A 57,671-nucleotide genomic window follows, 5' to 3' on the forward strand; every position below is an offset into this window, starting at 1 on the left:
TCCGCGCGAAGATCGACAGCGCGGCGTCCCAGTAGCCGGCCGAGTAGACGGTGTCCTTGTAGCGGCCGACGGTCGTGGGCAGCAACGAGTTGAGCAGGTCGTCCGGCAGTCCCAGCGGCTGGAGGTAGCCGGCCCAGGCCCAGTTCGGCATCACCGGGCCGTCCATGTCCAGCAGGCACGGCAGTTTGCGCGCCGTCGCGGCCGCGGTGATCGCCTCGTTGTAGGAACCCTGCGGGAAGTTCTGCTGGACGATCTTGTACTTGCTCTGGGAGGCGTTGAAGTCGGCGATGATCTGCTGGTACACCGCCAGCTCGCCCGGGTTGCCGGCCGAGTGCGTCCACATCGTGATCTCGCCGGAGCCGCCCGAGGAGGACTCGCTCGCGCGGCCGCAGCCGCTGAGCACGAGCGCCGCGGACAGGCCCGCCGCTGCTAACATCGAGAGGGACTTGCGCTTCACCGTGCAGTCTCTTTCCCGGAGCGCGACCGGCCGTCGCCTCCGTGCTCAATGGCAGCGCCAACTGCCAGGTGGATTGCAGTGCTGGTCCGCCGCCGGTCAGTCGCCAAACTGGGCCGGCGGCGGGCTCACCGAGGCCCGCCGGACGATCGGGCACGGCATGAGATGCGGGACTTCTGGGTCAGCCTGGCGCAGCCCGAGAGCCACCTCCATCGCCCACCGGCCCATTTCGTAGTGCGGCAACGCGACCGTGGTCAGCGGAGGGTCGAGCTCGGCCGCGACCAGTTGCTGGTCGTCGTACCCGACGACGGACAGGTCACGGGGAACGGAAAGTCCACAATGGAGCGCCGCCGTGTACGCGCCCATCGCCATGCGGTCGTTGAAGCAGAACATCGCGGTGGGCCGTCGTTCGACCGGGAGGCTCAACAACCTTCTGGCGGCTTCCCGTCCACCACTGGCCACCGGCTCGGCCCGCACGTGCAGGGCGGGGTCCGGCTCGATCCCCGCCTCCGCGAGCACCTCGAGATACCCCTCGAACCGCAGTCGCGAGGCGACGAGGTCGAACCGTTCCTCCGCGTCCAGGAAGGCGATCCGGCGATGCCCGGCGGCCACCAGCTCCCGCACCGCGGCCATGCCCCCGGCGCGCTCGTCCGGCACGACCGCGGCCCGGCCACCCGCGGGCGCGACGCAGTCGAGTAGCACGGCGTCCTCGGGCAACCCCTCCGGCACCTCGACCACGCGGTGCCACATGCACGCGTAGATGATGGCGTCGACCCGTTGCCCGTTCAGCGCGTGCAGAGCCTGCCGCTCGGCCACGGCGTCGCGTTCGGTGTCGACGAGGATCACCAGATGGCCCTGCTCGCGGGCCACGTCGTTGGCACCGGCCAGCATGCGGCCGGCGAACGGCGTGGTGGCGATGGTGTCCGAGATCAGGCCGACCATGCGGGTCTGCTGCGTCCGCAGGCTGCGGGCCACCGAGTTCGGTTTGTAGCCGACCGCCTCGGCCGCCTCGCGCACGCGCTGCTGGGTCTGCGGCGAGATGCGCGTCGAGTTGACCCCGTTGAGGACCATCGACACCGTCGCCGTGGAGACACCGGCACGGGCCGCCACGTCGGCCATCCGGACACGGACCATCGCGGCAACCCCTTCCAGGTTTCCCGGCTGTTTAATCGATTAACTGGAGGTTAAGCGAGTATGCAGCGCGGTCGTGAACCCGTCAAGGGTCAGTCAGGCGCCTCCGGCGTAGTGATCGAACTCGGTTTCCAGCACGCCTTCGCCGCGGGTCAGCGAGGGCAGCCGGCGGTGCAGCTCGTGCACCCGCGCCGCCGGAATGTGTCCTTCGAGGACGGTCGCGGTCGTCGTCAGCGGAACTCCGCCGACCTTGCCCAGCGCGGCGAGCACGGCGGTGAGCACGTCCGCCGGCACCTCCAGCCGGAAGCGGTGCATCGGTTCGCACGTCACCGTTCCCGCACGGCGCACCGCTTCCCGCAGCACGATCGGTGCGAGGTTGCGGAAGTCGCCGGCCACGCTCACCGGTGACGAGTAGCCGGAGTGCGTCATCGTGACCGTGCAGTCGTGAATCCGGTCGGCACGCAACGTCTCGCGCGCGGCGTCCTCGGTGGCTTTGAAGAAGGCGAGCGGCAACGAGCCCAGCTCCACCTCCAGCCGGAACTCCTCCGGCCCTGGTTCCACCCGGAAACCGATGGTGGCCGCGTACGGGCTCGCACCGAGAAACCGCACCGCTTCGCCCACGCCCCGGAGTCGTTCCACGCACACCGTTCGCGTCTCGCGGAACGTGACGGCGACGCCGTAGTCCAGCGCGAGCGTCGCCTCGATGACCTCCTTCTGCACCTCGCCGTACAACGAGACCACGAGGTCGTCGCCGTCGAGCCGCAGGTTGATCAACGGATCCTGCTCGGCGAGTTGCCGCAGAGCCGCGTGCAGAGCCACCCGATCCGGCGATTCCACCACGGTTTCCAGCGTCGGCGGCGCGAAATGCCGGACGCGGTCGCGATGAGCGAGGCCGATCGTGTCGCCGATGCGGACGTCGAGGCCCCAGAGCTTCGCGATCTGCCCCGCCCTGGCGGTGGCACGACGTGGCGCCGTGCCACCCTCGATCACCGCGATCGCGGTGACTTTTCCTTCGCGGTCACCGATTTTCACCCGCTCACGCACGCGCACGGTGCCGGAGAAGAGCCGCACGAACGCGACCTTCTCCCCTGCCCTGCCGCGTTCGACCTTGAACACCGTGCCGGACAGCGGGCCGTCGACCACGTCGGTCACCGGCAACGCCGACGTGACACCGGCGACCAGCTCGTCCAGGCCGGCACCGGTGATCGCGGACCCGAAGTAGATCGGCGCCTCGGTCGCCAGCTGCTCGGCCACGGCGCGGGCCACGCGCTGCCCGTCGGCGCCACGGCGGTCCATCTTGTTCACGAACACGACGGTCGGGATCTCCAGGCGCTGCAACGTGCGCATGAGCACGCGGGTCTGCGCCTGCACGCCCTCCACCGCGGACACCACCAGCACGGCGCCGTCGAGCACGTCGAGCACCCGCTCCACCTCGGCGATGAAGTCCGGGTGGCCCGGTGTGTCGATCAGGTTGACCACGACCCCGTCGGAGCCGCTGCCGACGACGAACGACGCGACGGCGGACTTGATCGTGATGCCGCGCTGCCGTTCGAGTGCGAGCGAGTCGGTCTGCGTGTTCCCGGCGTCCACGCTGCCGAGAGTGTCGATGACACCGGCGGTGTGCAGCAACCGCTCGGTGAGGCTGGTCTTACCAGCGTCGACGTGAGCCAGAATCCCCAAGTTCAAGGTGCGCGACAAGCGTCATGTCCTCTAGATAGGCAACAAATACCTTCTGGGTGAACACGAACGCCCCGCGCATGTGCCTCTCCTCGTCCGGACGACTGGTCATGCGCAGTTGAACAGGCCGCGGCCCCGCCGCGCAACCGAGATTGTTCAGGCGGGGCCGAGGGGAATGAGCACTCGCACGTCGTGGAGCCCGGCGAGAGGCCAGGCCACGATCAGGTCGAGCAGGTCGTCGTCCGGGCGGCTCAGGGTGAACTCCTGGAGGCAGGAGAAGGTCTGGTCGCCACCGGAGGTGCCGCCGTCACCCGGCCAGCCCCAGAAGGCCTCGTGCCCCTGGACGACTGCCACCGAGGCGCCGGGGCCCGCTGCTCGGAGCTGGGCCGGGTCGTCCGGGGTCGGAGGCGGGAACGCGACCGCGTTGATCGCATCCGCGGCATCGCCCTTGGCAATGCTGAGCAGTTCCATGCACAGCAACGAGTTCACGACGGTCAGCCGAGTGAGCACGACGGCCACGTGGTGATCGCCGCGGTGCAGCACTCGGGGCGACGCGACGTTCGTGCCGGCTTCGACGGCCGGTGCGCCGTGGCGGCGATCGGCGTGGTGGGTGAGCCCTTCCGGCACGGGACGAACGTCCAGTGGTGCTTGCCAGATGGACGTTGTGGTTCGTTCGACGGTGGTCCGGCCGGGCAACGGCATGGTGACGACCGTTTCCGGGAAGCCGATCTCCGGCCACGCGAGTACGAGCGACAGCTGGTCGAACGTGGGCGGAAGCCGGAACACCGCCCGGCAGGTGGGGCCGACGAGGTGGTCACCGCTGCTCGACGAGCAGGACGTGGCGAACTCCCAGTGCGCGCGGCCGGCGTGATCGAGCCAGCCGACGCGCAGGTCGACGCCCTCGTCGTACGCCGGCAGCAACTCGCGGATCGCGACTGTCGCACTGCGGCGATCCAGCGGACGACGGGCCAGCAGCTCGATCTCCAGGGCCGAGAGCCCGGACACCGCCCGCACGACGCCCACCGTCAGTTCCGGGCGACGCACCAGCAAGCCGCCCGGATGTGCCACCACGCCGAGGGATTCAGTCGGGTCCACCGCTTCACCATCCCACGCCGGCCACCCGCTCAGCGACGCCCGCCGCGTGCCGAGTAGGCGGCGACACCGCTCACCACCAACACGGCGGCCGTCCACGTCGCCACCTGGTCGTCGAAGGGACCGAACGGCCACGCGACGATCCGGCCGGGCACCGACTGCTGCCCCGGCGGCATGATCGCGCTCACCGCCCACCACAGCACCGGCGCGGCAGGAGCGAACCTGGCTCCGGCCGCGGCCGCCGCCAGACCGGCGAGACCGACCATGCCCGCCGAGTTCCGCACGACGAACGCGGCCTCGAACCGGTCGGGCCCGAGCTCCTGCACGAGCAGGACCGCGAACGCGGCCAGCACGGCCGCGAGCAGCAGGTGCCCGAACCTCCAGACAGGCCACGGCAGGGCGGTCGAGCTGTCCAGCTCGGGGTCCTGTCCCGCGAGCCCGACGGTGATCACCAGCGCCGCGGCCAGTGATGTCAGCGTGGCGCTCAGCGGTGTCCACGGCGAGTGCAGCGCCGACCACGCGGCGAGCACCACCACGGGCAGAACCACCAGTGCCGCAGGAACTCCACGCGACCGCGCGTACAACGTCAGGAGCCTCATCACGCCGCCGCCAGCACGGTGAGCACGCCCTCGGGATCCTCGCACGCCAGCAACATCTGCCGTGCCTTGGCGACTCGGTTCAGCTGCTCCTGCGCGGAGTGGCTGCGCAGGGCCCGCCAGGCCGTCTCGAGGTCGGACCGGATCCGCTCGTTGCGCCACGCATGGCGGTCGGACGCGAGCTCGGCCAGGCCGCCGTTGAAGTAACCGGCGGTGAGGTGGCGCACGATGGACTCACTGAGGCGGATCGTGTTCGGCGTGGAGCAGGTGGCGACACCCGCGCCGGCGAGCAGTTCGAGCCGCAGGCGTTCGGGAGGCAACTCCAGCAGTCCCTCGGTGGTCTGCGGCGTCAGGTAGACGATCTTGGCGTTGCGTTGGGGCGCAACGAGATGGGCCATCGCCGAGGTGTCCTCGCGCACCTCGGTGGGCGGGCCGGGCAGCACCGCGAGCTTCGCCAGCACCTCCTTGCCGACCGCGGCCACCACCGGCAGGTGCTTCTCGTGCACGCGGCTCACGCACACCTGGCCGTCGCACACCGGTTTGCTCGCGATGGAGTCGGTCACCAGCACGTCGGAGAACTTGGCCGGCATGATCGACACAGCCAGTGCGAAGGCCAGTGCGACCGGGACCAGCGCCGCCAGTCGTCCCAGCTGGGTCCGGGTCACCAGCAGCAGGAACGCCGTCACGCCAAGACCGGCGAACCACACGATCTGTCCTGTGTCGACGGATGACGACATCGTCACCAGGTCGGAGCTGGGCGGCTCGAACGCCAGTGTCAGCAGTGCCAGGCGGGAGACCTCGTCGTCCGGCGATCCCGCCTCCAGGGCCGGTCCGGCCGCCGCTGACGCGAGGAAGGTCGCCACCAGCGCCACCGGCACGGTCAGCGGGTGCGGCAGCAGCCGTCCGATCGCGAGGCCGAGCAGGACGCTCGACGCCATCGCGAGCACGACGGTCGCCATGAGCGGGACGAACCCGATCGAGACGAACCCACCGCCACTGGCGACCAGTGCGACGAGGCCCGCGCACAGCAGCGCCGCGGCCACGGAGACGACGCCTGCCACCGCCGACGCCAGTACACCCAGCCGGACGCGGCCGGGGCGCGGTGTCGTCGCGAACAGCTCGGTCACCTGGGCCCGGCTGTCCCGCATGCCCTGCAAGGTCGCCAGACCGACCACCAACGCCCCCACGTACGCCAGGGGCGTGCGGAGCTCGAGCACCGCCGAGGTCGAGTTGTCCGTCCACTTCGTACTGGTCGAGCTCGTCAGCCACAGCATTCCCGTGCTGGAGACCAGAAACAACAACCCGGCCCAGAGCGCGGTCGACCGCCGCAGTTCGATGCGCAGTGCGGTCACCAGGCACCCCCGGCGTTCTGGCTGATCAGTGCCGAGTAGCCGCGTTCGATCGGGCTGTCGCCGACGTGCTCGCCGGTGCCCGCCGTGGCGAGATCGGCCGGAGTGCCTTGGAACACCAGGGATCCCTCCGACAAGAGCACCACGTCCGTGCACGCCGCCGCGACGTCCTCGACCAGGTGCGTCGAGATCAGCACGCACGACCGCTGCCCCAGTTCGACGACCAGTTCGCGAAATCGCAGCCGTTGCGCGGGATCCAGTCCCACGGTCGGTTCGTCCAGCAGCAGGACCTCCGGGCTGTTGACGATCGCCTGCGCGATGCCCACCCGGCGGATCATGCCGCCGGACAACGACTTCATCCGGTTCTCGGCACGGTCGGCGAGCCCCACCCGCTCCAGTGCCGTGGCGACGGCACCGGGGATCTCCGCCGGTGGCATCTCCTTCAACCACGCCAGGTACTCGACGAACTCCCGCACCTTGAACCGCTTGTAGTAACCGAAGTGCTGCGGCAGATAGCCCAGCCGCCTGCGCACCGGCCGCAGACCGCCGTCCGCCGCGATGCCGAGCAGCGACAGCGTTCCCGCGCTGGGTTTGCGCACCGTCGCCAGAGTGCGGATCAGCGTCGTCTTGCCTGCGCCGTTCGGGCCGAGCAGCCCGTGCACACCCCGGCCGAGGCGCAGGGTCAGTCCGTCGACCGCGTTGCGGCCTCGTATCCCGCCCACCCGGACCACGAGATTTTCCGCGTTGATCGCATGCATCCCGTTCTCCCTCAAGTCATCTGCGCGTACAACCGGCAAGACGGCGACGAGGCCCCCGCGGTTCTCCGATCGCTGTGACTTGGCTCACCAGGACCCGATCCGGTTCGGCGCACCCATTGCCGCGCTGTAACCGCGTTCGATCGGGGTGTCCCCCACGTGCTCGGTGGTGCCGGCCGCGGCCAGCTGAGCCGGAGTGCCTTGGAAGACCAGCTTTCCTTCGCGCAGCAGGACGACATCGGTGCACGCGGCGGCGACGTCCTCGACCAGGTGGGTCGAGACGACCACGCAGGCGTCGGCGCCGAGCTCGACGAGTAACTCGCGGAACCGCAGGCGTTGCGCGGGATCGAGGCCCGCGGTCGGTTCGTCCAGCAGCAGGACTTCCGGGTCGTTGACGATCGCCTGCGCGATGCCGACGCGCTGGATCATGCCGCCGGACAACGTCCTGAGCTTGTCGTCGGCGCGGTCGGCGAGACCCACGCGCTCGATGGCGCGCTGCACGGCGGCGGGGACGTCGCGGTCCGGCATCTCCTTGAGCCACGCCACGTACGCGACGAACTCCCGGACGGTGAACCGGCGGTAGTGCCCGAACTCCTGCGGCAGATACCCGATGCGGCGCCGCAGCTGGCGCGGGTCCGTGCCACCGAGCACGACCAGCTTCCCCTCAGCCGGTCGCAGCACCGTGGCGAGCGTGCGGATCAGCGTCGTCTTGCCGGCGCCGTTGGGCCCGAGCAGTCCGTGCACACCTCTGCCCAGTGTGAGCGTGACGCCTTCGACCGCCATCCGTCGGCCGGCCTTGACCCGCAGGTCGCGCGCCTCGATCATCGGTTCGCCTCCAAGCCGGTGAAAGCCATTCTGCGCACGGCGATCACCGCCAGTCCGAGCAGGAGCACACCTGCCCACACGGGTGTGGCGGCCAGGTCGAGTGCCACGGACGTGCGGCTGAACGCGATCGTCGGTGCCACGATCGCCAAGACCCAGGCGGCGATGAGCACGATCGCGGCACGGGTGATGCCGACCAGCGCGCCGAGGGCCAGCGTTCCGACGGTGAAAGCCAGACAGGGCAACAGCCACCGCGATGGCCCGAGCCCGGTCAGCAAGCTCGCGGCGGTCAAGCCCGGCACCACCACCGCGAGCACAGACGTCGTGCGGCGAAACAAAAGCGGCAGCCCGGCCCGTGGCGTCGCGGCGGTGAGCTCGTACGCCGGGTCGAGCGCCCGCCCCCACGACGCGGCAACGCCGAGCACCGGCAGCACGGGCGCGATCAGCAGCACGAGCGAAACACCTGCCCCCGAGCCGAGCTGGTCCAGCGCCACGGCCGCGGCGGTCACGAGCAGGATCATCACCAGCCACGGCCCGGCCGCGGGCGAGACCCACCCGTGCACCCGCCGCCGCCACGCGTGTGTGCGCGGCATTTGCGGCATGCGTTCGATGAGTGGCGCGAGTTCGGCCCACACCGCAGTGGCGATCGGTTCCGGGGCGAGGCGGCCACGGCACGGGGCGCAGGTCTCCAGGTGCGACTCGACGGCCCACAACTGGTCGGCGGCCATGTCGTCACCGCGTGCGTAGCGGCGCAGCATCTCCTCGCTCGGGTGGTGCGCGTTCATGCGAGAGCCTCCCTCATCGCGATCCGCGCCCGCCGAGCGCGCGTCTTGACCGTGCCCTCCGGCACCCCGAGCAGCACCGCGGTCTCCCGCACCGACAGCCCGTCGAGCACCATGGCCAGCAACACCTGCCGCAACTCCGGCGCCAGCCTGCGCAACGCGTCCCCGACCTCGTCGCCGACCACCCCGTCCAGCACCGGCTCGTCGGCGGCCGGAGCGGTGTGCGCAGCCGCGGCGGCAGCAGGCGGCTGGGCGTGGTGCGCACGTCTGCGGAACGCGTCGATCAAGCGCCGGGCGGCGATGGTCCACAACCAGCCGACCGCGCTGCCACCGGTGGCGGCACCGGCGAACGCGTCGGCGGCCCGCCAGACCGCGAGGTAGGTCTCCTGCAGCACCTCGGCGACGATCTGCTCGTCGGAGCACCGCCTGCGCAACCGCACCGTGAGCCACGGCGAGGTGCGGCGGTAGAGCTCTTCGAACGCACGGCGGTCTCCTCGTGCGACACGGCGCACGAGGTGCTCCTCGTCGAGGTCGGCGGGCTCACCCCGGACAGATCTCACACAGAGCAAGACGTGGAGATCGCGGCCCGGGTTCTCGCATCTGTGTGACGTGCGTCACGTAAGCAACGCTGTGACACCATCGCGGGCGTGCTGGGCAACCTGGGTGAGCTGGAACGGGCGGCGATGGAGGTCCTGTGGGACCACGGCTCCCCCATGCTCGTGCGCGACGTGGTCAACGCGTTGTCCAGCCGCGATCTCGCGTACACGACGGTCATGACCGTGCTGACCCGGCTGGCCGCCAAGGGGTTCGTGCAGCGGCAGCCGGACGGCCGGGCGTGGCGGTACTCGCCGGTGGCCGGCCGCGCGGAGTACGTCGCCCAGCTCATGCTCGACGCCCTGTCGCTCACCGGTGACCGCGAGGCCGCGCTCACGCACTTCGCCCGGCAGGTCAGCACGCCGGAGGCCGAGGCGCTCAGCCAGGCGCTCGCCGAGAAGCCGGACCAGCCGTGAGCGCCGCCCTGCACCTGCTCGTCACGCTGGCGGTCTGCGCGGCGGCCGCTCCCCTGCTCGTGCGGGCCCGGTGGGTGTGGCGGGCACCGGGCACGGGGATCGCGGTGTGGCAGATGCTCGCGTTGACTTGGGTGTTGTCGTTGGCGGGCCTGCTCATCGCGCTCGGGCTCGATCCCTACGACGCGCCGATCGCTCGAGGGCTCGCGAGGTGGGCCGCGCATGCCGGGTCCACTGTGGCCAGTGATCACCTCGTGCTGGGCGGGCTCGCGTTGCTGGTCGCGTGCACGGCAGCGCTTGTTTCTTCGTGGTACGCCGTGGTGCGCGTGCGGCGGCGGCATCGTGACCTGCTGACGCTCGTCGCGCGGAAGGATGCCGCCGCTCCCGGCGCACTGGTCGTCGATCATCCTCAGGCCGTCGCGTACTGCCTGCCAGGACGACCGTCGTCGATCGTGTTGAGCACGGGCGCGTTGCACAGCCTCAGCGCGGTCGAACTGCAAGCCGTGCTGGCGCATGAGCGTTCGCACGCCCGCGAGCGCCACGACCTCGTGTTGCTGCCGTTCGTGGCGCTGCGCGTGCTGGCACCTCGCATCGCGGACGCCGTCGCGTTGCTGGTCGAGATGCGCGCCGACGACCGGGCCTGCCGCGAGCACGGCGCCGAAGCACTCGTCGCCGCGATCAGCAGGTTCAGCACCCGGCCGCCCGCCGGGGCGCTCGGGATGGCCGACGCCGCCATCAGCGCCCGGCTGCAGCGCATCGCCACCGCGTCCACCGCGCCGTCCTGGCTGCGGTGGAGTGCGCTGGTCAGCGGTCTTGTGCTGGTCTCGACGCCGCTCAGCTTCCTGGTCTGCTGACCCGCCCACAGAACTACTACACGTCGTAGTGCTACATTCCGTAGTAGTTCTGGGCGTCCCTGGGAAACGAGTCTGATGATCTCCGTGCTGCCGACGGTCCTGACCGTCCTGTCGCTGGCGTGCGCCGCCTGGTCGTTGGCACTGATCGCCGCGAACAAACCGCTGCTGCCGTTGACGCGCGCCAAGCAGGGGCTCGTCGGCCTGCTCGCCGTGCTCGAGGTCGGACTGCTCGTGCAGGCGGTCGTGGGTGTCGTGCAGATGCTGGGCATGGACCGGGAGATCGACCGGTTGTCGTTCGTCGGCTACCTCGTCGGGCCGCCGCTGATCCTTCCCGTCGCCGTCGTGTGGTCGGCCGCCGAGCGCACGCGGTGGAGCGCGGGCGTGCTGGCCGTCGCCTGCTTCAGCGTGCCGGTCATGGTCGTGCGCCTCGGCCAGATCTGGGCCGGCCATGCGTGACGCGTCGACCCGGCAGGGACCGGGCCGCATGCTGGTCGCCGTGTACGGCATCTTCGCCGTCGCCGCCACGTCGCGCTCGGCGGTGCAGCTCGCCACCCGCTTCGACCAGGCGCCGGTGGCGTACCTGCTGTCCGCGTTCGCCGCCGTGGTCTACGTCCTCGCCACCGTCGCGCTCGCGCTCGACTCGCGGCGGATCGCGCTCCTCGCGTGCACCGTCGAGCTCGTCGGCGTGGTCGCGGTCGGCGCCGCCGGCCTCGTGGTGCCCCAAGCCTTTCCGGATGCGACCGTGTGGTCGTTCTTCGGCATCGGCTACGGCTTCGTCCCCCTGGTGCTGCCGGTGCTCGGCTTGCTGTGGTTGCGGAGGACCGCGTGATCGGCATGCTCAGCGACTGGTTGTTCACGAGCGCGTTCGGGATCTACATGGCTGCAGCTCTGCTGTGCGCGGCGGAGTGGTCGCTCACCCGCTACTCGGACTCGCCGCCGGCCGCCGCCGTCCGATGTGGACGGCTGGGCGTCGCGCTCACCGTGCTCGGCGCGCTGCTGCACCTCGGTTCGCTCGTGCTCCGAAGTGTTGCCGCACAAAGGGTTCCGTGGGGCAACATGTACGAGTACCTGTCCGCGGTCGGCCTCGTCGTGGTCGTCGCTTGGCTGTACGTGGTGTGGCGGCACGGTCTGCGCCGGCTGTCGTTGTTCGTGATGCTGCCGCTGGCCCTGCTGTTGTTCCTCGCCGGCAACCAGCTCTACGTCGAGGTCGCACCGCTGCAGCCGGCCCTGCGGTCGTACTGGATCGCGATCCACGTGGCGGCGGCCGTGCTGGCCAGTGGTGTCTTCCTGCTGTCCGGCGTCGTCAGCGGGCTGCACCTGTGGACCGCTCACCGTCCGGCGAAACGACTTCCGCCCGCTGACCACCTCGACCGCGTCGCCTACCGCACCGGCACGGTCGGTTTCGCGACGCTCACCTTCGCGATCATCACCGGCGCCGTGTGGGCCGAAGCCGCGTGGGGCCGTTACTGGGGCTGGGACCCGAAGGAGACGGTCGCGTTCGTCTCCTGGGTCTGTTACGCCGCCTACCTGCACGCGCGCGCGACCGCCGGCTGGCGCGGGAAGCCGGCGGCGTGGATCAACGTGATCGGCATGCTCGCCGTGCTGTTCAACCTCTTCTTCGTCAACCTCGTTGTGTCCGGCCTGCACTCCTACGCGGGCACCGGCTGATCGCGAGCTCAGCGTCCCGTCAAGTGCGCCAGGGTGGTCTCCGCGAGCCGGGCCTCGACCACCACCGGATCACCGGCGGTGGCCTGGCGAAACCGTTGCGACGCCACCAAGGACAGCAACCACCAGGCGGCGGCCTCGGTGTCGAGGTCCGCCCGCAGCTCGCCGTCCGCGCGCCCGCGGTCGAGCAACGCGGTGATCGCGACGGCGAACCGTTGCACGGCGTTGCGGGAAGCGGCTTCGATCTCGGCTTCACCGGTGATGGTGGACGCGTCGGCGAAGATCGCGCCCACGGTGCCCGCGCTGTGCACGTGCCGCAGGTGCTCGGGATCGAGCATCGTCTTGAGCAGGCCGGACACCGGCAGGGTCGTGGTCGTGAGGCGTTCGACCATGCGGCAGACGTGGTCGGCGGCGCGGTCCACGACCGCGGCGAACAGGCTCGCCTTGGTGCCGAAGTTCTGGAACACCACGGGTTCGCTCACGCCGACCTTGCGGGCGACCACCGAGGTCTTGCCCCGGAGGTAGCCGACTTCGGCGAACACCTCGGTCGCCGCCGCCAGGATCGACTCGCGCCGTTCCTGGGCTGGCATCCGGGTTCGACGGGCCTGTTGTTCGGTCACGGAAGCATCCTAGACAACCTTACTTAGTCGCGACTAAGCTCGCCGACACTTCTTAGTCGCGACTAAGTTAGGACGTCCGTTGCACAGAACACGCCTGCACGGCAAGACACCTGACGGCGCCCCTGGCGCGATCACCCACGCGTTCGCCTACGAACTGTTCTCCGCGGTGACGTTCACCGGGCGTCGCAGCCGCATCTGGGGCCGCCTCGTCGAACTCGCCGACGTCGCCGCGGGCGACGAGGTGCTCGACGTCGGCTGCGGACCCGGTTTCCTCACCGCACTCGCCGCGCGGGCCGCCTCGCCGGGCGGACGCGCGCTGGGAGTCGACGTGTCCGAACCGATGGTCGCGCAGGCACAGCGGACGCGCGCGAGCGCCGGCTGCTCGTTCCAGCTCGGCAAGGCGGAGGCGCTCGACCTGGCGGATGCGTCGTTCGACGTCGTGCTGTCCAGCCTGGCCGTGCACCACATTCCCGTGGCGGCGCGCGCCGCGGCGTTCGCCGAGATGTTCCGGGTGCTGCGCCCCGGCGGCCGGGTGCTGATCGCGGACTTCCTGCCACCGCGGGGACGTCTGGCCAGGCACCTGGTGGGGACAGTGGCCGGCGAGACGATGCGGGACAACCCGGTCGAGCGAATCGCGCCCATGCTCGGCGACGCCGGATTCGCGGTCCGGTCGACGACGAAGGTCAGCTGGTTCCTGCACTGCGTTCGTGCCGACAAGCCCGGTGGCACGGGCTGAGCGCAGGAGACACCCGGTTCAGGCGACTTCCTCCAGTTCCCCGGGTTCGGCCGCGGCGGCCTGCTTGCGGCGGCGCAGCACGACGATCACGCCGACCACCGCAGCGATGCCCAGCAGCACCCACATCGCCCCGTTGAAGACGGACTCGATGTACTTCGCGGAGGCACCCGCGGCCGAGCCGATGCCGATGTGCAGCGCCGACCAGCACGTCGCGCCCGCGATCGAGGCGGGCAGGAACCGGCGGTACTCCAGCTTCGACGCACCCGCCGCCGCCGGCACCAGGGTCCGCACGACCGGCATGAACCGGGCGACGAACACCGCCCACGCGCCACGCCGGCGCAGCAGGTCGGTCGCCTTGTCCCAGTGTTGCTGCCCCACCTTGCGGACGATCTTGCTGTCGCGCAGCCGGTCGCCGAAGCGGCGGCCCAGGTAGTAGCCGATGCTGTCGCCGGTCACCGCGCACACCGTGACCACCAGCCACATCACCAGGAACCTGGGCACGGTCGTGACCGTCGTCGAGGCCAGCAGCAGGGCGCTCTCCCCCGGTGCCAGGAAGCCCACGCCGAGCGTGCACTCCGCCAGCGTCAACGCGCCAGTCACCGCCAGCACGGCGGGCTGCGGCAGGCCGGCCAGCCCTTCGAGGGCATCGGTCAAGAAGGCCACGGACTCATCTCCCCAGTAGGACAGCACGGCTTGCTGCCGCACAGTTCATCGGAACGGGTACTGCGCGCACATCGGCCCGTGGTCTGACCCGGTGGTAGACCTTGGGACTAAGGGCGAACCCCGACAGGCTGACGATGGTCATTCTTCGCGCCCGCTCGTGAGCAGCTGCGTCGCGGCGAACTCGGCGTACAGCGGATCACGCCCCACGAGCTCGTCGTGCGTACCGGCGGCACGCACAATTCCGTTGTCCACCACCACGATCCGGTCGGCCTCCGTGACCGTCGACAGCCGGTGGGCCACCACGAGCACGGTCATCGTCTTGGCCGCGGTCATCACCACGTCGCGGATCGCCAGCTCGTTCGCGGCGTCGAGCTGCGAGGTGATCTCGTCGAGCAGCAGCAGGCGCGGGCGGCGGATCAACGCCCTGGCGAGCGCCACCCGCTGCCGTTCGCCGCCGGACAGGAAGTTGCCGCGATGTCCGACCGGCGTGTCCAGGCCGTCCGGCAGCCGGTCGACGAGCGAATCCAGGCGGGCCTGCGTCACGGCGTCGCGGACGTCCTCCTCGGTGGCGTCCGGCCGGCAGTAGAGCAGGTTCTCCCGCAACGTGCCGGACAGCAGCGGTGCGTCCTGTTCGACGTAGCCGATGCCCGCGCGCAGGCCGGCCAGGTCCCAGTCGGCGAGGTCGCGGCCGTCCAGCAGGATTCGTCCCGCCGACGGCTCGTAGAACCGTTCGAGCAACGCGAAGAGCGTGGACTTCCCGGCGCCGGAAGGACCGACGAACGCGGTCAGGCCGGTCGCGGGGATCTCGAGGCTCACTCCGCGCAGGACCTCCGGCAGCTCCGGGCCGTACCGGAACCTCACCTCGTCGAAGACCAGGGCGGCCCCGTCAGTGCTCGGCTGCGGGCCGGTCGTGCCGGTGAACTCGGCGGGCATCTCCTCGACCTCGGCCAGCCGCCGCACCGCCGCCAGCCCGATCTGCAGCCTGCTGCCCGCGTGCAGCAGCTCACCGATCGGCTCGGTCAGGTAGAACAGGAACAGCAGGAACGCGACCAAAGTGGACAGTTGCATCGCGCCGGTCGTGACCCGCGCGCCACCGATGCCGAGGACGACGAGGAAGGCCGCCTGGACCGCCAGCGTGTTGGACCCGTGCACCACCGACTCCCACCGCGCGGAACGCACACCGGCGCGCCACGCGTCCTCGGTGCCTCGTTCGATCGCGGCGATCTCCCTGGTCTCCGCGCCGGCCGCCTTGACCGTGCGGAAGGCACCGAGCACGCGCTCCATCCGCGCACCCGTCTCGCCGACGGCGACCTGGGCCGCGCGGGACGCCCTCTCGATCATCGGCATACCGGCACCCGCGATCAGGCCGACCAGCAGGAGCACGGCCAGCGTGACGCCGAACAGGACGAGGTCGAGCGCGCCCATCATCACGACCATGACGACGGACGTCACCGAGCCGGTGACCAGTGCGACGAGCGCGTTGGTGCACACCTCGCGCAGCAACGTCGTGTCGCTGGTGAAGCGGGACAGCAGGTCGCCCGGTTCGGACCGCTGCACGGAGGGCACGCGCAACGAGAGCAACCGCCTGGTCAGCCGGTTCCTGGCCACCAGCACGACCGACTCCCCGGCCCGTTCGAGCAGGTAGCCGCCGACCATCGCGATCGCGGCGCCGGCGAGCGCCAGGCCGATCAGCAGCGTCAGCAGCCCGGTGATCGAGTCGCCGGTGCCGAGCCGGTCCACGAGCGCCTTCGCGGCGAGCGGCTGCGCGGCCGCGGCCAGCCCGCCGAGCAGGACGAACAACCCTCCGAACAGGACAGTGCGCCGGTGTGGTTTCACGTACCCCAGCAGCATTCGCCAGGCTGGGCGGTCGATCGAGGGGCGCACGGTGGCACAGCTCCGCAGTCAGTCGTCGGTCAACGGTCACCGTCGATCCTCCGTGCCGCACCACCGCCGGCGGCACCGCAGAACCGGCTGGTCGTGGCCGTCGGGTGGCTGGTCATCACCAGCCACCCGACGGGTGCGTTTGCGTTCGGACGCGCCTGAGGCCACAGTTCGTGGTCATGGACGAGGTTCTGCAGCACCGGATCGAGACGACGTTCGACCACTACGACGTCAACGGCAACGGCGTCATCGAGCTCGCGGACCTCTACGCGCTCGCCAACCGGCTGCTGCTGGCCTTCGGTGAGCCCGCGTCCTCGGAGCGCGGCCGGGAGCTCATCGAGACGTCCGACCGGTTCTGGGAGACGCTGGTCGAGCACTGCGACGCCGACCGCGACGGCCGGATCACCCTTCCCGAGTACCGCGCGGCGATGGCGGCGGTGTTCGTCGACGTCGACGAGTTCGACGACATGTTCCTCGAGGTCTCCGAGTCGTTGCTGGCGCTCGCGGACACGAACGGCGACGGCCGCGTCGAGCCGGCCGAGTTCCAGGTGCTGCTGCAGGCCCGCGGCCTTTCCGAGGCCGAGTGCGAGATCGCGTTCGCGCACCTGGACACCGACGGCGACGGCTCGATCAGCCTGCAGGAGTACGTGGACGCGGTGCACGAGTACTACACGAACCCCACCGCGGGCACGCCGGGCAGCTGGCTGTACCCGCGGTCGATGCAACTGAGCTGAACAGAAGATGGCAGCGCTGTTCCCCCCGAACGGCGCCGCCATCTTCTCCCCCGGATCGTGGATCCCCCTCGTCCACGACGCAGAGCTTGCCAGGGCGAACCTGAAGGGACGCTGAACGATCCTGAACCGGATTTCAGGACTCGATCATGCGCGATGCGGCACCCTGCTCACATGCGCGTGCTCGTGGTGGAGGACGACCCCCGTCTCGCCGACCTGCTGACCCGCGGCCTGACCGCCGAAGGGTTCGCCGTCGACGTGGAGCGCACCGGCACAGACGGGCTGTGGCGGGCCAGGGAACACCCGTACGACGTGATCGTCCTGGACATCATGTTGCCCGGCCTCAACGGTTACCGGGTCTGCCAGGAGCTGCGGGACGCGGGGATCTGGACGCCGATCCTGATGCTCACCGCGAAGGACGGCGAGTTCGACGAGGCCGAGGGCCTGGACACCGGCGCGGACGACTACCTGACCAAGCCGTTCTCGTACGTGGTGCTGGTGGCTCGGCTGCGGGCGCTGGCGCGACGGTCGCGCACCGCGCAGCCGGTGTTGTTGCGGGCAGGGGACCTGGTGCTCGACCCGGTCAGCCGGGAGTGTCATCGGGGCACCACGCGGATCGACCTGAAGGCGAAGGAGTTCTCGGTGCTGAACTTCCTGCTCAGGCACGCGGGCGAGGTCGTCACCAAGTCGGAGATCATCGACGGGGTGTGGGACGCGGCGCAGGACCACGACCCGAACCTCGTCGAGGTGTACATCAGCGCGTTGCGCCGCAAGATCGACACGCCGTTCGACCGGCGGAGCATCACCACGGTGCGCGGTGTCGGCTACCGGTTGGTGGACCGATGAAATCATTGCCGGCCAAAGTAACCGCGCTGGCCACCGTGGTCACCGCGCTCGTGATCGGCGTCGCCGGGATGCTGATGCTGGTGGCGCAACGGCAGCAGATCATCACCCAGACCGCGGACAGCTCGCGCCTGCACTACATGTGTTCCAGCGAGGGATGCTCCCAGCTGGACAGGCAGGTTGCCGTCGCCCCGGACGGGCGGGTTGCCTTCCCCCCGGGATGGGCGCCTGTCCGGTACGCGAGCACCGAGGTGCGGCCGGACCTGTCGCTGTGGCGGTTCGGCGACCTCGGCGAAACGCCGTACCAGCTGACCGGGGAAGGACCGGGCCGCAACAGGGAGGACGCGCAGGCCGTCGCCGCACAGGCACAACGGGAGCTGAACAGCGCGACGCTCGCGATGCTCACCGTGTTCGGCACGGTCGCGGCATTGGTGTCGTGCACGGTGCTGGCCGCGGCCAGCCGGGTGCTGCGGCCGGTGGAGGCGATGCGCGCCGAGGTGGCCGAGATCAACGAGCACAACCTCACCCGGCGCGTGCCGGTGCCGTCGTCCGACGACGAGATCGCGCGGCTGGGCGCCACGTTGAACGAGACGCTCGACCGGATGCACCGCACCGTCGAGGACACCCGCAGGTTCGTCGCGGACGCCTCGCACGAGCTGCGCAGCCCGCTGGCCGCGTTGCGGGCCGAGCTGGAGATCGCGCTGTCGCACCCGCACCTGGCGGACTGGCCCACCGTCGTGAAGGCGGCGCTGGAGGACACCGAACGGCTGCAGGAGCTGACCACGGACCTGTTGCTGCTGGCCAGGTTGGACGCCGACGCACTGGACAAGCAGGACACCGTCGACCTCACCGCCGTGGTGCGGCGGGAGGTCTCCCGCCGCGCGACGGTCACCCTGGAAGCCGACGACAACGTGCTCGTTCCCGGGCGGCGCGCACAGCTGTCCCGGTTGCTCGGCAACCTGCTGGACAACGCCGAACGCCACGCGGGCACCGAAGTCGTGGTGCGCCTGCGCGGCGGGCCTTCCGCGACGCTCGAGGTCATCGACGACGGCCCCGGCATCCCGGAGGCGGACCGCGAACGCGTCTTCGACCGGTTCACCCGGCTCGACGAGGCCCGCACCCGTGCCGCGGGCGGCGCGGGTCTCGGACTGGCGATCGCCCGCCGCATCGCCACCAGGCACCACGGCACGCTGGAGGCCACCGACGCCAGCGGGTTCCGCGGGATCTGTTTCGTGGCAACGCTTCCGACCGGCATCCCGCAACCGAGGAAGGCCACCGCAGGACAGCGGATGGGCGACGAGGTGTGGCAGTTCCTCAACGGCACGATCACCTCGACGCACGGCCACATCCCCGAACCGCGCCCGGTTCCCGCTCCCGATCTCGAGTGGGAGCTCATCTTCGGCGAACACCAACCGGTGCACTGGAAGAACTGACCGGCTAGGTCAACCGTGCCCGCACCGCCGCCAGGACGGCGGGCCAGCGCGCACGATCGGCCTGACAGGCGTTGTACATAACGGAAGCGAGCGCGACGGACGGATCCTCCTCCTGCAGCGCGAGGTTCGCCGCGATCACGTGTGCACGGGTCTCGGCCGCGCGTTCCTCCACCGGCACGGTGTTCCGGCGCGTGACGGCCGCGTTGAGCTGTGCGACGGAGTCCATCGCGCGGTCGAACGGCCGGCCACGTTCCCAACGCAGCTCCAGCACCCGCTGGTACGCCTGCGGCAACGAGAGGCCACCCGGCTCGGTGCCCGCCTGCGACACCACCATTTCCGCCACCGACCGAACGTCGTCCGCGGCGGGCAGCGCCGCCAGCACGTCCGGCGCGTTGACGCCCAGCCAGCTCAGCGGATCGGACTGGCGGAACCGCCAGAGGTCACCGATGACCGAGGCGGGATGCCGGCGTGCGGCCCACTCCGCGGTGAGCCGCACGCCGGAGACCCGTTCCACGAACGCCAGTGCCTCCGCGGTCATGCGGTAGGCATCGGTGAACTCCAGCCCCTCCAGATGCGGCAGCAGGGCGGCAGGCGGCTTCCGGTCGATGACGAAGTCGAACGCCGCGAGCACCTCGCCGTCGCGGGCGAGGCTGATCGCGCTGTCCAGGTTGACGTTCCAGAACGCCGACGCGACGACCGTGCCCGCCGACAACCGTTGCAGCACCGGAGTCATCGTTCCGTGCCAGCCGTTGTTCTCGGCCAGCAGCACCCAGCCGTCCACCTCGTCCGCGACGACGGCCGGCAGTTCGTCCGGGTAGACGCCGGCCGCGCGCTCGCCCACCTCGGCCAGGTCGGCGACCGCCCAGCCCGGGTAGCCGTCGAAGCGTTCGAGTGCCTCGTCGACGGTCAGGCCCTGCACCGCCGTGAGGCAGAACGCGTCCGATGGCAGCAGATCCGCGGACAGCAGCTCGAAGTAGTGATCGACGGCGTCTTCCACGTGCCTGAGGGTAGAGCGTGGGTGCCCGAACGAGCACCCACGCCTGGACTCACGAGAGCGGGTAGTTCACCACCCGCAACGTCGGCGCACTGGAGGGTTCGGTGTGCGTCACGGCGAAGAGCTTCCTGCCGTCGGCCGACCACGCGAGGCTCCGCTGGGTCAGGGTGCCGCTGAACGAGAAGCTGTCGACCGGGCTCGTGGTGCCGAGCTTGAACACGGTGATGTCGTCGCCGGTGGTGTGCACGCCGGTGGCGAGATAGCGGCCGTCAGGTGAGACGGCCACCGCGTTCGGGTAGGTGCCGGTCGGGTAACCGCCGCGGCGGGACAGGTCGGCGGTCGCGAAACCGTCCACCTGGTCGCGAGAACCGGCGGCGGTGAAGAACGTCGTGCCGTCCGGGGTCAGCGACACGTCGGTGAGGTTGCTGCCCGCCACGCCGCCGGACGGGCCCGGCCGCAGCGCGCCGGCGTCCACTGTGTACACGTGCACGGACGACTGGCTGAGCTCCAGCTGTCCGGCCAGCAACGGCCCGGCAGGTGCCGCCGTGACGAACGGGGCCTTCTGGAACCGGGCGTCGCCCTGCTGGTCGAGCGCCAGGGCCGGTGGGGTCGCGCCGGTGTCGAGCTTGCCGATGCGGCCGTTCCACACGTTGTCGCAGCCGTAGCCGAACCACACGTACCGGTCGGTGCGCGTCAAATGCGTCGGGCACGTCTGCGATCCCGTGGCGTACCTGGCCTTCTCCGCGAACGTGACCGTGTCCAGCGCCGAGATCGCGTCACCGGACGCGAGCGCCACGTAGAGCGTCGAGCTGTCCGCGCTCAGCACCATGCCGGACGCGCCGAACTGGTTCGTGATCGTCTTCTTCACGGAACCGGAGAAGTCCGTCACCACCACGGTGTTGTTCGACTCGCCGCCGGTCACGAACAGTCTCTTGTGGACGTTGTCGACGACGAGGCCGCCGAAGTCCGTCAACGGCAGCGCGCCGCTCGCGTGCGCCGCCGGCGCCCCCACCGCGAACGCCAACGCCGCCACGCCACCCACTGCCGCTCTGCGCCACGATCTCATTCCGCTCCCCCATCACTTGCTTGCTTTGCGCGCCTTGCGCTTCTGCTCGATCCACGTGTAACCCACGGTGAGCACCGCCGCGATGGTGATCCACACCCACAACCACGCCCACCACGAGATGACGCTGCCCTGCTGGTCCTTCGGCGTGAACGGGCCGGCGATCAGCATGACGATCACGACGACCAGCGCCATCGAGACCGGTCCCCACCACGGCAGGACCAGGCCGACGAGGATCGGCACCGTGTAGAACAGGCCGATCGCCACCGCGGACGTGAAGTCGGCGCCGAAGATCGCGGCGATCAGGCAGGCGGCGACGAACCCGACGACAATTGCTGCCAGTTGCCTCACGGTGTTACTCCTCCTCGTGGTCACGCAGGTGCGGCGGAACGACGAACCGCGGCCGGCGGAAGGCGGCGACGACAGCCCACAGCACGAACAGCGCCGCGGTCACCAGGCCGATCCCGCCCGCGAGGACGTAGACGGCCTGGCTCCCCACCACGTCGTGCAGCCGGACGGCCAGGTACGTCAGCAGGCCGCCGGTCAGGGCGAGCAGGTGCACCAGGCAGGTCCGCTGCCAGCCGAACATGTACCGGTAGTGCAGCCACGCCCTGCGCAGACCGCTCGCCGCCCGCACCTGTTCAGCCTCCGGCACCTCGCCGCGCCAGGTGCTCGGGACCATCGGCCAGCACAGCACCGCATATCCGCCGAAGAGCACGATGATCCCGAGATCCACCCACGTCACCACGTCACCCCGTTCAGTCCCCGCTCAGCGCGTCACCGAGCCAGCCCTTCTTGCCCTTGTTGGTGACCTCCTCGATCGGCTTCTCAAACTTCTCGACGGCCTTTTCGGCGCCCAGCTGGCCGAGCTGGGAGCCGATGAAAATACCGACCGCGGTACCTCCCGGGCCGAAGAAGGAGCCGAGGAAGCCACCGGCGATCCCGCCGACGATGCCACCGAGCGTTTCGATGCCCGCCTTCGCTCCCGCTTCGAGCGCCGAGTCGCCCTTCGAGTAGTGCTTGCCGAAGCTGATCAGTCCGCCGACAGCGGTCAGTGCCCTGCCCGTCGCCTTGCCGACAGGGCTGTCGGCCAGCTGGGAGATCGCGTTCGCGCCGCGGTTGATCGCCTTGCCCGCCTTGTCGCCCGCGTTCTGCATGGTCCGCGAGATGACCTGGCCTGCGCTGGTCACGCCGCCCTCGATCGCCTCGACGGCCTTGTGGGTCCGTTCGGCGATGTCGAAGCCCTGCTGCGATCCTTCGCTCTGCACCGCGCGTTTCGCCGCGCCCGCGAACTGCTTGAGATCCTCACCGACCTCGCCCGCCTTGTCCGCGGTGGCGCGTGCGGCGTCCTTGACGGCGTTGCCGGCGCTCTGGGCCGCCTTGCCGACGGCCTGGCCGGCCTTGCTCGCCGCCTCGCCCACGGCCTTGCCCGCGTCCTTGACCGCACTGGACGCCTTGGACACCGCGTTCTTGGCCGCGTCGACGGCCTTGTTGACGCCCTCCTTGATCGCGTTGCCGATGGCACCCAGGTCCGGCCAGTGCCCGTCGGTCTCGACGAAGCTGATCGGGTTGCCGCCCGCGAGCGCGTACCGGTTCTGCGTCAACGGGTCCACGGCCAGGCCCAGGTCGGACAACGCGTGCTGGTACTGGTCGCGCTGCAGGAACTGGCCGAGGTCGGGCCCGTAGCGGCGGGCACCCATGTCGTAGGACGCCGAGCCCATCGGCACCGGTGACGTGCCCGACGCCGCCGAACCGGAGTCCATCCGCTTTCCGGTGTAGCGGAACGGGTTGATCGGTGCCTGCTTGTCGGTGTCACCCGTGGTCAGCGACTCCTGGTCGCTCTCCGGCGCGTCCTCACCGCCGTAGGCGTTGTACCCGTAGGACGCCTTCACCTTGCCGGCGTCGCCGATCAGCTGCGACACCGAGCCCTGCACGTCGTAGGAGTAGCTGTACTTGTCCTCCGCACCGGTGCCGTTGTCCTTGTCGGACATGGCGATCCGGTTTCCGTAGTTGTCGTAGGAGAACGACTTGGTCTTCGGCTTGTCGCCGCCGGACTGCTTCTCCTCGGTGATCTGCCTGGTCAGGCCCTGGTAGGTGAAGTCGGTCGTGCGGTCCTTGCCGCCGCCCGCGTGGTCCTCCTTCTCCTTCGTGGTGCGGTCCAGGGCGTCGTAGGTGTAGTCGGTCGTGTCGGTCGGCGTGCCGCCACCGGCGTACTGCCGGGTGTTGAGCAGCCGGTCGAAGCTGTCGTAGGCGTGGTCGGTGACGACGTTCGGCGACGCGGGCGCGCCTCCGCTGCGGCTGCAGTCGTTGCGGTCACCTGCTTCCAGGGTCAGGCAGTCGAGGTTGCCGTAGTTGTCGTACCAGCTCTCGACGCTCGCTCCGCCGATGGAGACCTTGCGCAGCTGGCTGCCCTCGTAGCGGCGGGTGATGTTCTCGCCCTTGGCGTTGTTCTCGGTCGTGACGTTGCCCGACCGGATCGTGTTGTCGCCGTCGAGCTTGTCCGGCTCGTCGAGCTTGAACGTGTCGACCTTGCCTTCCCGCTTCTGGTGGCGCACCAGCTTGTCGCGAGCGTCGTAGGTGTACTTCGCGAGGCACGTCTGCGGTCCGACGCACTGGGTCGCGTTCTTGCCCTCCGCCCGCTTGAGCAGGAACCGGTCGGTGACGCGGTGACCGTTGGCGTAGTTGCCGGCGTCGTCGATGTAACCGACGTCGTGCGACTCGGTGATCTCTCCGGAACCCGTGCGGGTCACCAGGTTGCGCAGCTTGCCGTTGTCGAAGTAGTCCCACGTGGTGGTCTGCTGCTTCGTCCACGTGGCCGGGTCGGCCGAGCAGCCGTCACCGGCGCGGAAGATCTCCCGCTGCCGTTCCCAGCCGTCGCCCCAGAACGTGTTGACGATGCGCTGGTCGCCCTTGCACGCCCCGTCCGTGCCGAGGTCGAGCTGCGAGCTCAGCCAGTCGTTCTCGCCGTAGAACAGCTCGTGCCGCACGGGTGCCTTCGTCTGCGTGCCCGCGTCGTTCTCCTCACCGTTCTCCGCGCGGACCTTGGTGTTGCCGTTCTCGTCGTAGGTGTAGGCGGTGAACTTCCAGGTGGGCTCACCGCGTTTGTGGTGCCGGGTCTTGGCGACCTCGTCGAACCCGGTGAAGCGGGTCTCGGTCTCCGTCGGCTGCTGCTGCTCGGGACTCTCGCTGCCGCGGGCGTCGACCGCCCTGGTCAGGTTGCCGTTCGCGTCGTAGGTGTAGGTGCTCGGCTGGCCGAGGAACTCCTTGCGGGTGCTCAGCTTCCCGTCGTTGAAGTAGGTCCAGTCGACCCGCTTGTTGTTGTCCGGCTGACCAGGAGCGCCCTGCTGGTCCGGCGTGCGCGTCTTCTGCCAGCCCTGCGCGAAGTAGTCCATCCGCACGGTCGTCCCACCGGGATCCTTGGACGTGCGGATCCAGCCGGGGTCGAAGTAGGAGATGAGCGTCTTGGCGCTGTCGCGGACGTCCTGCCGGTTCGCCGTGGTGACCGGTGCGCTCGTCCACAGCATGTTGCCGTTCGGGTCGTAGTCGCGGTGCACGTACTGGCGTTCGGTGTTGTCGGCGCCGTCGAACGGCAGCGACACCTTGACCAGCCGGTTGACCGCGTCGTAGTCGTAGCTGGTGACATACCTGTCGAACGTGCCGTCACGGCCGTCGTCGACACCGCGCGGCGTGATCAGCTGCTTGCGGTTTCCGTTGCGGTCGTAGGAGATCCGCGTCTCGACGTTGCGCCCGGCCGCGCCGTCGAACCGTTCGCGCAGCAGCACCCGCTGGTCGCGCTGGTCGAACTCGAACTCGGTGCGGGTGCTGCGCCCGGCCACGATGTCGCGCTCGTGGCTGGTGAGGTTGCCGTTGCCGTCGTAGCGGTACCGCTGCGCCATGCCGACCGGGTCGGTCTCGCTCAGCAGCTGGTGCGCGGCGTCGTAGGTGTAGAAGGTGGTGAACTTGTTGCCCGTGGCCGGACATGCCACGGACGTGGCCTTGGCCCGCGGCGAGGTGACCGAGACCAGGTCGCCCGCCAGGTCGTAGCACATGTGCGTGAACCGGGCTTCCGCCGTGGTCGCGCCGAACCTGGTCTCCCTGGTCGGCCGGTCGAGCTTGTCGTAGGCGTACGTGGTGGTGTGGTCGTCGGCCACGGTCGCGGACTGGACGCCGAGCGGCATCGTCTGCTTCACCACGCGGCCGGCGGCGTCGTACTCGAACGCCACCCGCTCGCCCTCGGGGTCGACGCTGCGGTCCGGGTTGCCGACCACGAGCGGCCGGTCCATGTTGTCGTAGAACCCGGACGCGACCGGCCCTTCGGTGCCGAGCGACTCGGCGCGGCCGAAGTGCGGGTCCACCCGGCGCACCGGGTTGTCGTTGGCGTCGAACGCGACGCTCGACCACATCAGCTCACCGCGGTCGGTACCGGTCGACTTGGGCGCGCTCTGCCGGTCCAGCCGGTGGAACGGGTCGTAGTCGAAGAACGTGCGGTAGGACCGCTCGTCCGCGCCGGAGTCGCCGGCGTGGTTGGGATCCTGGATCCAGCGCAGCTGCCCGTCGACGTCGTAGCCGAACCGCGTCACCCTGCCCAGCGGGTCGACCACGCGGGCGGGCTGGCCGGACGGGTCGTACTCCGGGTACGTCGTGGGCGCGTTGCCGTTGGCGTCGCGCATCGCGCTGACCGTGCCGGGTGCCGCGGTGCCGGGACCGTTGTAGTCGTAGTCGGTCACCGCGCCGGTCGGGTCGGTCACCTTGTCGACGTTGCCGGTCGCGTCGTAGCTGTACTTCCACTGGAAGTCGCCCGCCGTGGTGGTCGCGACGCCCTTGGGCTTGGTGACGGTTTCCAGCAGCGACAGGTGTCTGCCGGCGTCCTGACCGTCGACCGCACTGTCCACATAGCTCAGTTCGGACCTCTGGTTGAGCTGGTCGGTCTGCGAGGTCAGGTAGCCGTTGGCGTTGTAGGTGTACGAAGTGGACCTGTTGGTCGGCTCGGTCACCTTGGCGACCTTGAAGTCACCGGTCCACTCGACGGTCGTGGTCTGGTTGAGCGCGTTGGTGATCTTCGTGGCCTTGCCGTCGGCGTCGTAGGTGTACTTCGACACCCGCGACTCCGGTGCGAACACCGAGGACGTCTTGTTGGCGAGGTCGTAGTCGAACGAGGTGAGGTGGCCGTTGCGGTTGGCGCGGGTCTGCAGCCGCCACCGCTTCGCCGCGTCCTCCCGCGGGCTGTAGTAGTCGAACGACGTCTCGGCGCCGCGCGGGTCGCGCACGCTGAAGATCCGGGTGGACTGCCCGCGGGTGCGCGGGTCGGGATCGATGCGCTCCTTCGGGTCCGCGATCGCCGGGTCGTCACCGCTGTAGGTGGTGTAGGTGAAGACGAACGACCGGCTGGGCACCGGTTGTCCCGTCGACGACGTGCCGCCTGCCTGCGTGAGCCGCAGCAGGTTGCCGTCCTCGTAGTAGGTGAAGTCCAGTGCGGACCCGCTGTGGTCGGTGATCCGCTGCACCTTGCCGCGCACGTGCGGCTTGCGGATCTCGTCCTTCGTCCAGTAGTCGATCACGAAGCCGCGGCCGCCGGGGTCGACCACCCGCTTGATCCGCTTGCGCGGGCCGCCGGGGTCGTCGAGCAGGGGCGTGTCCTCCAGCTCGAAGACGATCGTGTTGCCGTTGCGGTCGGTCACCGCGGTCGGGTAGCCGTCGTCGTTGAACCAGTAGGTGACCGCGTCCGGCCGGGTCACCGCCCAGCGCCGGTCGGCGGGGTTCGTCCTGATCTCGCGCAGGTACAGGTTGACGCCCGGTGGTTCCGCCCAGTAGGCCTTGCCGTTGCTGTCGGTCTTGCGGTCGAACCGGTGCCGGGTGCCGTCGCCGTCGACGAGCTCGACGCCGCGCGCGAACAGCAGCCCCTCGACCTCCAGCCGTTCGCCGAGCCGGACGAGACCGCTGACCGCCAGCGAGAAGTTGTGGCCTGCCGGGCTCTTCGAGTGGTCCTCGAGCGAGTTGTAGGTGAGGTCGACGGTCGTGGCGAGACCGCGTCCGGGCGCGAAGAACGGCGACCAGCGCAGCAGCACGTTGCCGTTGGCCACGTTGGTCAGCGACGTCATGCCCGCGCCGAGGTCCTCGGACTCGTAGTGCCAGAACCGTTCCAGGCCGAGCATGTCCCGCGCGTCCTTGGCGATCGTCACCGGGTGGACGAGCGCCTCGTTGCCCATGGCGGAGAACCAGCTGTCGGCCGCGGTGTCGAACAGGTCGACGCGGAACTCGAACTTGCCGGTGTCCGCGCCGGGCGGCAGCTTCGGCGGGTGCACGGTGATCGGCAGCTGCACGGTCTGGCCGGGTGCGACCTCGGCGGGCAACGACACGTCGGCCGGCTGTTCCAGCAGCACTGCGCCGTTGTCGGCGAGCCACCGGTACCAGACGCTGACCTCGCTGCCGTCCCACTTCTGCTTGCTCTCGTTGGTCACCGAGACCGTGGCGCAGTGCGCGGCCGACGGGCACTCGGAGGCGCGGTGCGGCTGGGACGGTGGCAGCATCGCGCCGGGCGAGGACCGCACCGATCTGCCGAGGCTGCCGCCGCCGATGCCGTTCTCGTCGGGCGGTGCGCCGTACGGATCCTGTTGCGGCACACCGGCCGTGGTGTTCTGCGCCATGATCGGCGGCGCGTCGTCGTCCGCGGTCGCCGGGTCGTTGAGGGTGACCTTCGCGCGGTGCAGGTCCAGGGTGTCGTTGTCCAGCACGACCTTCTTCAGCGGCGACAACACGCCGAGCCGGCCGTCCTGCGCCACGAGCCGCGTGGTGATCTCGTGCGGCCCGTCCTCCCACGTGTGCATGGGGTCGAGGCTGTTCCACGTGCCCTGGCACTCGCCGCCGTCGGGCACCTGGCCGCAGTTGTTGGTGGAGGCGACGACCGTGCCGTCGACGAGGATCTGCATGACGTCGACCGGTGCTCGTTCACCGCCGCCCCAGTCGAGTCCGTGCACGGCCACCTGGCCGCGCACCGTCGTGTTGTCCCTCGGCTCGTAGGTGTCGAGCATGACGTTGTACGGCTTGCGCGCGGTGACCTTGCTCGGCGGCGACGTCGACGTGTTGCCCGCGTCGTCGGTCGCCGTCGCGGTGACCGTCCGCACGCCCTCCGCCAGCTGTGCTTTCGCCTCGTACGGCGCGGTGTTGTCGGTGCCGACGACCTTGCCGTCGACCAGGAAGTCGACCTTGGTGACCTTCGCGTCGTCACCGGCCTGCGCGCGCAACGTGTGCTCGCCCATGTCGGTGGCGCTGTCCGGCTCCGGCGAGGTGACGACGACCAGCGGCGCCCGCGCGGGCGTGCCGTCGGCGAAGGTGACCTCGAGCGTCGGGCGCTCGGCTGCGTCGTCGGAGGCGTAGTCGAGCCACGCTGCGCCACTCGCCGGCACTGTCTCGTCGGCGGCCTTGATCAGCAGGCCGTGGTTGGGCACGTCACCGCGCACCCACCGGCCGACCTCGGCCGCCAGGTTGACGGCGTCCTTTCCCGCGGTGGTGCGGGACTTCGCCGCGATGGTCGCGAGCGCGGCGGGGTCGTTGTCGGTGCCGTCGTTGCTCCAGCGCACGCCGCCCTGGGTCTCGAGCCAGCTGGCGCCCGACCCGTCGCACGAGCCGGGATAGGCTGCCCTGCCTTCGTTCCACGCCCTCGTGACGCGGTGCACGTTCATCGGACGAACTGTCGCGGTGGTGCCGGAGTACGACAACGTCATGGTGGCGTTGGTGATCGTCGCGCCGATGGGGATGTCCCGCACGTCGAACCGCACGAGCCCGCGGTGCACCACACCGTCCGTGGCGGCACCGACCCGCACCTGCTGCGCCCCGCCGTAGTTGTTCCAGTCGTAGCAACCCTGCGGAGACGTCGTGTCCTTCGTGACGTAGGTGGCGGCGCCCGACCCTTCGGCAGCGTTCACCACCAGCTTGCTCTGGCCGGGTGCCGTCGTGGTCACCGCGATCTCGTTGGACACGGCGGTCCCGGTGACCACGCGGTACCGGAACGTCTTGTTCGGTGCCGCCGTGGTGTCGGCCCACTGGATCGTGTCCCGGTCGCCGATCGTCGTGACCAGCGTCGTCGCGCTCGGCGTGAAGCCCGCCGCCGCGGATCTGTGGACCTGGTAGTTGGTGAAACCTTCACCCTCGGCTCTGGTCCATCTCAGCTGTGCCCCGTTCGACCGCACGAGCTGCGGCGTGAGCAAAGTGGACGGTCCAGGCGCGGCTTTCGCCACCGGTGCGACGGCGCTCAAGCTGCCCGTGACGAGCACGAGCGCGAACACCAACAAGATCAGCGAACGTAATCTGGACAGCACAAATCCGGCCGACCCCACGGCAACCCCCAATTGACGCACTCCCAACGCCCCACAGTTGGTGAGTGAGAAACCCCAGGTGGCCACTATCGACCCGGCTGATCAGCACCGGGGCCCGCCAGATGGCGTACTGGTCGGCGCAGACAGAGCACACAAATCGGGTTTGGGTTTCGAAACGGCGGCCGGACCTGCACTGATCCGGTTTGCCTGCGCTGTCCTGTGCGTCCGGTTCCACTCGTTCGGCCTAAACGCCCTCGTTCGGGACCACGAGAAACGTGACAGTTCGTGGCCAAAACAGGCGACGCGGGCTCAATTCGAACTGCGAGATCGCCTGCGACTGCGACCATGATCCGCCAGTCCGCGGAAGGGGAGTACAGGTGCGGCCGCAGCGGGTGTTCATCTCGTACGCGCACGAGTCGGACGCGCACAGCGACCAGGTCCGTTCGCTGTGGCACTTCCTGCGCTCCAACGGGATCGACGCGAAGCTCGACCGCTCGGCCGCCGGGCAACGGCAGGACTGGGCGCTGTGGATGGCCGACGAGATCCGGCACGCCGACCGCGTACTGGTGGTGGCGTCGGCGGCCTACCGGGCACGGGCGGAGGGCCGCAGCACGCCGGGCGCGGGGCGCGGGGTGCAGTGGGAGGCCCGGCTCATCCGGGACGCGTTCTACGCCGACCCGTGCGGGCTGGAGCGGTTCGTGCCCGTCGTGCTGCCCGACCAGTCCGTGGCCGGAGTACCCGACTTCCTCGCTCCCGCGACAGCCACCGTGTACCACGTCAGCCGGTTCACCTTGGCGGGGGCCGAGGAGTTGTTGCGGCTCTTGACCGACCAGCCGGCCGAGGTCGAGCCGGTCCTGGGCAACGTGCCAGTGTTCCGGCGGGCACGCCCGTTGCCGGAGTCACTGCCGCCCCTCCCCCGACCCACGCTCCGGCGGGCCGACGCACCGTCCGGCAGCAAGGTGTTCCGCATCGTCAGCGGGCATCTCCGCGACCGTCGCGTGCGGACGGTTCTCCGCGACGGAGTCCAAGCGGGGGTTGAGTCCGAGCTCGGCCCTGGGTTATCTGCCAGGCAGCTCATGGCACTGCGGCGCTACCTCGTATCGCCCGACTTCGAGGAGATCGAGCTTCAAGTCTTGCTCTGGCGACTCTTCGACCACAAGGCCGAGGAGATCAACACGGCGCTGCGCATCGAGATCATGCACGGGCTTCGGCACCACGTCGGACTGTTCGGGTGGACCAGAGACGTCGGGGCGTTCACAGTCCTCAACGTGCTGGTCAACTGCATGGAAGTGACCATCGCGGAACTTCCGCTCCCCGTAGTGACCAGCGAGGTCGCCACGTGGCTCGGCCACCTGGCGACCAAGTCCATCACGAGCAACACCAGGCTGCTCGGCGAGATGAACAACATGGTCGAGGTGCACGCCTTCGCCGAGCGGATGCGAGCGAGGATCACCTCGATGCACGCGGTCATGCGGCTGCCGCACCTGCGCGTCACCGGCATGAGCGCGTCGGTCGCGTACGACGATCTCTACGTCACGCCGACACTTGAAGGTGCCACGGCCAGCGACCAGATCGGCGGACGATCCGTCATACTCGGCGACCCGGGTGCGGGCAAGTCGACCATGATGGCCAAGCTCGCCTGGGAGATCGCCGGCGACGACAGTGAACGGGTGCCGTTCCTGTTGATCCTGCGCAACGTCGCGACCTCGCTGCGCGAAGGCGGGCGCGGGCTCGTCGCCTACCTCGAAGCGCTGTGCCGCGAGCCGTACAACGTGGAGCCTCCGGTCAGAGCGGTGGAGTACCTGCTGCGCAACGGCAGGGCGGTCGTGCTGCTCGACGGTGTGGACGAGCTCGTCGACCCGGACCTGCGGGACAGGTTCGCCCGTCTCGTCGAGTCCTTCGCCGACGAGTACCCGTCGGTGCCGATCATCGTGACCGCACGGAAGGTCGGCTACGAGACCGCGGCGCTGAACCCCAAGCAGTTCGACGTCGGTGTCATCAAGGAGTTCGACGACGACCAGGTCACCACCTACGTCCGGCGGTGGTTCGCCCTGGACGCCAACACCTCCGAGCACGACCGGGCCGCGCTCGCCGACACGTTCCTCCAGCACGGCGACACGGTCGGCGAACTGCGCAGCAACCCGTTGCTGCTCGCGTTGCTGTGTTCGATGTACGCCAGCGAGCACTACCTGCCCACCAACCTCGCGCAGGTCTACGAGAAGTGCGCGTTGATGCTCTTCGAGCAATGGGACCAGATGCGCGGGGTGCCACTGCCCGCGAGGTTCGAAGGCAGGCTGCGCGGGGCGGTGGGGTACCTCGCGTGGACACAGCTGACGGCCAAGGACGACATGAGCACCTCGTGGCCACGCCGGAAGATCATGTCCGTGCTGATGAAGTACCTGGAGGCCAAGGGGTTCGACCACGACGAAGCCGAGGAGCACGCCGCCGCGTTCGTCGACTTCTGCACCGGTCGCCCGTGGGTGCTGAGCGACAGCGGGTCCGACTGCGGCCAGCCGACCTACGGGTTCACCCACCGGACCTTCCTCGAGTTCTTCGCCGCCGACTACCTGGTGCGCAGCAACAAGACCGCCGAGTCGCTGTGGCTCGCGATCCACTGTCACAGCCGCGATGTCCGGTGGGGCCCCGTCGCACGCATCGCGCTCCAGCTCTACGACCAGAAGCACGACGACGGCGCAAGCGAACTGCTCCAGCACATCACCGCGGAGGACCATCCGCTGGCCCTCGAGTTCAGCGTGGACGCGCTCCGGCACGTGCAGCCCACACCGGGGATCATTCGCCGGATCATCAGCGTCGAGCTGCACGCCGCCGCGACCACGGGCCCCTGGGACGAGACAACGTGGAGCTCCGAGTTCGCGCGGCGGCACCGCTCGGTCGTGCAGGAACGTCTGACCACACTCCTGCGCACCGCGTCTCCCGCCAACCAGAGCATCGTGCGCAGGTCGATCCTCGTCCTGCTCAACGACTTCGTGGACAGCGGCGTGCACCGCCGGATGGCCGAGCATCTGCTCGAAGTGCTCGGCCGTGAGCTCGGCGTCTGACCTACGGCGTCTCGAGCACGCGTTCCCGCGACAGGGGGTTGCCGCAGCCGGGGCATCCGGAGGTGCCAATTGAGAAATCGCCGGGGTCGGTTCCCTCGATTCCATGCCGCTCGGACTCGAACGTCCTAAATAGAGCTCCGGCCACGCCTACGCCGATCGGCCGTCGCCGTGATCCAGGCAGGTGAATTAAGTTGCAGGTGTGACCGGGCAGGGGGAACCGCACTTACCGCGTTTGTTCACACCGAGCGTCGCCGTGCTGCTCGGCTACGTCCTGCTGGTCGGCAACCCGTGGCTGAACCGGGACCTCCAGATCGCGCTGTCCGACGCCGAGTCGGCCTTTCGCGTCGCGGGCGTGCTGCTCTCCTATCCGAGCTGGCACGTGGACGTCGATCGGGTCGGGCCGTTCCTGTTCTGGTACGCGAACGTGCGGGCGCTGCTGTTCGTGGCGCTGGCAGTCGCCGGGCTGGCCAGGGTGCCGCGCTGGGTCAGCGAGAAGGAAGGCGCGGGTCTGTTCGTCATCACCGTCGGGCTGACGACGCTCAGCGCGATGATCGCAGGGCTGGGTTCCTCGGTGATCGCGGTGAGTCTGCTCGACTCGCGGGAGACCATGCCCTACGTCGGACTCGGCCAGCCCGAGGAGTTCTTCCTCGGTCAGGTCGGCGCGTCGGCCACGTTCGGCGTGCTGTTCGGGCTGGTGCTCGGCGCCGTCGTGGTCATGCAGCGCCGGGCGCCCGCCGGTGCGAAACGCCGGGTCAACACACCGAAGTCGTTCTGGTGAAGGGGATCGATGAGCCAGCCAACCGCTTTCTCCCCCGACGACACGACTCGGTACCTGTGCGTCGCGGCCACGACCGACGAGCGCTTCGCCGAGCGGATGACCAAGGAACTGCTGAACGACGACCTGCACGGGGTGGCGCCGTCGGTCGGGTTCTCGGTGCGGCCGGTGCTGTTGCACGCGCTGGCCGGAATTCGGCAGCGCCGGGTGCGGGACTGGTGTCTCCTCGCGGCGACGGTGCTCGCGCTGGTCATCTCTCCACTGTGGACTGTCCTCGCGCTGCTGGTGATCCTGCCGGTCGGGGGTGCCCTCGGCCGGCGGGCCGGGGAGTCGCGCAGGCTGCGCGACGTCGTGTTCGCGTTGATCGCGTTGGCGATCTTGCTGCTGGCGACCGTGTCGCTGGTGTCCGCGCTCGGTGAGGCTCCCGAGCCGACACGAACTCGCCGCGCACCGGAGCCGCCGGTTGCGGAGTGGCTCGTCGGGCTGCCGTGGCTCGCGCTGCTGATCGGCCTGGCGATCTACGCGCTGATGGTGTGGAGTGAGTGGCAGACCCGCCTGACGTTGCTGAGCCGACTCACTCGGGGCGCGTTCCAGCCCGACGAGGCGCCACCGCTGCCGGCCGGCCAGGCCTGGTTGTCGGACCGGATGGCGGCGATCGACGCGGCCGAACGCGGCAACGTGACGGTCTACCACGGGTTCACCCCGTTCATCGGCCACGGCCCGCTCGTGTCGACGTGGTCGTTCGCCCTGCCGTCCCTGCGAAGTGACTCCAACTCGGAGGAGGACGCGGACAACGTCGTGCCGCTGGACACCGGCGAACTGGTCACGCACGTGCGGGACCGGTTGGCCGGCATCGGCGTGGAGCCCGACGAACTGCCCGGGCTGTTCCTCACCGAGCGCGCCTTCGTCAGCGGCAACGCGCTCACCATGCACCCCGCCCTGCTGCCCGAACGCGAGCAGGCGCCCCTGCAGCACCTGTCCGATGAGGACCTCGCCCGGCTCGCCGCGCGCCCGCACGGTTCGGCGCGGCACTACCTCTGCGCGCAGGTCCCGTCGTGGGGCGGTGAAGTGGTCGCCAGCACGTTCCTGCACTTCTCCACCGACGGACGGCTGCTGTACCTGCAGTGCGACCGGACGGTGCTGGGCCCGTTGTGGCAGCAGTACCACGACGTCGACCGGATCAGCCCGGTGCTCACCGCGGGCGCGATCGGCCGCCTGCTGGCCAGAGCGGCGAGCGGGATGGCCGGCGCCGTGCCGCGTGCTCCCCTCCGGGTGGTCCGCGACCTGACCTTCCACTGGCGCTGGGAACGGCGCCGCACCGTCGAGCGGGCCATCGCCCGGCAGGACCTCGGCTACGACTACGGCGCCCGGTTCAGCGTCCGCGAGGAGGCGACGGACGACAACTATCACAACTACTTCCAGAAGACCGACGCCGCGAAGCACCTCAAGCTGGTCGAACGGCACGTGCTGGCCGCGCTGCTGGACTTCCTCGACGAGCGCGGCGTGGACACCACCGAGTTCCGCAACCGCCAGATGACGATCCTCAACCAGGGCATCATCCAGACCGGTGGCGTGAGCAACGTGGGCAACCAGGCCGTCGGCAGCGAGGCCACCGCGACGGCCCAGTTCGCCACACCCGAACCCGCCGCCGGGAAACCGGCGTGACAGAACGGAAACCCATGCCGGAAAACTCGCCGAACTACGGCATCCAGCAGTCCGGCGGCGTCAGCAACGTCGGCAACCAGGCGGTCGGGCAGAACGCCCGCGCGGTCAGCCACGGCCTGACCTTCACCGCCGCGCCGCAGACCGGTGAGCTGATGACCCAGCTGATGGCGTTGCTGGAACGGCACCGCGCGGAGCTCCCCGACGACGGCGAGGAGGCCGCCGCGGCCGCCGAGGAGTTGCAGGACGAGCTGGACTCCCCCGAGCCCGACCGCGGGGTGATCGCGCGGACGCTGGAGCGGCTCAACGCCATGGTGCGGCCCGTGACCCCGCTGGTCGAGACGGCGAGCGAGCTGACCAAGGCGATCGAGTCGTTCGGCGGCTGACGCATCCGATGAACCCGCAGGACGGCGTGGCTGTGCGACCTGACCCTGCTGGTGATGGTCGTGCTGGGCGTCCTGATCCCCTCCATGCGGGAGAACAGCTTCACCGTCAGCGCCACGGCACTGACGTCCGTGGCGCTGGCAGCCGTCATCGTCGGCACGGTGCTCGGTGTCGGAGCACGCAACCGATCGAGCGAGTGAGGTTCACCCGCAGCGGGCTTCGACGACGTGCAGCGCGGTGGAGGTCGCCCGCACGCCGCGGAACCGCAGACCGGCGCGTTCGAACAACGCGGCGAACTCCTCCTCGTCACGTTCTTTGCCGCCGACCAACAGGAACATCTGCAGATCCATCAGCGGCACGAACGAGTGCTCCTCGTCGGTGCGCAACATCTCCACCACGAACACCCGCGCACCGGGGTTACCGGCTTCGGCGCAGCGGGACAACATCCGCACGCACGTGTCGTCGTCCCAGTTGTGCAGAACCATTCGCAGCAGATAGGCATCCGCGGCGGGCACCGACTCCCGCGCGTCCCCTGTGACGATCGCGCACCGCCCCGCCAGCGCACCGGTGCGCAGTTCGGCGTCCACCTCGGCGAGCGCCGCCTCGATGTCGAACAACGTGCCGCGCATCTCCGGATGGCGTTGCAGCACCTCGCGCAGCAGGGTTCCCTGGCCACCGCCGACGTCGACCACGTGGTGCACACCGTCGAGGTCGGCGGCGTCCGCCACGGCCGGGTTGGTGTCGCCCAGGGTCAGGGTCATCGTGCGGCCGAAGTTCTCGGCCACCTCAGGTGATCGTCCGAGAAAGGTGTAGAAGTCGTTGCCGTGCACCGAGGAGAACGGGCTGGTGCCGGTGCGCACCCCGTCCGTCAGGCTCGCCCACACCTGCCACGTCCAGTCCGGTTTCAGGAACGTGTTGACGACCGCGGCGGCCGCATCACCGCTGTCCGCGCGCAACAACAAGGAGAACTCGTTGTGCGCGTAGGTGTCCGGGCCGGTGCGGCGGAAGACACCGGCCACGGACAAGGCGCGGAACAGGCGGTGGGTGAGGTCCGCGTTGAGGCCGGCCGTTTGCGCGAGTTCGGCAACGGACGCGGGTTCCTCACCCACCAGATCGGGCAGTCGCAGGTCGAGAGCGGTGCGGAGCAGGTAGCCGGCGTGCAGGAGAACGAAGACCGGGTGCATCGTCTCGAAGAAGATCGGCCGGCGGTCCATCGTGGATCAGCTGCCCGTCAACGAGATCGCCAGGTCCGCGATCGGCACGAGCCTCGGGAAGCTGTTGACGCTCGTCGCCGTGCCGTTGAGCAGGTTGATGCTGTACAGCGTGGCGACGCCGTTCGACGCGACGATCGCGGCGAAGCCCGTCACCGCGGTCGCCTTGCCACCGCTCAGGGTGCTGTAGATGTCGAAGCCCGCGTCAGCGGCGTCCACCCCGAGCTTGCCGGTGGCGCTCAGGAGTCCGTTGTTGGCCGGCGACTGGATGAGCACCTCGTCGGTGGCGGTGCTGATGTCGAACAACGTGGTCGCGGTGTCCGGGTTCAGGTCGTTGTTGGTGTACGCGGCGGCGGTGACACCCCGGGTCGGGCCCAGTGCGGGCGGCGTCGAGAGGACGGCGTCCTCGGTCGTCGTGTGGTCACCGAGGTTGTGCCGCAGGTTCTGGCCGTTGTCGCTGACGACGCGGAGACGATCGGCCGCCGGGTTGAAGTCCACCCCGAACTTGGCTCCCCACAAGGGGACGCTCAGTTGCGAGACCTTGGTGATGACCGGGTCCGGCTGGGACGGCGGGTTCGGCAGCTTGACCGTGTAGATGCCGCCCTTGTCGCCCACCACGTACAGCAGGCCGTCCTGGACGCGGATGTCCAGGCCGATCGCCTTCGCATCGCCGGAGAAGCCCACGATGTCCCGCACCCAGTCCAGCGACTGCGGCCGATCGGTCGTGAACGTCGCCATCGACATGCCGTCCGCCGAGATCCCGAACGCCCGCAGACCCGCCGCCGGCTGCGCGGCACTGCTCGCGCCACCCGCGGCCACCCCGGCCAGCACCGACACCACCACGGCCGCCGCAGCGACGCCTCTCTTAGCCTGTGCCCTCATCAGTGCCACTCCCCTGTAGAAAAAACCTTGTGGCACAACCTATTGAGCACGACTGGACGTCGACTGGACGGCCGTGGCGGCAGCGGGTCACCAGCCGCTCAGAGAGATCGCCAGGTCAGTGATCGGCACCGCGTTCGGGAACTTGCCGATGGCGGTCGCCGTACCGTTGAGCAGGTTGACGTTGTAGAGCATCGCGCTGCCGTCCGGCCCTACCAGCGTGGCGAAGCCCGCCACGGAAACCGCCTTGCCACCGCTCAGGGTGCTGAAGATGTCGAACCCGGCGTTGGCGGCCGCGTCCACGGTCAGGTTGCCGGTCGGCGCCAGCAGGCCGTTGTTGGCCGGTGACTGGATCAGCACCTGGTCGGTCATCGTGCCGATGTCGAACAACGTCGTCGCGGTGGTCGGGTCCAGGTCGTTGTTCGTGTACGCGGCCGCGGTCACGCCCTTCGTCACGCCCGGCGTCGGCGGGGTGGACAGGCTCGTGTCGGCCACCGTGGTGTGGTCGCCGAGGTTGTGCCGGAGGTTCTGCCCTCCGTCGCTGATCACCCGGAGCCGGTCGGCGGCGGGGTTGAAGTCGACGCCGAAGTTCGTGCCGTGCAACGCGACGGCCAGCTGCGAGACCTTGGTGATGACCGGGTCCGGCTGCGAGGGCGGGCTGGGCAGCTTGACCGTGTAGATACCACCCTTGTCGCCCACCAGGTACAGCAGACCGTTCTGGACGCGGAAGTCCAGGCCGATCGCCTTCGTGTCGCCGGAGAAGCCCACGACGTCCCGCACCCAGTCCAGCGTCTGCGGCCGATCGGTCGTGAACGTCGCCATCGACCTGCCGTCCGACGAGATCCCGTACGCTCGCAGACCCGTCGGCTGTGCGCTGCTGTTCCCGCCGCCCGCGACCACGGTGGCCAGCACCGACACCGCCACGGCCGCCGCGGCGACGCCCCTCTTGAGCTGTGCCTTCATCGATCCCACTCCCCTGTTGGAAACCTTGTGGCACAAGCTATTCGGCGGCACTGGACATCGATTGGACGTCGGTTGGACTTACTGCGCACGCACCTTGCGGGCGCCCGGAAAGCGCTGTCTCATTAGGAGCACGCGACTTCGAGGGGGAAGCGATGAAGTTCAGGACCATGGCAGTCGCAGGATGTGCGGCAGTGCTCGCCGCCGGGCTCACCACGGGCACCGCGAGCGCGACGGAAGTGCTCCCGTGTTCGACGCCGTTCACCTCCCCGCCGGTGCGGATCGTCGGTTCCGGGTGGGCTTACCAGTACCAGGTTCTGTGGTGCGCTGAAGGCGGCGTGATCACCGCGATCGAACAGCGCGTCACGCACGAGGAGGACGGAAGCAAGTGCGTCTGGGTGGGCAACGCGGAGGAGTCGCTGACGCGCGTGCCGGACGGCAGCGGTGGCTGGAACACGTTCAACATGGCCGAGTTCTCCTGCAAACAGGGCGACGGCACGGACGGGAGCTTCAACCCGTGGGCCGTCGTCACCGTGTGGCCGAACGGGGACAGCAGGACGCCGCGCAAGGGCGTCGGCGACGAAATCCTGGACTAGGTTTTTTCGAGCGCGGTCCTGGCCCGGTCACGGAGCCCGAGGTAGCCCGCTCGCTGCGCGAGGCCTGCTGCCTGGCTGGCCAGACCGGCGTCCGCGGTGGCCGTCGCGAGGCCGATCAGGATGTCGATCTCCGGGTACCGGTCACCCGTGCTGCGGACCAGTTCGAGTGCCTGGCGGTAGCGGCGCACCGCCTCCGCCCGGTGCCCGAGACCGAGGTCCACGGCGGCGTGCGCGGCGAGTGCCTCCACCTCGGTCCGCACGTCACCGGCGTCCTGCGCCAGCGCGAGGCCGGTGCGTGCCTGGCCGAGCGCCTCCTCACCGCGGCCGAGGTCCAGGAACGCCGCGGCCAGCCTGCTGCGCGCCAACGCCTCGCCGCTGCGGTTGCCGGCTTCGTGGTGCAGCGCGATCGCACGGGTGAGCAGGTCGGCTGCTTCGGCGTGCCGACCGCGGGCGTGCTGCGTCTGGCCGAGGTTGCCGACGTTGAGCGCTTCGCCGTAGAGAGACCCGATCTCCCGGTACCGGTGCAGCGCCAGGGTGTAGTGCTCGGCCGCCTGCTCCAGGCGGCCCATCTCCCAGTGCACCAGGCCGAGGTTGCCGAGCGCGACGGCCTCACCCGCGGGCTGGCCGAGGCTGCGGCTCACCGCCAGGCAGCGGGTGAAGCGGACCGCGGCGGCCTGGAGCCGGCCGGACTGCCAGTAGACGCCGCCGAGGTTGCCGAGCACGGTGGCCTGTGCCTCGACCCAGCCTGCTTGCCGCGCAAGCAGTTGCGCGCAGGTGTAGTGCCGGACGGCCTCGCGGTACCTGCCCTGGCGGAAGTACACGTCGGCGAGGCTGAGCCGGGCGGCGGCACGTTCGCGGGGCTCGCCGGCCTCCTCCGCCGCGGCCACGGCGGCTTCCGCCACGGCCAGCCATTCGACGTGGCGCGTGCACATCCAGAAGTAGCCGCGCAGGGCGTCGGCGAGCAACCACGTCGTGGGCCGCGGCCCAGTTCTGATCGCCGCGACGAGGTTGCCGAGCTCGGCGTCCAGCCAGTTCGACGCCTCCGCGGGCGCGGTGATGGCGGACGGTGCCCTGGCTGCGAGAGGTGGCACGGGCAGTCGCAGCATGTGCGGGTAGAGCAGCCGGGCGGCGGTGTCCACCGCGCCCAGGTACCAGTCGTACAACCGGTGCAGCGCCGAGTCCCGTTCGCCTTCCTCGAGCGAGGCGCGCTCGGCTGCGTACCGGCGCAGCAGGTCGTGGAAGCCGTGGCGGCCGGGCTCGTGCGGTTCGACGAGGTGCGCCGCGCCGAGCCGGTCCAGCAACCGGGTGGCCTGCGGGAGATCGGTGCCGGCGAGGGCCGCGACCGCCTCGGTGCCTATGTCGGTGCCTGGCGCGAGGCTCAGCAGCCGGAACAACCGTTGCGCCGCCGCGGGCAGCGCGGCGTAGGACAGTCCGAACGCGGTCCGCACCGCGGTGTGCTCGTCGCCCTGCACCGCGAGGGCCGTCAACACGTTGCTGTCCCTCAGGTCCGCGACGTGGTCCTCGATCCCGCGCTCCGGGTGGTCGGCGAGGTTGGCGGCCGCGATCCGCAACGCCAGTGGCAAATGGGCGCACAGCTTCGCGAGTTCGGCCGCCGCCACCGGTTCCGCGCGGATCCGCTGGGGCCCCAGCACGTACGCCAGCAGTTCCAGGGAGTCTTCCGGGCTCAGCACGTCGAGGGTGACCTGGCGGGCGCCGTGCAGCGCGACCAGTCCGGTCATCCGATCACGGCCGGTCACGACGACGCAGGCCGGACCGGCGGGCAGCAACGGCCGCACCTGGTCCGGGCCGGCCGCGTTGTCCAGCAGCACCAGCATTCTGCGGTCCGTGGTCAGGGTCCGGTACATCGCCGCCGCCGTCTCCACGTCGACGGGCACCCGTTCGGCCGGCACCTCCAGTGCGGACAGGAACTGGGCGAGCACCTCGATCGGGGGCGTCGGGCCGCCCTTCGAATGGCCGCGCAGGTTCGCGTAGAGCTGCCCGTCGGGGAACCTGTCCCGGACCCGGTGCGCCCAGTGCACGGCCAGCGCCGTCTTGCCGACGCCTGCGGTGCCGGAGATCGCGGTGATCGACACCGCGCCGTCGGCGTGCGCCGGCATCAGCTTGTCCAATGTGGACAGAAGGGAGCTGCGGCCGGTGAACCCGGCGGGCGGCGCCGGCAGCTGTCTGGGCACGCGCAGCGCGGGCCGGGAACGCACGCCGGAGGTCGTCGTGCCGTCATCGTCGTGGAGCAGCGCCGCGTGCGCCGCCCGGAGCTCCGGACCGGGGTCGATGCCGAGGTCCTCCACGAGCCGGTCGCGTGCCTCGTGGTACGCCTGGAAGGCCTTCGCCCGGCGTCCGACGGCGTGATAGGCGCGGATCAGGCGCGCCTGCGAGGCTTCGTCCAGGGGCTGGTCCGCGGCCGCCTCCGCGATCTCGGGGAGCACGTCCCCCGCCGCGCCGATCTCGATCATCGCGTCGCCGTACCGGGCCAGCACCTCCCGCTGCTTCGCCACCAGCGCCACGACTTTCGGGTGCGTGGCGAGTGCGGGCAGGTCCGCGAGCGGCCGGCCGTGCCACAACCTCAGCGCCTCGCCGAGCTTCGCCGCGACCCGTCTTCGGTCGTCCTGTGTCTCGTTCGCCTCGGCGACCAGCCGGTGGAACGCCATCAGGTCGATGTCCACGACAGCGGAGTTCACCGCGTAGCCGCCGTTGACGTAAGGCAGAGCCGAACTGCTGGACCGCGCTTTGCGGCCGGGTTCCAACAGTCGCCGCAGGTGCTTCACGTGCGTCTGCAGCACGTTCGCGGCACTGCGCGGCGGCCGGTCGCCCCACAACGAGTCCATCAGATCAGCGGCGGCGACCGACTCACCTTCGGCGAGCACCAGCAACCCCAGCACGGCCCGCCGGCCGGGTGGACCCAGCTCCAGCTCCACCCCGTCGTGCCACGCCCGCGTCGAACCCAGCACCTGGATCCGCACAGACCTCCCCGCCACTGGCTCGAAGCTAATTCATCGGTCGAATGTCGTCGAACGCCGAAGGATCACGGCTCGACGGCGGGGCAGCTGGTCGCCTTGACCGTCAGCTCCAGCAGGTAGTCGTCGACGCCGCCGCGGGTGCAGGCACTGCGCGGATAGGCGACGTGGCCCCAGCCTTCGTAGGTCAGCAACGCGGTGTTGCGCGGCGCCTGCCGCTGGATGTTGACCGCCCACTCGTACGGGGTGATCGCGTCGTGCCGCGCGCTGAGCACCAGGATCCTCGGTGCGGCTGAGATGTTCAGGCGGTGCGGTGGGTTGGCCGGCCGCCCTTCGACTCCGATGCACGCGGTTGCTTCGTCGTGGCCGATGAAGCTGCCGCGCAGGAGCGGTGACCGGCGCAGCTCCTCGGCGCGCAACCGCTCGTACTGCTGGAAGTTCTTGATGCGCAACGAGAAGTCCTGGCAGACCGTCGCCAGCCGGACCGACTGGTAGTTCGGCTCGAAGTCCAGGGCGCCCTGGCGTTGCGCGCTGTTCGTGGTCGCGATGACGTGCGCGATCCAGCCGAAGTCCGGACCGCCCAGGCTGTGGTACACCCTGTCGATCAGCTGCTGCCGGCCGCCCGGTTCGCGGTCAGCGCGGACGAGTGCGGCTTCCCAGGCTTGGTAGACGTTCTGGCCGTGCAGTTCGCACGAGACCGTGCGGTCGCACCAGCGGGCGAACTCGACGAACGAGTCGTCGACGGCGGCGGCGCGCTCCCCCATGAACCGCCAGGCGTTCGCGCTGTGGTCGACGACGCTGTCGAGAACCATGGCGCGCACCCGGTTGCCGAACTTCTCCGCGTACAACTGGCCGAACATCGTGCCGTACGACAGGCCGAGGTAGCTGATCTTCCGCTCGCCCAGTGCCCGCCGGACCGCGTCCATGTCCTGGACGACGGTGGCGCTGTCGGCGTGGTCGAAGATCGGGCCGCTGCGCTCCCGGCACTTCGCGAGCACGCCCTGGTTGTGCCGCAACAGGGTGGTGAACGCGGCCTCGTCGGCCGGGTAGTGCGACGGCTGGTCGGTCATGAGGTCGGCGCAGCGGATCGGCAGGCTGTTCCCGGTGCCGCGCGAGTCGAGGCCGACGATGTCGAACCTGGCGCGCAGTTCCGGGCTGAACAGGCGGGAGAGCGCGAACTGCGCAGCCGAACCACCAGGGCCGCCGGGGTCGACCATGAGCACGCCGAGCCTGCGCGCCGGATCGGTGGCGCGGTGCCGTGCCAGTGCGACGTTGATGCGCCGGCCGTTCGGCTTGCGGTAGTCCAGCGGGACTTCGAGCGTCCCGCACTCGCCGGCGGGGTTGTCCGGGCACTGCACCCACGCGATGGGCTGAGCAGACCACGTGGGTCCGGCGTTCGCCGGACCCACGTGGACCACCAGGACCAAGGCGGCCAGGAGTACCCGCATCATCGACCGCACAACGCCTCCAGCTCTGCCGTGAGGCCGCCCACCTTACGTGAAAGCGCTTTCAGGACGGCGGACAGCTCCCCTGGCAGCTAGCCGAAGTTCACGTCACTGCACCACATGTAGGCCTGGTCGAGGTGTGAGGCCTGCCAGATCGTGAACACGATGTGGTGCCCCCGGTAGCCGGACGTCTGGACGTTGAACCTGATGTCCTTGGCCGGGGCGAACCTGCCGGTCTGCGTGATGAGGTCGAGGTTGCCCCAGCCCAGGCTCTGGGTGGTGGGGTCGAACCCGTTCTTGCTCACGTAGACCCGGATGTAGTCGGCACCATGGCTCGCCTGGTCGTACAGGTGCATCGTGAAGTTCGCGCTGATCGAAGTCGTCTTCCAGCGGCCCGGCGTGTTCAGGGAGTTGTTGCGCGCCAGGGCGTTGCTGCAGAGCTGACCGTTGGGCGTGCTCCCCTGGAAGTTGCCGCGAAGGCCGTCCCGCAGCGCGCTCATCCAGTTCCACATGGTGTCGGCGTTGGCCTGGAAAGCCTGATAGCACATGGGATCCTGCTCCCGCATGGCGGGATTGGTGTGCTGGCTGCCCCAGGTCTTCCAACACTGGTACGCGCGGGTGGCCGGACTGACAATGGTGCCGTGCGCCGAGGCCGTCGGCGTCCAGACGAACGTCCAGGCCAGCATGCTGACGATCAGCACGAGGACGCCACGTCGTCTGTTCGCGGACCAGGAGGTGCTGGTGCTCATGCGCATGAAATGGGCCTCCATTCTCCGATGATCGAGCAGCGGCGGAATGGGAGCGCTCCCAGAGCATTTAGCGTACCCGTAACATTCCGAGATCACAACGAAGCATTGGGTGACAATGGAGTTCGTGGCCCGCTGGAACGCCAGCGGGCCACGAACGGTCAGTAACCCTTGCGCCTGACCGTGTTCGCCACGACGAGCGGGGCGAGCTGGATCGAGTCGACGTTCGGACCCCAGGCTGCGGGGTTGCCGAACGTGAGCGCACCGCTCTGCGTGCTCAGGTCGATCGGCGACGTCTCCGGCCAGAACCCGTCCCAGGTGTAGTTGTGCCGGTACGGCGCGGTGGTCGCCTTGCCGCCGGCCTCGGTCGCGGTGAGGGTGCGGGTGACGGCGTCGGTGTTGTACGGGTGCCCGGTGTTCTTCTCGGCCTGGGCGTAGGCGACGGTGAGGTTGTACTGGCCGGGGGCACCGGAGCGCGGGATCGTGAGCGTGCCGCCGTTGCCGAGCCAGCCGACGTAGGTGCCCCACGGGCCCGCCGTCACGGCCGCACCGCCCGCCAGCACACCGGACTCGGCCTCGACGCGGACCGCGTGCCGGTCGGCCGCGGTGTCGCGCACGACGGTCAGCGTGCCCAGGGACAGCGGCATCCGGCCGGTGTTGGTGTACTTCAGCTCGGTGATGCCCGCCTTGAGGTGCACGGTCGTCGTGCCGGACCACGCACCCGTGCTGGAGCCCACCAGGTCGGCACCGGCAGCACGGCGGCCGGAGAACGTGAGGCCCAGTGCGCTGCGGCCGATTCCGGTCCAGTCGGTGGTCAGCCGGTAGTACCCGTCCTCGGCTGCGGACACGTACGTCGTGGCGGTGCGACCGGCCATGAGTTGCGCGGAGCCGCGGGCGTCGGACAGCGGGTACACCGTGCGTTCGGGGCCGGTGAGCTCGGTCAGGTCGACGCGGTCGAGCGTGACGTTCGAGGACGCGCCGAGGAACCCGCCAGGACCGCTGGTGCGCAACGAGATCCGGTGCGTCCCCGCGCTGAGCTGGATCGGGGTGTCGTACCGGCCGCGGTACGTCCAGCCCAGCGTCGCGGGCAGCGTCAGGTTCCGCACGTGCGCGTCGTCCACGTAAAGCGCTTGCTGGCCAACGAAAGCGTTGGTGCCATAGAGCACCCCGAGGCGGTAGGTGCCGGTGCGCGGCACGGTCACGCTGACGGTGACGCGGGAGTCCGCCCGGTTCATGGAACCGACGTCCTTGCGGCCGGACGTGGTGTAGCGCATGGCCATGTCCCACGAGCCGGAGCCGTCGTCCTGGGTGTACACGGTGGCGTTCTCGACCAACCCGGACTCGGCCTCGTAGCTCGCCTGCCACGAGGCGTTCGCCACCGGCGCAGCACCGGCAGCACGCGTGATGATCACCTGGTAGGCGGCCAGCTGGTCGCCGCCCGGCACCGGCACGGACACCTTGCCGTTGACGACGGGCACCCTGGAGGCGGTGACGACCGGCGGCTGGCCGGCGTCACCCTCGTAGCCGGACCAGGTCGTCTTCGAGACCCGCACGTCCACCTGAGACCCGAAGACCCTGGCGTCGACGCCGGAGACCGCCACGTTGACGTCAGAGGTGGTGCCGCCGAGCAGCACGGTCGCCTTGGCGCCGGACCGCGTTGCCAGGCCCTGCAAGGAGTCCCTGGTGTTCGGGCGCGGCGGCGTCACGCGGACGGTCTCGCCGGCCAGGTCCGCATACCACTTGGTGAGCCACCAGCCACCGTTCGCACGGCCGGCGCGCACGGCGTTGTCGCTCAGGTTGCCGGCCAGCGACCAGTACGCCAGCTGACCGTCCACTTTGGTGTCTTCCAGCATCGTGATCCACTGGATCATCTGGCCGGGCACCGAGGTGTCGCGCCGGTTCGAGTACTCGTTGATGCAGATCTGGCGAGGCGTGATGCCCAGCGACCGTTCGATGGCGCGATAATCCGCGTAGTGCGAGCGGTACGACGCCAACGAGTCGGGGCCGAGCTCGTGCCACGTCGTGATGTCGGGCAGGACGTCGTTGGCCTTGGCGTAGGTGAGGAACTCGCGCAGGTGATCAGCGCGGTACTGGGTCTCCCCGATGCCGGTGATGCGGGCGTTCGGCAGGATGGACCGCACCAGGCGGTAGGCCCTGGTCCAGTCGGAGAAGAACTTCTGCTTCTTGTTGGCCCAGTCGGAGTACCAGATGCCGTCCGGCTCGTTGAAGATCGTCCAGACGAACCGGTCGCGGTCCGGTCGCGCGGCCACCTTCTCGACCTGCGGCCGCAACCGGGCGAGGTAGTCGTCGATGCCCAGATCCTCGTACGGCCACTTGCTGTAGGTGTCCTGGGTGTAGATGTGGACGTCGGTGCCTCCCGCGGCGAAGAAGCCGTCGGCGACCTTCAGCGCGTCACCGTTGGGGTGCTGGTCGCCGTCGGGCGCCTTCTGGGAGATCGTGCGCGGCCGCATACCCGCGATCACGTCCTGCGAAGGAACGCCGGGATCGCCGAGCCCGTAGAGGATTCCCGTGGCACCACCGTGGAACGCGCCGGTGGTGGCGGACAGGTCGACGTTCAGGGTCTCGGTCGCCGCGGCCGCGGTCGGTGACAACGTGGTGAGCACTAGCAAGGAGGCCAGCGTCAAAGCAGGGAACCGCATCGGAACTCCGTTCATTTGACGGCTCCGCTGGTGATGCCCGAGATGATCCTGCGCTGGGCGACGGTCAGGACGACGACCAGCGGCAGGCTCATCAGCACCACGTAGGCGAAGATGAGATGCCAGTTGTTGAGGTAGAGCCCCGCGCTCGCGACGCGGAACAGGTTGAGCGGCAACGTGTCCAGCCGCCCGCCGATCACGAAGAAGGCGTAGAACACGTCGTTCCAGACGTAGAGGCAGATCAGGATGGTCGCGGTGGCGAGCACCGGGCGCAGCATCGGCAGCACGATCCGCCAGAAGACCTTGACCGGTCCGGCGCCGTCGATCTGCGCGGCCTCCTCCAGCGACACCGGGATCGTCCGCACGAACCCGGTGACGAAGAAGATCACCGTCGACATGTAGATGCCCGTGTAGACCCCGATCATGCCGATCGCGCTGCCGGCCAGCCCGAGCTGACGCAGCAACAGCACCACCGTGACGACGGCGGGTGGCAGCACGATGCCGCTGATGCCCAACGCGTACAGCACGGCGTTGAGCCGGGTGGCGCGGCGGGCCAGCACCCACGAGGCCATCGACCCGAAGACCAGCAACGCGAAGACCGTGGGCACGACGACGAGCAGGCTGCCGAAGAACGCGGCGGGCACCTCGCCGTCGGTCCACACCTGCCGCAGGTTCTCCCAGAGCTGCCACCGCTGCGGCAGCGAGAAGTCCGGGTTCAGCGCCTCGCCCTGCGACTTGCCCGCGGTGACCACCACGAGCCAGAGCGGGACACCGATGACCACGAGCACCAGCGCGGTCACGGCGAACGGCTGCAGCTTCCTCACAGGATCGCCTCCCGCCGGCGCAACGTCCTGATCACCGGGAAGGCCAGCAGCGCGACGAGCAGGAACAGCACCAGGCTCATCGCGGTGGCCTGTGCGAACAGGCCCTGGCCGAACGTGCGGTAGATGAAGATGTTGAGGATCTCCGTGGTGCGGGCCGGTCCGCCGCCGGTCGTCGCCTGGACGATGTCGAAGCCGTTCATCGACCCGAGCAACGCGGTGGCGACGTTGAACGTGACCGCCGGAGCCAGCAACGGGAACTTGACCGCCCAGAACGCCCGAGCGCGCGAAGCACCGTCGATGCGCGCCGCCTCCAGCAGGTCCTCGGGAATCGTTTTGAGGCCCGCCAAGTAGATCAGCATCGACAGACCCATCCACTTCCACGCGTGGATCACCGCGACCACGACGATCGACCACGTGGTGTCGCCCAGCCACGCGTAGTCGATGCCCAGCAACCCGTTGAGGCTGCCCTGCGGCTTCAGCAACGCCTGGAAGACGTAGCCGACCGCGAGCGCGGACATCAGCACCGGCACCAGGAAGAACACCCGCGCCACCCGGTTCAGCCGGGTGTCGCGCTCCAGCAGCACCGCGAGTCCGAACCCGAAGAGGTTCTGGAACAACGCGACCAGCACCGCGTAGACGAGGGTGATCCGGACGGCGCGCAGCAACGTGCCGTCCGACCCGAGCTGGGCGAAGTTGTCCAGCCCCACCGGGTTGATCGCGCTCTTGAAGCCGGACCAGTCGGTGAACGCGTAGATGAAGTTGAACAGCGTCGGCAGGAAGAAGAACACGAGCAGAATCGCGAACGCCGGCGCCAAAAACCACCAGGGATGGGTCTGCCGGCGCATCAGAATCCCGGCGCCCCGGCGGCCTTGGCCAGCTGGTCGAACTGGTCCTGGGTGGCCTTCGCGACGTCCTCCGGCGACATCGTCCCCACGATCATGTCCGCGAGGTTGATGTACAGATCGGGGTTCGCGAGCGCGAGCGCCTGCATGGACCCGACCGCGGTGGGCAACGAGGCGTGCACGTCCACCAGAGCCTTGGGCACACCGGCGGGGTTCGCGACGGCGGGCTGCAGCGAGACGGTGTTGCGGTCCTTGACGAACTCCGCGTAGTCCGGCCCCATCCAGAACGCCAGCAACTGCCGGGCCGCGGCCTCGCGCTTGGCGTCACCGGTGCGGAACGCCACCAGCGCGTTCGACTGGTCCGGGATGAACGTGCCGACCCGGCCGGACGGCGAGATCGGGAAGAACCCGATCTTGCGGTCCAGCGCCGCGGTGTCGGACTTCGCCTGCAGCTGCCCGAAGAACGAGTTCACCTGCAGCACCATCGCGGCCTTGCCGTCGAGCAGCGCGGCACCCTGGTCCTCGAACTTCGCGGTCTTGATGTCGGTGTTGAACAGTCCCTCGTCGATCAGCGACTTGTACTTCTTGATCGCGTCAACGACGACCGGGTCGGTGAACTTCGCCTCACGCTTGTTCACCTTGTCCCACAAGCCGCTCTGCGCGGCGTCGGCCAGCAGGACCTGCACCCACCACTGCGTCGCCCACCGGTCGCCGGCCATCTCGAAGAACGGCGTGACGCCCTTGGCCTTCAACGAGCGCGCCGCCGTGACCATGTCGTCGAAGTTCTTCGGCAGCTCGGTGATGCCGTTGGCGGCGAAGACCTCCTTGTTGTAGTAGACGCCTTCGACGGCCGGGCTCGTGACCAGCGCGGCGTAGCGGGTGCCGTCGAGGATGCCGGTGATGTCCTTGAGCTCGGGCGCCAGCTTCGGCAGCCACGGCGCGTCGGTGAGCGGCTGGAGGTTCGTCTTCGCGTTGATCGCGGTGAGCATCGACGCGGTGGGCTGCCAGAACGCGAGGTCCGGCTTGTCCCCCGTCGCCACCTTCGTCTGCACGCCCTGCTCGTACGGGTCGGGGATCGTCACGACCTCGACGTCGGCACCGGTGGCCTGCTCGAACGCCGACACCACCTGCGCGGGCACGGTGTTGCTGTTCTGCGCGGCCCACACCGTGAGCTTCACGCCGGCCAACGACGACGTGGGTTCCGGCCAACCCGCAGGACCGTCGGAGGAGGAGTTCGTGCCGGGGTCGCTGCAGGCCGCGACACCCAGCAGAAGTGTGGCCGTGACGGCGCAGATCCATCGCTTCATCGCGTTGATCCTTCGGTGGGAGGGGAGACGATCCGGAAGAGACGTGCGGCGGCCTTGGCCGGGCCGGAGGGCACCACGGTCAGCGAACCGGCGCCGGAGTTCCAGTTGCAGGTCCACGCGGGGAGCTCGCGCGGGTAGAGCACGTCGACGTCGATGTCCGTGCCACGCAGGTGCGGCAGTGCCAGCGACACACCGGAGCCGTCGCCGTCGCGTTGCCACACCGCCAGGTACGTGACGTCGCCGACCTTGAGCGCCAGGCTCAGCCACGGGTCGCTCCACGCCGGCAAACCCAAGGGCCACAACGGAACCGCGCGCGTCAGGCCGGAGCGCATCTCCCGGTGCACCCGCACGGCGGCCCGGACGGACGCCAGCTGCTCGACGCTCATCAGGTCGAGCCGCCCCGACAGGTAGAGGCGGCCGAGCATCCCCGTGCACAGCGAGTACGCGAAGTCCTCGGCCGGCATGTCGGGTTGCGGGTAGGCCCAGCTGGCGGACTGCTCCGGCAGCACGGACATCGGTGCCGACACGGCGATCGGCGGGTAGCGCAGGTGGTCCTGCTGGTCGCTGGTCGACTGGAGCTGCAGGCGCGACAGCATCGCGTAGTCCATCCGCATGGCGCCGGACGCGCAGTTCTCCAGGATCAGGTGCGGATGCCGGTCGAGCACCTTGTCCAGCCACGCGAGGTGCGCCCGGTTGTGCGCGAGCAGTCCGGCGCCGACGCTGTCCGCCGCGACATCCGTGCCCGCGCCGGGGTCGACGTTGTAGTCGAGCTTGAGATAGCCGACGCCGAGATCGCCGACCAGCCGGTCCACCACCGCGTTCAGGTGCTCGACGGCAGCGGGGTGGCGGAGGTCGAGGTGATAGCGGTCCTGTTCGACGAGCCGGATCCCGCCGCGTTTCAGGAACGCGTTCGCGGGCAACCGGTCGGCCATCGGGCTGCGCACCCCGATCACCTCCGGCTCCAGCCAGAGGCCAGGCACCATGCCCCGGTCGCGGATGTGGGTGAGCACCTCCTCGAGGCCGCCGGGGAACCGCGTCGTGGACGGCTGCCACTCCCCCACGCTGTCCCACCAGTTGCCGCCGTCGTCGTACCAACCGGCGTCCACGCAGAACACCTCAGCGCCGACCTCGGCGGCCGCGTCGATCAACGGCAGCAGCTTCGCCGTGGTCGGATCGCCCATGAGCGTGTTCATGTAGTCGTTGAACACCACCGGAAGCGTGGACCGCTCGGGGTGCGGGCGCAGCAGCTCGCGCCGATGTGCGGAGAGCGCGGCGATCGCGCCGTCCAGACCGTCGTCGGACACGGCCACCGACACCGGCACCGTCGTGAACGACTCGCCGGGCTCCAGGCGGCACTGCCACTGGTGCTCGAGGTCGGTCGGTCCGAGCAGCGCGAAGTACACGCTGTCGAGCCGTTCGCCGACCTCCCAGTGCCACGGGCCGTTGTGCTCGATCTGCCACAGCCACGCCTGTCCGGTGTGCCGGTCGACGAGCCCCGCGGTCGGCAGGTGCGTGCCGGTGGACCAGGTGCCGGTGCTGACCGCGGCGACCCGGCCGCGGCCGTCCTGCCCGTGCATCCTCAGGTCGAGGTCCGGCACGGAGTCCCGCAACGGGTGCCGGACCCAGCGGCCTTCACCCAGCCACTCGCTGTCCGCGCGCAACAGGTCGACGTCCTCGATCCGCGCACCGGGGAAACCCGCGGCGAACGAGGTCGCGCCGAGCAGCAGCGCCGCCGAGTCACCCCGGTTCGTCACCGTCGTGGTGACCTGGCAGGCAGCGACCCCGTCCACCGTCCGGAACGTCGTGCGCGCGACCAGGCCGGTCCGCTCGTCGCGCAGGTCGAGGTGCAGCTCGCTCCACCTGCCGTCGGTGGCGAGCGAGGAGCCCGCGAACAGCATGCGCCGGCCGACCGCCGTCTCGACGAACCGCTGGGAGACCTGGCCGCGGCCTTCGCTCGCGACCATCAGCTCCACCAGCGGCTGCGCGGACCTGGGCAGCACCCGCGTTCCCGCCGCCAGTGACCGCACGCTGACCGGTCCGTCCGGCGACACGTCCACGACCAGCTCCAGCGCCGCGTGGCCCCAGGTCACCGTCGTCTCGGACTCGACTGAGATCAACCTCGCCTCAATTCTTGCTGGTCAACATCTATGTGACCGGTCACATTGATTGGCGGGAAGTGTGACCGGTCACAGAGGCGCGTGGAAAGAGGTGGTTACCTTGTTGTTACAGACGAGGTTCTCTTCGGGGAGGTGCCGTCGACTCGCGGACCACGAGCGACGGTGCCCGGAGGTCGACCGCCGTTCTGGGCTCCCCCGACACCTCGGCGGCCACCGCGGCCAAGCACGCGTGCCCCAACGTCACGAAGTCCATCTGCACCGTGGTCAGCGCCGGAGTCCAGTAGGCCGCACCCGGCACGTCGTCGAACCCGATGATGCTGACGTCGCCGGGGACGTCGCGCCCGGCGTCGTAGAGCGCCCGGCGCACCACCACGGCCGTGTCGTCGTTGCCGCACAGCACGGCGGTGACTTCCGGATCGGCCGCCAGCCGTTGACTGGCGAGGTAGGCCGACCGCGCGTCCCACTCCACCGGCACGACCGCCGGCACCGGCGCACCCACCGCCTCCAGGGCCTCGCGCCACCCGGTTTCGCGCGCGCTCGTGCCGGTTTCCGACGGTATGGCCACGTGGTGCACCGTGCGGTGGCCCAGGTCGAGCAGGTGCCGGGTCGCCTCGGCGGCCGCCTGCCGTTCGTCCAGGTAGATCATCGGACGCTCGACGCCCGCCAGGCCGCCCGCCTCCGTCGCCGCCACCGCGGGAACTTCCGGTGGCAGCGCGCGGAACACCGCGGCCCCGGCGGTGTCGTAGGCGATCACCACGACACCGCCGGCGTTGGGATCGCTCACGTGCTCGACGGCGAGCCGGACGTCCTGCGGGCTGTCGGACTCGACGACCCGCACGCCGACGGCGAGCCCGTTCGACCGGGCGGCCTCCTCGATGCCGCGCAACGTCGAGGCGTAGCCGTACAGCGTCGTGTTGGTGGTGACCACCGTGACCGTGCTCGACTGCCCGGACCCGAGCGCCCGCGCGGCCCGGTTGGGGCGGTAACCGAGCCGTGCGATGACGTCTCGCACCTGCTGCCGCGTCGCCGCGTTGACGTTGGGCGCGTTGTTCAGCACCCGCGACACGGTCTGGTACGAGACGCCCGCAGCTGCTGCGACGTCACGAATGCTCGGCGTGCCGGATGAGCGTCGTGTCACGCCGACATCGTGATCGTTCCCGAACGCGCCGTCAAAGCCGGAGCTGCGCCGCCACGCTCGGCGTGCCCGCGGTGTCGAGGGCGAACAACAGGTAGTTCCCCGGCGGCGCGGTCCCCGGATCGGCCGGGATCGCGACCCGGTGCGAGGTCGGCGAAACCGCCGTCGAGGACAGCGGCACGCGGCGCTGGTCGTTGTCGACCGAGTGGGTGACCGCACTGATCCGCACCAACGAGAACCCCTTGACCGCCCGATCGGTGCCGACCGTGATCGTGGCTCCGTGGGCCGCCGTGGCCGGCGCGGAGGTGATCACCGGGCGAGCCTTGCGCGAACCGTCCGGGTTGAGCAGGTACGGCGGCACGAAGATCTGCCCGTCCGGGTGGTTGGTGGCGCACTTGCCGCACAACCCGCCGCCGCCGGAGAAGACCGTGCCGTCGGGCAGCAGGTTGGCCACGCTGTGGTAGTTGCGCGGGGTGGGCATCGCGGCGAGCTTGGTGAACTTGCCGGTCGCCGGGTTCCACAGTTCCGGTGTGAGCACTGAGGTCTGGTCGGAGAACGGCACCGGGTAGCTCTGCCCGCCGACCACGACGACCGTGCCGTCGGGCAGCACGACGCTGTTGAGGTACGCCCGCGCCGCAGCCATGTCAGAGGTTCTGCGCACGGTCGGCGTGCCGGTGATGTCCACTGTGTACGCGGCCTTGGTGGCATCGGCCTTCTCGTACGCCGGCGCTCCGCCGACGGTGAGGATCTTGCCGATGTCGTACATCACCGCGTTGCCGTTCATGGCGTCTTCCCCGCGCGCGCCAGCGTCGGTGACCTTGCCCTGGCCCGCGGTGTCGACCCAGTGCATCTTCGCGCTCGGCCCGGCGTGGAAGACCCGGCCGCCGCTCGTCGCGAAGAGCCACGCGTGGTTGTCGGCGCGGTAGACCCCTGCCGGGTCGGCGGTCAGAAACGGCGCCGGCGGGACGTTCGGCAGTGATCGCCACTTGTTCGTCCTGGGCGAGTAAAGCTCACCGGCTTTGCCTTTCCTGCCACCGGACCACGAACCGCCGACCGTGAACACCTCACCGGTCGACAGGGTGGTCTGGCCTTGGTAACCGCGCCCGACGGTCATGTCCGCCGCGCTGGACCACGCGTCGGCGCGGGGGTCGTAGATGCTGGCCTTCGTGGCGTTGCTGCCACCGGTGACGAGGATCCGGCCGTCGGCGAGCATGGACGTCCCAGGGCAGAACATGTCGTGCCCGGTGTTGTCGATCCTTCGGTTGCTCACCTGTCCGGTGGTCAGGTCCATGATCGCGGTTTGGGTGTAACCGTTGGCACCACCGAAGTTGTCGACCGCGTAGGCCGACCACATGAGCAGCTTGTTGTTCGGCAGCACCGCGGAAGCCGCCGGCACGAGGGGAAGTCCGATCGGCTGGCCCCACGTCCCGACGACGCTCGGATCGCCTTGGGTTGGTGGCGGCAGTCCGGGATCTCCCAGCAGGTCGATCTCCGCCGCGCTCGCCCACGGCCCGCGGTCTCCGGCCTCGGACAGCGCGGTCAGCCGCACGTACCGCGCGCTGCCGACCGCGAAGCCGATCGTCTTGACCGTGTCGTCGTCGGCCAGCGTGCCCGTGATCGCCGGTGCGCCCCAGGCGTTTCCGTCCAAGCTCAGGTGGATCTCGTACCGGCCGATCCACCCGTTCTTGCGATCAGACCTCGGCGTGTAGACGAGTCCGGACACGCGCTGCGGCGTCCGCATGTCGATCGTCAGCCACTGCGGCAAGCTCGTGGCCGTCCGCCAACGGCTGTGCCAGATCGTCGCGCGGTTACCGTCCAGCACCTGTGCGGCGGGGTCGTCCTCGCTGCTGGCGGTGGCGCCCCAGCCGTCCCGCGGCAGCTTCGGCGCCGCGGGAACCATTGCGGCGGCAGCGATTTCCATGTGCCGATGGTGGTCGTGCGCCTCGGTCTCGTGCAGTTTGGTGAGGTGCGGCACGACCACCGCGACGATCAGTGCCAAGTAGACGGCTCTTCGCTTCATTCCTGCCAGTTCCGCACGTTGTTGAAATTTTGACGACCGTAGTCCTGATCTTGTCGTCGTTCAATCAGCCGTTCGGAGTTGATCACGTGGGCGAACCGGTCGAGACGGGATCACCAGAATGATCGACAGCACCACGAGCAGCGCCAGCAGCACCGCGTTCAGCCACTGGTCGCGCGGCTCGTACATGTGCAGCATCGTCATGTGGTAGACGAAGTGCAGGAAGTTGAACACGAGCAGCGCCGCGCCGGTCATCGGCACCACCGCCGGCTTCCTGGCGTTGGCGAGCGCCGCGAAGGTCAGCACCGTGATCGCGAGGTAGAACCCGCCGACGTCCTTCAGCAGATGCTCGTTGTACGGGCCCAGTTGCGGCAGCCAGCGCAGGCCGAAGCCGGGGAAGTTGGCGTGGAAGGACTGCGGAGCGAAGTAGGCGAAGATCCCGACGTACGCGGACGTGACTCCGTTGAACACCAGGCTGATGCGGTCGAGTAGCAGTTTCATGCCCTCTGGACGAGAGACCGCTTTGATGTGTGACGGTAGTGCCACGCCACGGTGATCGTGGCGGCCAGGAACACGACCTGCATCAGCGTGCGCGGCACCAACTGGTCGTCCCACGACACCGGACCGTTGAGTGCCTTGTGGACGTTCGCCGGGAACATCGCGACCAACATGGCGGTGAGCCCCAACGCCGACCAGCCCGCGGTCCGCGACCACAGCAGCGCCGCCGCAGCAAGCAGCTCCAGCACACCGGTCACCGTGACCAGCAAGCCCGGCGCCGGCAGGAACGGCGGCACCATCGCGATCAGCTCCTCGCGCAGGCCGATGAAGTGCGCGCCCCCGGTCAGCACGAACATGACCGCCAGCCCGCCCCGCAACGCGACCGGCAACGAACGCCGCGCGAGCAACAGCACCGACGTGACGACAACCAACGCAATGAGCGGAGCCATCTCCGCACCCCCTTAACTTGTCAGTGACAAGATTGCGCGGCGCAGAGGCATCTTGTCAACGGTAAGATGCGCGGGTGCCTCCCTATCACCACGGCGACCTGCGCCGCGCCGTCCTCGCCGCCGCCGTGGACGCGATCACCGAGCACGGCCCCGCCCAGGTCAGCCTCCGCGACCTCGCCCGCCGGGTCGGCGTGTCGCACGCGGGTCCCGTCCACCACTTCAAGGACAAGGCCGGCCTGCTCACCGCACTGGCCGCCGAGGGCTTCGCGCTCCTGGCCGATGCCCTCAACGAGACCCGCGCGCAGACCGGCTCGTTCGTCGAGCTCGGCGTGACCTACGTGCGGTTCGCCGTCCGGCATCGCGCGCACTTCGAGGTGATGTTCCGGCCGGACCTGCACCACGCCGACGACCCCGCACTGGCCGAGGCACGCGAACGGGCCGGTGCGGCACTGGCGGGCGGTGTCGAGGCCCTAGGTGAGCAGAAGACCGGTGATCGGCGGACGGCGGGCGTGGCCGCGTGGTCGATCGTGCACGGGTTCGCGACGTTGTGGAACACCGGGAACCTGGCGCGGGACGACGACGCCGAGGAGCTGGCGCGGCGGGTCGCGGCGATGCTGTTCGGCGACGACTGACGCTCAGACCGCCACCCGATCCAGCAGCGGCACTCGCGCCAGCCCCACCAGTGCACCGCCCGCCGTGACCACGCAGGCGACCACGACCGCGGCGGACAGCGACAGCGTCTGCGCGAGCAACGGTCCCGCCACTGCGCCGGCCATCGTCGCCAGCGCCTCCGCCGAGAGGAAGACCGCGCTGATGCGGCCGAGCGCCTCGTTCGGCACGACCGCGCACTGCGACAGGCCTCTGGCCGCACCGTCGCGTCGGTCGCCACCGATGCCGGGCTGTCCGTGCCCTACGTCGCGAACCTCGAGAACGGCAGGGGAAACCCGACGACGAACGCGTTGCGCCGGCTCGCCACCGCACTCGGCACCGAACTGTCGATCGAGTTCACGACTTCGGGCCCAGCGGCGGCCACCAGCCCCGCGCCTCCCAGCGTGGTGAAACTCAGCAGGAGCCGCCGGTTCCAGGCGACCGCCGCCGCACTCGCCGAAGCGTCCGGCCAGGAGCACCAGGTCGTGTCCGCCCGGCTGATCAGCGCGCTCAGCCTGCTCACCGAGGCGCTCGGCGGCGAGGCCGGCGAACACGACTGGTGGCGGGTGCTCGACGCGCTCGTCCTCATCGCGGAGCACCCCGCCTGACGCACGATCGCTTTCGCAGCCCGCCTCGCCGGGCGAGCCGCCGGACAGACCGGCGCGATGCCGACGGCGCACAAGAAGCACGAGGAAATCGACGTCGGCCCGACCGCGCCCTCGAAATAAACATTTTCGCAATCAGATCTCGCGCCATGTGACGCCGATTTAAATATTCCACCCAAGCCGACCCGCACTGCCGATCGCAGGCATGACTTAATAGCGCGTGGACGCCGCGGACGCGATTTGACGTATTCGACGGAACCCGAAAAGATCGGCCGTGCTTCGCTTCACTTGGCGACAGGGGGATGTTTTGACCTCAGGATTCCTGAGCCGGTTTGTGGTGGATGTGAGCCCGCTCCGGGAACGGCGGGACTACCGGCTTGTCTTCTCCGGCTATCTGATCTCCGTCCTCGGTAGCCAGATGGC

52 protein-coding genes (2 of these 52 only partly in view) are annotated in these 57,671 nt (G+C 69.6%); 18 read left to right on the forward strand and 34 right to left on the reverse strand.

Features of this window, described 5'->3' with window-relative positions; genetic code table 11:
- From DI276_RS01360 to DI276_RS01405, 10 genes are all read right to left on the reverse strand, one after another.
- Positions 1-436, reverse strand: the 5' portion of a protein-coding gene (locus DI276_RS01360) for a sugar ABC transporter substrate-binding protein (RefSeq protein WP_232836373.1). The gene continues 824 nt to the left of window position 1, outside the view; the window shows 436 of its 1,260 coding nt (coding positions 1-436); its start codon is at positions 434-436; its stop codon lies off the left edge, out of view.
- Between the two features lie 117 nt (positions 437-553).
- Positions 554-1,588 (reverse strand): LacI family DNA-binding transcriptional regulator, encoded by a 1,035-nt coding sequence (locus tag DI276_RS01365; RefSeq protein ID WP_232836374.1) that lies wholly within the window; start codon positions 1,586-1,588, stop codon positions 554-556.
- 93 nt (positions 1,589-1,681) lie between these two features.
- Positions 1,682-3,283: a GTP-binding protein gene (locus DI276_RS01370; protein ID WP_112261394.1), complete on the reverse strand. Its 1,602-nt coding sequence runs from the start codon at positions 3,281-3,283 to the stop codon at positions 1,682-1,684.
- A 135-nt stretch (positions 3,284-3,418) separates the two neighbouring features.
- Entirely contained in the window at positions 3,419-4,357 is a 939-nt protein-coding gene (locus DI276_RS01375; protein ID WP_112261395.1) for a hypothetical protein, read from the reverse strand.
- 29 nt (positions 4,358-4,386) lie between these two features.
- On the reverse strand, positions 4,387-4,956 hold the full coding sequence (locus DI276_RS01380) for a hypothetical protein (RefSeq protein ID WP_112261396.1): 570 nt from the start codon (positions 4,954-4,956) through the stop codon (positions 4,387-4,389).
- Positions 4,953-6,302 (reverse strand): hypothetical protein, encoded by a 1,350-nt coding sequence (locus DI276_RS01385; protein ID WP_112261397.1) that lies wholly within the window; start codon positions 6,300-6,302, stop codon positions 4,953-4,955. The genes DI276_RS01380 and DI276_RS01385 overlap by 4 nt, the downstream gene beginning before the upstream one ends.
- Positions 6,299-7,057, reverse strand: coding sequence for an ABC transporter ATP-binding protein (locus tag DI276_RS01390; protein WP_112261398.1), 759 nt, complete (start codon positions 7,055-7,057; stop codon positions 6,299-6,301). Before DI276_RS01390 ends, DI276_RS01385 begins: the two co-directional genes overlap by 4 nt.
- Before the next feature lie 84 nt (positions 7,058-7,141).
- The gene (locus DI276_RS01395; protein ID WP_112261399.1) at positions 7,142-7,879 is read right to left on the reverse strand and encodes an ABC transporter ATP-binding protein; all 738 of its coding nucleotides are present in this window, start codon (positions 7,877-7,879) and stop codon (positions 7,142-7,144) included.
- Complete coding sequence (locus DI276_RS01400) at positions 7,876-8,661, reverse strand: cupin domain-containing protein (protein WP_112261400.1); 786 nt, start codon at positions 8,659-8,661, stop codon at positions 7,876-7,878. Before DI276_RS01400 ends, DI276_RS01395 begins: the two co-directional genes overlap by 4 nt.
- On the reverse strand, positions 8,658-9,218 hold the full coding sequence (locus tag DI276_RS01405) for an RNA polymerase sigma factor (protein ID WP_112261401.1): 561 nt from the start codon (positions 9,216-9,218) through the stop codon (positions 8,658-8,660). Before DI276_RS01405 ends, DI276_RS01400 begins: the two co-directional genes overlap by 4 nt.
- Before the next feature lie 90 nt (positions 9,219-9,308).
- Here DI276_RS01405 and DI276_RS01410 point away from each other — a divergent pair, with 90 nt between their 5' ends.
- The 5 genes from DI276_RS01410 (at position 9,309) to ccsB (ending at position 12,187) form a co-directional block, all read left to right on the forward strand.
- Entirely contained in the window at positions 9,309-9,668 is a 360-nt protein-coding gene (locus DI276_RS01410; protein ID WP_112261725.1) for a BlaI/MecI/CopY family transcriptional regulator, read from the forward strand.
- Positions 9,665-10,519 carry a M56 family metallopeptidase gene (locus tag DI276_RS01415; protein WP_112261402.1) on the forward strand — a complete coding sequence of 285 codons (855 nt, stop codon included), beginning with the start codon at positions 9,665-9,667 and terminating at the stop codon, positions 10,517-10,519. Before DI276_RS01410 ends, DI276_RS01415 begins: the two co-directional genes overlap by 4 nt.
- Before the next feature lie 75 nt (positions 10,520-10,594).
- Positions 10,595-10,975 carry a hypothetical protein gene (locus DI276_RS01420; protein ID WP_112261403.1) on the forward strand — a complete coding sequence of 127 codons (381 nt, stop codon included), beginning with the start codon at positions 10,595-10,597 and terminating at the stop codon, positions 10,973-10,975.
- Complete coding sequence (locus tag DI276_RS01425) at positions 10,968-11,348, forward strand: hypothetical protein (protein WP_112261404.1); 381 nt, start codon at positions 10,968-10,970, stop codon at positions 11,346-11,348. The genes DI276_RS01420 and DI276_RS01425 overlap by 8 nt, the downstream gene beginning before the upstream one ends.
- Before the next feature lie 5 nt (positions 11,349-11,353).
- Positions 11,354-12,187, forward strand: a complete 834-nt coding sequence (ccsB, locus tag DI276_RS01430) for a c-type cytochrome biogenesis protein CcsB (RefSeq protein WP_112261726.1) — start codon at positions 11,354-11,356, stop codon at positions 12,185-12,187.
- Positions 12,188-12,195: 8 nt separating this feature from the next.
- Here ccsB and DI276_RS01435 read toward each other — a convergent pair whose 3' ends face one another.
- Entirely contained in the window at positions 12,196-12,804 is a 609-nt protein-coding gene (locus DI276_RS01435) for a TetR/AcrR family transcriptional regulator (protein WP_232836375.1), read from the reverse strand.
- 79 nt (positions 12,805-12,883) lie between these two features.
- Between DI276_RS01435 and DI276_RS01440 the strand changes: the two genes are divergently transcribed.
- A complete protein-coding gene (locus DI276_RS01440) occupies positions 12,884-13,540 on the forward strand; it encodes a class I SAM-dependent methyltransferase (RefSeq protein ID WP_232836376.1) in 657 nt (218 codons plus the stop codon).
- Positions 13,541-13,558: 18 nt separating this feature from the next.
- Here the strand turns inward: DI276_RS01440 and DI276_RS01445 are convergent, their stop codons facing one another.
- Together DI276_RS01445 and DI276_RS01450 are read right to left on the reverse strand one after the other, a co-directional pair.
- Positions 13,559-14,203, reverse strand: coding sequence for a DedA family protein (locus tag DI276_RS01445; protein WP_112261728.1), 645 nt, complete (start codon positions 14,201-14,203; stop codon positions 13,559-13,561).
- A 138-nt stretch (positions 14,204-14,341) separates the two neighbouring features.
- The gene (locus tag DI276_RS01450; RefSeq protein WP_232836377.1) at positions 14,342-16,087 is read right to left on the reverse strand and encodes an ABC transporter ATP-binding protein; all 1,746 of its coding nucleotides are present in this window, start codon (positions 16,085-16,087) and stop codon (positions 14,342-14,344) included.
- A 176-nt stretch (positions 16,088-16,263) separates the two neighbouring features.
- Between DI276_RS01450 and DI276_RS01455 the strand changes: the two genes are divergently transcribed.
- The 3 genes from DI276_RS01455 to DI276_RS01465 all read left to right on the forward strand — a co-directional run bounded on the left by DI276_RS01455 (position 16,264) and on the right by DI276_RS01465 (position 19,091).
- Positions 16,264-16,818 carry an EF-hand domain-containing protein gene (locus DI276_RS01455; RefSeq protein WP_112261407.1) on the forward strand — a complete coding sequence of 185 codons (555 nt, stop codon included), beginning with the start codon at positions 16,264-16,266 and terminating at the stop codon, positions 16,816-16,818.
- Positions 16,819-16,989: 171 nt separating this feature from the next.
- Positions 16,990-17,661, forward strand: a complete 672-nt coding sequence (locus DI276_RS01460; protein ID WP_112261408.1) for a response regulator — start codon at positions 16,990-16,992, stop codon at positions 17,659-17,661.
- Positions 17,658-19,091 (forward strand): sensor histidine kinase, encoded by a 1,434-nt coding sequence (locus DI276_RS01465; protein WP_112261409.1) that lies wholly within the window; start codon positions 17,658-17,660, stop codon positions 19,089-19,091. The genes DI276_RS01460 and DI276_RS01465 overlap by 4 nt, the downstream gene beginning before the upstream one ends.
- Before the next feature lie 4 nt (positions 19,092-19,095).
- Here the strand turns inward: DI276_RS01465 and DI276_RS01470 are convergent, their stop codons facing one another.
- The 5 genes from DI276_RS01470 to DI276_RS01490 are packed head-to-tail and all read right to left on the reverse strand — an operon-like array spanning position 19,096 to position 29,430.
- On the reverse strand, positions 19,096-20,088 hold the full coding sequence (locus DI276_RS01470) for a DUF6461 domain-containing protein (protein ID WP_112261410.1): 993 nt from the start codon (positions 20,086-20,088) through the stop codon (positions 19,096-19,098).
- Between the two features lie 49 nt (positions 20,089-20,137).
- Positions 20,138-21,151 carry a hypothetical protein gene (locus DI276_RS01475; RefSeq protein ID WP_157984449.1) on the reverse strand — a complete coding sequence of 338 codons (1,014 nt, stop codon included), beginning with the start codon at positions 21,149-21,151 and terminating at the stop codon, positions 20,138-20,140.
- A gap of 12 nt (positions 21,152-21,163) precedes the next feature.
- Positions 21,164-21,499 carry a hypothetical protein gene (locus DI276_RS01480; RefSeq protein ID WP_112261412.1) on the reverse strand — a complete coding sequence of 112 codons (336 nt, stop codon included), beginning with the start codon at positions 21,497-21,499 and terminating at the stop codon, positions 21,164-21,166.
- 4 nt (positions 21,500-21,503) lie between these two features.
- Positions 21,504-21,893 (reverse strand): hypothetical protein, encoded by a 390-nt coding sequence (locus DI276_RS01485; protein ID WP_157984450.1) that lies wholly within the window; start codon positions 21,891-21,893, stop codon positions 21,504-21,506.
- Between the two features lie 13 nt (positions 21,894-21,906).
- Positions 21,907-29,430, reverse strand: coding sequence for a DNRLRE domain-containing protein (locus DI276_RS01490; protein ID WP_112261414.1), 7,524 nt, complete (start codon positions 29,428-29,430; stop codon positions 21,907-21,909).
- A gap of 407 nt (positions 29,431-29,837) precedes the next feature.
- On the opposite strand from DI276_RS01490, the gene DI276_RS01495 reads away from it, so the two are divergent.
- The 5 genes from DI276_RS01495 (at position 29,838) to DI276_RS49660 (ending at position 35,540) form a co-directional block, all read left to right on the forward strand.
- Positions 29,838-32,519: an NACHT domain-containing protein gene (locus DI276_RS01495; protein ID WP_198680396.1), complete on the forward strand. Its 2,682-nt coding sequence runs from the start codon at positions 29,838-29,840 to the stop codon at positions 32,517-32,519.
- A 199-nt stretch (positions 32,520-32,718) separates the two neighbouring features.
- Positions 32,719-33,297 (forward strand): hypothetical protein, encoded by a 579-nt coding sequence (locus tag DI276_RS01500; RefSeq protein WP_157984452.1) that lies wholly within the window; start codon positions 32,719-32,721, stop codon positions 33,295-33,297.
- A gap of 9 nt (positions 33,298-33,306) precedes the next feature.
- Entirely contained in the window at positions 33,307-34,959 is a 1,653-nt protein-coding gene (locus tag DI276_RS01505) for a hypothetical protein (protein WP_112261417.1), read from the forward strand.
- Entirely contained in the window at positions 34,956-35,342 is a 387-nt protein-coding gene (locus tag DI276_RS01510) for a hypothetical protein (protein WP_157984453.1), read from the forward strand. Before DI276_RS01505 ends, DI276_RS01510 begins: the two co-directional genes overlap by 4 nt.
- Before the next feature lie 54 nt (positions 35,343-35,396).
- Positions 35,397-35,540, forward strand: coding sequence for a hypothetical protein (locus DI276_RS49660; protein WP_157984454.1), 144 nt, complete (start codon positions 35,397-35,399; stop codon positions 35,538-35,540).
- Positions 35,541-35,543: 3 nt separating this feature from the next.
- Here the strand turns inward: DI276_RS49660 and DI276_RS01515 are convergent, their stop codons facing one another.
- The 3 genes from DI276_RS01515 to DI276_RS01525 form a co-directional block, all read right to left on the reverse strand.
- Positions 35,544-36,554, reverse strand: coding sequence for a methyltransferase (locus DI276_RS01515; protein WP_112261419.1), 1,011 nt, complete (start codon positions 36,552-36,554; stop codon positions 35,544-35,546).
- A 6-nt stretch (positions 36,555-36,560) separates the two neighbouring features.
- Positions 36,561-37,433, reverse strand: a complete 873-nt coding sequence (locus DI276_RS01520) for a DUF4394 domain-containing protein (RefSeq protein WP_112261729.1) — start codon at positions 37,431-37,433, stop codon at positions 36,561-36,563.
- A gap of 87 nt (positions 37,434-37,520) precedes the next feature.
- On the reverse strand, positions 37,521-38,393 hold the full coding sequence (locus tag DI276_RS01525) for a DUF4394 domain-containing protein (protein WP_112261420.1): 873 nt from the start codon (positions 38,391-38,393) through the stop codon (positions 37,521-37,523).
- Between the two features lie 152 nt (positions 38,394-38,545).
- Between DI276_RS01525 and DI276_RS01530 the strand changes: the two genes are divergently transcribed.
- The gene (locus DI276_RS01530; RefSeq protein WP_157984455.1) at positions 38,546-38,986 is read left to right on the forward strand and encodes a hypothetical protein; all 441 of its coding nucleotides are present in this window, start codon (positions 38,546-38,548) and stop codon (positions 38,984-38,986) included.
- On the opposite strand, the gene DI276_RS01535 is transcribed toward DI276_RS01530, so the two are convergent.
- From DI276_RS01535 to DI276_RS01590, 12 genes are all read right to left on the reverse strand, one after another.
- Entirely contained in the window at positions 38,983-41,979 is a 2,997-nt protein-coding gene (locus DI276_RS01535) for an AfsR/SARP family transcriptional regulator (RefSeq protein WP_232836378.1), read from the reverse strand. The genes DI276_RS01530 and DI276_RS01535 overlap by 4 nt on opposite strands.
- A gap of 47 nt (positions 41,980-42,026) precedes the next feature.
- A complete protein-coding gene (locus DI276_RS01540; protein WP_232836379.1) occupies positions 42,027-43,409 on the reverse strand; it encodes an alpha/beta hydrolase in 1,383 nt (460 codons plus the stop codon).
- An 86-nt stretch (positions 43,410-43,495) separates the two neighbouring features.
- Positions 43,496-44,173, reverse strand: a complete 678-nt coding sequence (locus DI276_RS01545; RefSeq protein ID WP_232836380.1) for a lytic polysaccharide monooxygenase auxiliary activity family 9 protein — start codon at positions 44,171-44,173, stop codon at positions 43,496-43,498.
- Positions 44,174-44,310: 137 nt separating this feature from the next.
- On the reverse strand, positions 44,311-46,824 hold the full coding sequence (locus DI276_RS01550) for a carbohydrate-binding protein (RefSeq protein WP_112261422.1): 2,514 nt from the start codon (positions 46,822-46,824) through the stop codon (positions 44,311-44,313).
- A complete protein-coding gene (locus DI276_RS01555) occupies positions 46,821-47,630 on the reverse strand; it encodes a carbohydrate ABC transporter permease (protein ID WP_112261423.1) in 810 nt (269 codons plus the stop codon). Before DI276_RS01555 ends, DI276_RS01550 begins: the two co-directional genes overlap by 4 nt.
- Complete coding sequence (locus DI276_RS01560; RefSeq protein WP_112261424.1) at positions 47,627-48,475, reverse strand: carbohydrate ABC transporter permease; 849 nt, start codon at positions 48,473-48,475, stop codon at positions 47,627-47,629. The genes DI276_RS01555 and DI276_RS01560 overlap by 4 nt, the downstream gene beginning before the upstream one ends.
- Entirely contained in the window at positions 48,475-49,779 is a 1,305-nt protein-coding gene (locus DI276_RS01565) for an ABC transporter substrate-binding protein (RefSeq protein WP_112261425.1), read from the reverse strand. Before DI276_RS01565 ends, DI276_RS01560 begins: the two co-directional genes overlap by 1 nt.
- On the reverse strand, positions 49,776-51,896 hold the full coding sequence (locus tag DI276_RS01570; protein WP_198680398.1) for a glycoside hydrolase family 36 protein: 2,121 nt from the start codon (positions 51,894-51,896) through the stop codon (positions 49,776-49,778). The genes DI276_RS01565 and DI276_RS01570 overlap by 4 nt, the downstream gene beginning before the upstream one ends.
- A gap of 106 nt (positions 51,897-52,002) precedes the next feature.
- On the reverse strand, positions 52,003-53,034 hold the full coding sequence (locus DI276_RS01575) for a LacI family DNA-binding transcriptional regulator (RefSeq protein ID WP_112261426.1): 1,032 nt from the start codon (positions 53,032-53,034) through the stop codon (positions 52,003-52,005).
- A 31-nt stretch (positions 53,035-53,065) separates the two neighbouring features.
- The gene (locus tag DI276_RS01580) at positions 53,066-55,051 is read right to left on the reverse strand and encodes a discoidin domain-containing protein (protein WP_112261427.1); all 1,986 of its coding nucleotides are present in this window, start codon (positions 55,049-55,051) and stop codon (positions 53,066-53,068) included.
- Between the two features lie 60 nt (positions 55,052-55,111).
- Complete coding sequence (locus DI276_RS01585; protein WP_112261428.1) at positions 55,112-55,549, reverse strand: hypothetical protein; 438 nt, start codon at positions 55,547-55,549, stop codon at positions 55,112-55,114.
- The gene (locus tag DI276_RS01590; protein ID WP_112261429.1) at positions 55,546-55,995 is read right to left on the reverse strand and encodes a DoxX family protein; all 450 of its coding nucleotides are present in this window, start codon (positions 55,993-55,995) and stop codon (positions 55,546-55,548) included. The genes DI276_RS01585 and DI276_RS01590 overlap by 4 nt, the downstream gene beginning before the upstream one ends.
- Positions 55,996-56,069: 74 nt before the next feature.
- Between DI276_RS01590 and DI276_RS01595 the strand changes: the two genes are divergently transcribed.
- Positions 56,070-56,627, forward strand: coding sequence for a TetR/AcrR family transcriptional regulator (locus DI276_RS01595; RefSeq protein WP_112261430.1), 558 nt, complete (start codon positions 56,070-56,072; stop codon positions 56,625-56,627).
- Between the two features lie 3 nt (positions 56,628-56,630).
- On the opposite strand, the gene DI276_RS51765 is transcribed toward DI276_RS01595, so the two are convergent.
- Positions 56,631-56,834 (reverse strand): hypothetical protein, encoded by a 204-nt coding sequence (locus DI276_RS51765; RefSeq protein WP_232836381.1) that lies wholly within the window; start codon positions 56,832-56,834, stop codon positions 56,631-56,633.
- 9 nt (positions 56,835-56,843) lie between these two features.
- Between DI276_RS51765 and DI276_RS51770 the strand changes: the two genes are divergently transcribed.
- Complete coding sequence (locus DI276_RS51770) at positions 56,844-57,251, forward strand: helix-turn-helix domain-containing protein (RefSeq protein WP_269814219.1); 408 nt, start codon at positions 56,844-56,846, stop codon at positions 57,249-57,251.
- Between the two features lie 340 nt (positions 57,252-57,591).
- Positions 57,592-57,671 carry the 5' end (the start) of an MFS transporter gene (locus tag DI276_RS01605; RefSeq protein ID WP_157984457.1) on the forward strand. 1,180 nt of this gene lie beyond the right edge of the window, so the window shows 80 of its 1,260 coding nt (coding positions 1-80); the start codon lies at positions 57,592-57,594; its stop codon lies beyond the right edge, outside the window.

The sequence above is a fragment of the Lentzea terrae genome, from assembly GCF_003265345.1.
In the GTDB taxonomy this organism is placed as follows: domain Bacteria; phylum Actinomycetota; class Actinomycetes; order Mycobacteriales; family Pseudonocardiaceae; genus Lentzea; species Lentzea terrae.

Excerpts from the sequence above, each read along its gene's own strand:
- DI276_RS01425 (WP_112261404.1), top strand. The coding sequence starts at position 10,968 with ATGCGTGACGCGTCGACCCGGCAGGGACCGGGCCGCATGCTGGTCGCC.
- DI276_RS01565 (WP_112261425.1), bottom strand. The coding sequence starts at position 49,779 with ATGAAGCGATGGATCTGCGCCGTCACGGCCACACTTCTGCTGGGTGTC.
- DI276_RS01460 (WP_112261408.1), top strand. The coding sequence starts at position 16,990 with ATGCGCGTGCTCGTGGTGGAGGACGACCCCCGTCTCGCCGACCTGCTG.
- DI276_RS01525 (WP_112261420.1), bottom strand. The coding sequence starts at position 38,393 with ATGAAGGCACAGCTCAAGAGGGGCGTCGCCGCGGCGGCCGTGGCGGTG.
- ccsB (WP_112261726.1), top strand. The coding sequence starts at position 11,354 with ATGCTCAGCGACTGGTTGTTCACGAGCGCGTTCGGGATCTACATGGCT.
- DI276_RS01420 (WP_112261403.1), top strand. The coding sequence starts at position 10,595 with ATGATCTCCGTGCTGCCGACGGTCCTGACCGTCCTGTCGCTGGCGTGC.
- DI276_RS01540 (WP_232836379.1), bottom strand. The coding sequence starts at position 43,409 with ATGATGCGGGTACTCCTGGCCGCCTTGGTCCTGGTGGTCCACGTGGGT.
- DI276_RS01395 (WP_112261399.1), bottom strand. The coding sequence starts at position 7,879 with ATGATCGAGGCGCGCGACCTGCGGGTCAAGGCCGGCCGACGGATGGCG.
- DI276_RS49660 (WP_157984454.1), top strand. The coding sequence starts at position 35,397 with ATGGTCGTGCTGGGCGTCCTGATCCCCTCCATGCGGGAGAACAGCTTC.
- DI276_RS01580 (WP_112261427.1), bottom strand. The coding sequence starts at position 55,051 with ATGAAGCGAAGAGCCGTCTACTTGGCACTGATCGTCGCGGTGGTCGTG.
- DI276_RS01365 (WP_232836374.1), bottom strand. The coding sequence starts at position 1,588 with ATGGTCCGTGTCCGGATGGCCGACGTGGCGGCCCGTGCCGGTGTCTCC.
- DI276_RS01520 (WP_112261729.1), bottom strand. The coding sequence starts at position 37,433 with ATGAGGGCACAGGCTAAGAGAGGCGTCGCTGCGGCGGCCGTGGTGGTG.
- DI276_RS01400 (WP_112261400.1), bottom strand. The coding sequence starts at position 8,661 with ATGAACGCGCACCACCCGAGCGAGGAGATGCTGCGCCGCTACGCACGC.
- DI276_RS01590 (WP_112261429.1), bottom strand. The coding sequence starts at position 55,995 with ATGGCTCCGCTCATTGCGTTGGTTGTCGTCACGTCGGTGCTGTTGCTC.
- DI276_RS01585 (WP_112261428.1), bottom strand. The coding sequence starts at position 55,549 with ATGAAACTGCTACTCGACCGCATCAGCCTGGTGTTCAACGGAGTCACG.
- DI276_RS01505 (WP_112261417.1), top strand. The coding sequence starts at position 33,307 with ATGAGCCAGCCAACCGCTTTCTCCCCCGACGACACGACTCGGTACCTG.
- DI276_RS01465 (WP_112261409.1), top strand. The coding sequence starts at position 17,658 with ATGAAATCATTGCCGGCCAAAGTAACCGCGCTGGCCACCGTGGTCACC.
- DI276_RS01530 (WP_157984455.1), top strand. The coding sequence starts at position 38,546 with ATGAAGTTCAGGACCATGGCAGTCGCAGGATGTGCGGCAGTGCTCGCC.
- DI276_RS01455 (WP_112261407.1), top strand. The coding sequence starts at position 16,264 with ATGGACGAGGTTCTGCAGCACCGGATCGAGACGACGTTCGACCACTAC.
- DI276_RS01390 (WP_112261398.1), bottom strand. The coding sequence starts at position 7,057 with ATGCATGCGATCAACGCGGAAAATCTCGTGGTCCGGGTGGGCGGGATA.
- DI276_RS01515 (WP_112261419.1), bottom strand. The coding sequence starts at position 36,554 with ATGGACCGCCGGCCGATCTTCTTCGAGACGATGCACCCGGTCTTCGTT.
- DI276_RS01545 (WP_232836380.1), bottom strand. The coding sequence starts at position 44,173 with ATGGAGGCCCATTTCATGCGCATGAGCACCAGCACCTCCTGGTCCGCG.
- DI276_RS01475 (WP_157984449.1), bottom strand. The coding sequence starts at position 21,151 with ATGAGATCGTGGCGCAGAGCGGCAGTGGGTGGCGTGGCGGCGTTGGCG.
- DI276_RS01550 (WP_112261422.1), bottom strand. The coding sequence starts at position 46,824 with ATGAACGGAGTTCCGATGCGGTTCCCTGCTTTGACGCTGGCCTCCTTG.
- DI276_RS01560 (WP_112261424.1), bottom strand. The coding sequence starts at position 48,475 with ATGCGCCGGCAGACCCATCCCTGGTGGTTTTTGGCGCCGGCGTTCGCG.